Annotated in this window: 58 protein-coding genes (2 of these 58 running past the window's edge); 48 read left to right on the top strand and 10 right to left on the bottom strand. The window is 32.7% G+C overall.

The window, feature by feature from the left end:
- The 43 genes from AC4CVH_RS00825 to AC4CVH_RS01035 all read left to right on the top strand — a co-directional run.
- On the top strand, window positions 1-1,575 hold the 3' portion of the coding sequence (locus tag AC4CVH_RS00825; protein ID WP_490785815.1) for a flagellar assembly protein A. The gene continues 372 nt to the left of window position 1, outside the view; the window shows 1,575 of its 1,947 coding nt (coding positions 373-1,947); its start codon lies off the left edge, out of view; its stop codon occupies window positions 1,573-1,575.
- A 78-nt stretch (window positions 1,576-1,653) separates the two neighbouring features.
- Window positions 1,654-2,103: a chemotaxis protein CheW gene (locus AC4CVH_RS00830; protein ID WP_490785816.1), complete on the top strand. Its 450-nt coding sequence runs from the start codon at window positions 1,654-1,656 to the stop codon at window positions 2,101-2,103.
- Window positions 2,104-2,124: 21 nt separating this feature from the next.
- Complete coding sequence (locus tag AC4CVH_RS00835) at window positions 2,125-2,613, top strand: chemotaxis protein CheD (protein ID WP_490785817.1); 489 nt, start codon at window positions 2,125-2,127, stop codon at window positions 2,611-2,613.
- A gap of 28 nt (window positions 2,614-2,641) precedes the next feature.
- The gene (locus AC4CVH_RS00840) at window positions 2,642-3,700 is read left to right on the top strand and encodes a protein-glutamate methylesterase/protein-glutamine glutaminase (protein WP_490785818.1); all 1,059 of its coding nucleotides are present in this window, start codon (window positions 2,642-2,644) and stop codon (window positions 3,698-3,700) included.
- 11 nt (window positions 3,701-3,711) lie between these two features.
- Entirely contained in the window at window positions 3,712-4,479 is a 768-nt protein-coding gene (locus AC4CVH_RS00845) for a CheR family methyltransferase (protein WP_490786298.1), read from the top strand.
- 12 nt (window positions 4,480-4,491) lie between these two features.
- Window positions 4,492-6,534: a chemotaxis protein CheW gene (locus tag AC4CVH_RS00850; RefSeq protein WP_490785819.1), complete on the top strand. Its 2,043-nt coding sequence runs from the start codon at window positions 4,492-4,494 to the stop codon at window positions 6,532-6,534.
- A 13-nt stretch (window positions 6,535-6,547) separates the two neighbouring features.
- Window positions 6,548-7,147, top strand: a complete 600-nt coding sequence (locus AC4CVH_RS00855) for a chemotaxis protein CheC (RefSeq protein ID WP_490785820.1) — start codon at window positions 6,548-6,550, stop codon at window positions 7,145-7,147.
- Window positions 7,148-7,179: 32 nt separating this feature from the next.
- Entirely contained in the window at window positions 7,180-7,539 is a 360-nt protein-coding gene (locus tag AC4CVH_RS00860) for a response regulator (RefSeq protein ID WP_490785821.1), read from the top strand.
- A 24-nt stretch (window positions 7,540-7,563) separates the two neighbouring features.
- Window positions 7,564-7,974, top strand: a complete 411-nt coding sequence (locus AC4CVH_RS00865; RefSeq protein WP_490785822.1) for a chemotaxis protein CheW — start codon at window positions 7,564-7,566, stop codon at window positions 7,972-7,974.
- A gap of 26 nt (window positions 7,975-8,000) precedes the next feature.
- Window positions 8,001-8,996, top strand: a complete 996-nt coding sequence (gene fliM / locus AC4CVH_RS00870) for a flagellar motor switch protein FliM (protein ID WP_490785823.1) — start codon at window positions 8,001-8,003, stop codon at window positions 8,994-8,996.
- Window positions 8,989-10,218 carry a flagellar motor switch phosphatase FliY gene (fliY, locus tag AC4CVH_RS00875; RefSeq protein WP_490785824.1) on the top strand — a complete coding sequence of 410 codons (1,230 nt, stop codon included), beginning with the start codon at window positions 8,989-8,991 and terminating at the stop codon, window positions 10,216-10,218. The genes fliM and fliY overlap by 8 nt, the downstream gene beginning before the upstream one ends.
- A gap of 165 nt (window positions 10,219-10,383) precedes the next feature.
- A complete protein-coding gene (gene flgM / locus AC4CVH_RS00880) occupies window positions 10,384-10,662 on the top strand; it encodes a flagellar biosynthesis anti-sigma factor FlgM (RefSeq protein WP_490785825.1) in 279 nt (92 codons plus the stop codon).
- A 26-nt stretch (window positions 10,663-10,688) separates the two neighbouring features.
- Window positions 10,689-11,090: a flagellar protein FlgN gene (locus AC4CVH_RS00885; RefSeq protein WP_490785826.1), complete on the top strand. Its 402-nt coding sequence runs from the start codon at window positions 10,689-10,691 to the stop codon at window positions 11,088-11,090.
- 15 nt (window positions 11,091-11,105) lie between these two features.
- Window positions 11,106-12,962: a flagellar hook-associated protein FlgK gene (gene flgK / locus AC4CVH_RS00890; protein WP_490785827.1), complete on the top strand. Its 1,857-nt coding sequence runs from the start codon at window positions 11,106-11,108 to the stop codon at window positions 12,960-12,962.
- 11 nt (window positions 12,963-12,973) lie between these two features.
- The gene (gene flgL, locus AC4CVH_RS00895; protein ID WP_490785828.1) at window positions 12,974-14,383 is read left to right on the top strand and encodes a flagellar hook-associated protein FlgL; all 1,410 of its coding nucleotides are present in this window, start codon (window positions 12,974-12,976) and stop codon (window positions 14,381-14,383) included.
- A 25-nt stretch (window positions 14,384-14,408) separates the two neighbouring features.
- Complete coding sequence (gene fliW, locus AC4CVH_RS00900) at window positions 14,409-14,840, top strand: flagellar assembly protein FliW (RefSeq protein ID WP_490785829.1); 432 nt, start codon at window positions 14,409-14,411, stop codon at window positions 14,838-14,840.
- Window positions 14,841-15,056 (top strand): carbon storage regulator CsrA, encoded by a 216-nt coding sequence (gene csrA / locus AC4CVH_RS00905; protein WP_490785830.1) that lies wholly within the window; start codon window positions 14,841-14,843, stop codon window positions 15,054-15,056.
- A 39-nt stretch (window positions 15,057-15,095) separates the two neighbouring features.
- Window positions 15,096-15,446, top strand: coding sequence for a flagellar protein FlaG (locus AC4CVH_RS00910; protein WP_490785831.1), 351 nt, complete (start codon window positions 15,096-15,098; stop codon window positions 15,444-15,446).
- A gap of 27 nt (window positions 15,447-15,473) precedes the next feature.
- Complete coding sequence (locus tag AC4CVH_RS00915; RefSeq protein ID WP_490785832.1) at window positions 15,474-15,773, top strand: hypothetical protein; 300 nt, start codon at window positions 15,474-15,476, stop codon at window positions 15,771-15,773.
- Between the two features lie 24 nt (window positions 15,774-15,797).
- Window positions 15,798-16,190 carry a flagellar export chaperone FliS gene (fliS, locus tag AC4CVH_RS00920; protein ID WP_490785833.1) on the top strand — a complete coding sequence of 131 codons (393 nt, stop codon included), beginning with the start codon at window positions 15,798-15,800 and terminating at the stop codon, window positions 16,188-16,190.
- A gap of 21 nt (window positions 16,191-16,211) precedes the next feature.
- Window positions 16,212-17,933 carry a flagellar filament capping protein FliD gene (fliD, locus tag AC4CVH_RS00925; RefSeq protein WP_490785834.1) on the top strand — a complete coding sequence of 574 codons (1,722 nt, stop codon included), beginning with the start codon at window positions 16,212-16,214 and terminating at the stop codon, window positions 17,931-17,933.
- Window positions 17,934-17,945: 12 nt separating this feature from the next.
- On the top strand, window positions 17,946-18,287 hold the full coding sequence (locus AC4CVH_RS00930) for a flagellar protein FliT (RefSeq protein WP_490785835.1): 342 nt from the start codon (window positions 17,946-17,948) through the stop codon (window positions 18,285-18,287).
- A gap of 106 nt (window positions 18,288-18,393) precedes the next feature.
- Entirely contained in the window at window positions 18,394-19,641 is a 1,248-nt protein-coding gene (locus AC4CVH_RS00935) for a flagellin N-terminal helical domain-containing protein (RefSeq protein WP_490785836.1), read from the top strand.
- Between the two features lie 61 nt (window positions 19,642-19,702).
- Complete coding sequence (locus AC4CVH_RS00940) at window positions 19,703-21,529, top strand: motility associated factor glycosyltransferase family protein (RefSeq protein WP_490785837.1); 1,827 nt, start codon at window positions 19,703-19,705, stop codon at window positions 21,527-21,529.
- Entirely contained in the window at window positions 21,526-22,506 is a 981-nt protein-coding gene (locus AC4CVH_RS00945) for an ATP-grasp domain-containing protein (RefSeq protein WP_490785838.1), read from the top strand. Before AC4CVH_RS00940 ends, AC4CVH_RS00945 begins: the two co-directional genes overlap by 4 nt.
- 12 nt (window positions 22,507-22,518) lie before the next feature.
- A complete protein-coding gene (locus tag AC4CVH_RS00950) occupies window positions 22,519-23,199 on the top strand; it encodes an HAD family hydrolase (protein ID WP_490785839.1) in 681 nt (226 codons plus the stop codon).
- Window positions 23,196-23,939 carry a cytidylyltransferase domain-containing protein gene (locus AC4CVH_RS00955; protein WP_490785840.1) on the top strand — a complete coding sequence of 248 codons (744 nt, stop codon included), beginning with the start codon at window positions 23,196-23,198 and terminating at the stop codon, window positions 23,937-23,939. Before AC4CVH_RS00950 ends, AC4CVH_RS00955 begins: the two co-directional genes overlap by 4 nt.
- A gap of 83 nt (window positions 23,940-24,022) precedes the next feature.
- Window positions 24,023-25,075, top strand: a complete 1,053-nt coding sequence (pseI, locus tag AC4CVH_RS00960; RefSeq protein WP_490785841.1) for a pseudaminic acid synthase — start codon at window positions 24,023-24,025, stop codon at window positions 25,073-25,075.
- A gap of 30 nt (window positions 25,076-25,105) precedes the next feature.
- The gene (locus AC4CVH_RS00965; RefSeq protein ID WP_490785842.1) at window positions 25,106-26,434 is read left to right on the top strand and encodes a glycosyltransferase; all 1,329 of its coding nucleotides are present in this window, start codon (window positions 25,106-25,108) and stop codon (window positions 26,432-26,434) included.
- Window positions 26,435-26,517: 83 nt separating this feature from the next.
- Window positions 26,518-27,852: a D-alanyl-lipoteichoic acid biosynthesis protein DltD gene (gene dltD, locus AC4CVH_RS00970; RefSeq protein ID WP_490785843.1), complete on the top strand. Its 1,335-nt coding sequence runs from the start codon at window positions 26,518-26,520 to the stop codon at window positions 27,850-27,852.
- 139 nt (window positions 27,853-27,991) lie between these two features.
- The gene (gene dltA / locus AC4CVH_RS00975) at window positions 27,992-29,518 is read left to right on the top strand and encodes a D-alanine--poly(phosphoribitol) ligase subunit DltA (protein WP_490785844.1); all 1,527 of its coding nucleotides are present in this window, start codon (window positions 27,992-27,994) and stop codon (window positions 29,516-29,518) included.
- A gap of 11 nt (window positions 29,519-29,529) precedes the next feature.
- Window positions 29,530-30,645: a glycosyltransferase gene (locus AC4CVH_RS00980; RefSeq protein ID WP_490785845.1), complete on the top strand. Its 1,116-nt coding sequence runs from the start codon at window positions 29,530-29,532 to the stop codon at window positions 30,643-30,645.
- A 98-nt stretch (window positions 30,646-30,743) separates the two neighbouring features.
- Complete coding sequence (locus AC4CVH_RS00985; RefSeq protein ID WP_490785846.1) at window positions 30,744-31,841, top strand: chemotaxis protein; 1,098 nt, start codon at window positions 30,744-30,746, stop codon at window positions 31,839-31,841.
- A gap of 122 nt (window positions 31,842-31,963) precedes the next feature.
- A complete protein-coding gene (locus AC4CVH_RS00990) occupies window positions 31,964-32,314 on the top strand; it encodes a hypothetical protein (RefSeq protein ID WP_490785847.1) in 351 nt (116 codons plus the stop codon).
- A 549-nt stretch (window positions 32,315-32,863) separates the two neighbouring features.
- The gene (locus tag AC4CVH_RS00995) at window positions 32,864-34,447 is read left to right on the top strand and encodes an AAA-like domain-containing protein (protein ID WP_490785848.1); all 1,584 of its coding nucleotides are present in this window, start codon (window positions 32,864-32,866) and stop codon (window positions 34,445-34,447) included.
- 66 nt (window positions 34,448-34,513) lie between these two features.
- Window positions 34,514-35,530, top strand: coding sequence for an SDR family NAD(P)-dependent oxidoreductase (locus AC4CVH_RS01000; RefSeq protein ID WP_490785849.1), 1,017 nt, complete (start codon window positions 34,514-34,516; stop codon window positions 35,528-35,530).
- A 1-nt stretch (window position 35,531) separates the two neighbouring features.
- Complete coding sequence (gene pseG / locus AC4CVH_RS01005; protein ID WP_490785850.1) at window positions 35,532-36,506, top strand: UDP-2,4-diacetamido-2,4,6-trideoxy-beta-L-altropyranose hydrolase; 975 nt, start codon at window positions 35,532-35,534, stop codon at window positions 36,504-36,506.
- A gap of 67 nt (window positions 36,507-36,573) precedes the next feature.
- Complete coding sequence (locus AC4CVH_RS01010) at window positions 36,574-37,566, top strand: dTDP-glucose 4,6-dehydratase (RefSeq protein WP_490785851.1); 993 nt, start codon at window positions 36,574-36,576, stop codon at window positions 37,564-37,566.
- A 42-nt stretch (window positions 37,567-37,608) separates the two neighbouring features.
- Window positions 37,609-37,956: a DUF8042 domain-containing protein gene (locus AC4CVH_RS01015; protein WP_490785852.1), complete on the top strand. Its 348-nt coding sequence runs from the start codon at window positions 37,609-37,611 to the stop codon at window positions 37,954-37,956.
- A gap of 180 nt (window positions 37,957-38,136) precedes the next feature.
- Window positions 38,137-38,544 carry a type VII toxin-antitoxin system MntA family adenylyltransferase antitoxin gene (gene mntA / locus AC4CVH_RS01020; protein ID WP_490785853.1) on the top strand — a complete coding sequence of 136 codons (408 nt, stop codon included), beginning with the start codon at window positions 38,137-38,139 and terminating at the stop codon, window positions 38,542-38,544.
- Window positions 38,537-38,947 carry a type VII toxin-antitoxin system HepT family RNase toxin gene (gene hepT / locus AC4CVH_RS01025; protein WP_490785854.1) on the top strand — a complete coding sequence of 137 codons (411 nt, stop codon included), beginning with the start codon at window positions 38,537-38,539 and terminating at the stop codon, window positions 38,945-38,947. The genes mntA and hepT overlap by 8 nt, the downstream gene beginning before the upstream one ends.
- Window positions 38,948-39,040: 93 nt before the next feature.
- A complete protein-coding gene (locus AC4CVH_RS01030) occupies window positions 39,041-40,471 on the top strand; it encodes a cell wall-binding repeat-containing protein (RefSeq protein WP_490785855.1) in 1,431 nt (476 codons plus the stop codon).
- An 8-nt stretch (window positions 40,472-40,479) separates the two neighbouring features.
- Window positions 40,480-40,623, top strand: coding sequence for a hypothetical protein (locus AC4CVH_RS01035; RefSeq protein ID WP_490785856.1), 144 nt, complete (start codon window positions 40,480-40,482; stop codon window positions 40,621-40,623).
- A 5-nt stretch (window positions 40,624-40,628) separates the two neighbouring features.
- Here the strand turns inward: AC4CVH_RS01035 and AC4CVH_RS01040 are convergent, their stop codons facing one another.
- Entirely contained in the window at window positions 40,629-42,140 is a 1,512-nt protein-coding gene (locus AC4CVH_RS01040; protein ID WP_490785857.1) for a Ppx/GppA phosphatase family protein, read from the bottom strand.
- A 203-nt stretch (window positions 42,141-42,343) separates the two neighbouring features.
- Here AC4CVH_RS01040 and AC4CVH_RS01045 point away from each other — a divergent pair, with 203 nt between their 5' ends.
- The 4 genes from AC4CVH_RS01045 to AC4CVH_RS01060 all read left to right on the top strand — a co-directional run bounded on the left by AC4CVH_RS01045 (window position 42,344) and on the right by AC4CVH_RS01060 (window position 48,757).
- Window positions 42,344-43,888 carry a Ppx/GppA phosphatase family protein gene (locus AC4CVH_RS01045; protein ID WP_490785858.1) on the top strand — a complete coding sequence of 515 codons (1,545 nt, stop codon included), beginning with the start codon at window positions 42,344-42,346 and terminating at the stop codon, window positions 43,886-43,888.
- A 33-nt stretch (window positions 43,889-43,921) separates the two neighbouring features.
- Window positions 43,922-46,048, top strand: a complete 2,127-nt coding sequence (locus AC4CVH_RS01050) for an RNA degradosome polyphosphate kinase (protein ID WP_490785859.1) — start codon at window positions 43,922-43,924, stop codon at window positions 46,046-46,048.
- Window positions 46,049-46,192: 144 nt separating this feature from the next.
- Window positions 46,193-47,503, top strand: a complete 1,311-nt coding sequence (locus AC4CVH_RS01055; RefSeq protein ID WP_490785860.1) for a homoserine dehydrogenase — start codon at window positions 46,193-46,195, stop codon at window positions 47,501-47,503.
- A gap of 165 nt (window positions 47,504-47,668) precedes the next feature.
- The gene (locus AC4CVH_RS01060) at window positions 47,669-48,757 is read left to right on the top strand and encodes an iron-containing alcohol dehydrogenase family protein (RefSeq protein ID WP_490785861.1); all 1,089 of its coding nucleotides are present in this window, start codon (window positions 47,669-47,671) and stop codon (window positions 48,755-48,757) included.
- 34 nt (window positions 48,758-48,791) lie between these two features.
- On the opposite strand, the gene AC4CVH_RS01065 is transcribed toward AC4CVH_RS01060, so the two are convergent.
- The 8 genes from AC4CVH_RS01065 to AC4CVH_RS01100 all read right to left on the bottom strand — a co-directional run bounded on the left by AC4CVH_RS01065 (window position 48,792) and on the right by AC4CVH_RS01100 (window position 56,672).
- Window positions 48,792-50,483 (bottom strand): putative bifunctional diguanylate cyclase/phosphodiesterase, encoded by a 1,692-nt coding sequence (locus tag AC4CVH_RS01065; protein ID WP_490785862.1) that lies wholly within the window; start codon window positions 50,481-50,483, stop codon window positions 48,792-48,794.
- A 118-nt stretch (window positions 50,484-50,601) separates the two neighbouring features.
- Window positions 50,602-51,291 (bottom strand): response regulator transcription factor, encoded by a 690-nt coding sequence (locus AC4CVH_RS01070; RefSeq protein WP_490785863.1) that lies wholly within the window; start codon window positions 51,289-51,291, stop codon window positions 50,602-50,604.
- On the bottom strand, window positions 51,288-52,727 hold the full coding sequence (locus AC4CVH_RS01075) for a sensor histidine kinase (protein WP_490785864.1): 1,440 nt from the start codon (window positions 52,725-52,727) through the stop codon (window positions 51,288-51,290). The genes AC4CVH_RS01070 and AC4CVH_RS01075 overlap by 4 nt, the downstream gene beginning before the upstream one ends.
- Window positions 52,728-52,736: 9 nt before the next feature.
- A complete protein-coding gene (locus AC4CVH_RS01080) occupies window positions 52,737-53,489 on the bottom strand; it encodes an ABC transporter permease (protein WP_490785865.1) in 753 nt (250 codons plus the stop codon).
- Window positions 53,476-54,201, bottom strand: coding sequence for an ABC transporter ATP-binding protein (locus AC4CVH_RS01085; RefSeq protein WP_490785866.1), 726 nt, complete (start codon window positions 54,199-54,201; stop codon window positions 53,476-53,478). Before AC4CVH_RS01085 ends, AC4CVH_RS01080 begins: the two co-directional genes overlap by 14 nt.
- 62 nt (window positions 54,202-54,263) lie before the next feature.
- The gene (locus AC4CVH_RS01090; RefSeq protein WP_490785867.1) at window positions 54,264-55,499 is read right to left on the bottom strand and encodes a hypothetical protein; all 1,236 of its coding nucleotides are present in this window, start codon (window positions 55,497-55,499) and stop codon (window positions 54,264-54,266) included.
- 90 nt (window positions 55,500-55,589) lie between these two features.
- Window positions 55,590-56,051 carry a transcription elongation factor GreA gene (greA, locus tag AC4CVH_RS01095; protein WP_490785868.1) on the bottom strand — a complete coding sequence of 154 codons (462 nt, stop codon included), beginning with the start codon at window positions 56,049-56,051 and terminating at the stop codon, window positions 55,590-55,592.
- 30 nt (window positions 56,052-56,081) lie between these two features.
- Window positions 56,082-56,672, bottom strand: a complete 591-nt coding sequence (locus AC4CVH_RS01100; RefSeq protein WP_490785869.1) for a DedA family protein — start codon at window positions 56,670-56,672, stop codon at window positions 56,082-56,084.
- A 129-nt stretch (window positions 56,673-56,801) separates the two neighbouring features.
- On the opposite strand from AC4CVH_RS01100, the gene dut reads away from it, so the two are divergent.
- Window positions 56,802-57,230, top strand: coding sequence for a dUTP diphosphatase (dut, locus tag AC4CVH_RS01105; RefSeq protein ID WP_490785870.1), 429 nt, complete (start codon window positions 56,802-56,804; stop codon window positions 57,228-57,230).
- A gap of 23 nt (window positions 57,231-57,253) precedes the next feature.
- On the opposite strand, the gene AC4CVH_RS01110 is transcribed toward dut, so the two are convergent.
- Window positions 57,254-57,671: the 3' portion of an MBL fold metallo-hydrolase gene (locus AC4CVH_RS01110; protein WP_490785871.1), read on the bottom strand. It continues 332 nt past the right edge of the window; 418 of the gene's 750 nt are visible here — the last part of the coding sequence; its start codon lies beyond the right edge, outside the window — the gene reads right to left on this strand; its stop codon occupies window positions 57,254-57,256.

Genomic DNA, 57,671 nt, shown 5'->3' on the forward strand with positions numbered 1-57,671 from the left:
ATATTTGACGAGGTGGAAGCATCAAGACATATTGACATTTACACATCGGAGGATAAGATGGAGGCTTTTTTGGAGGTTTCATATATTCCAAAGAAAGTTTATGCACTTGAAGATGCACCGGAAAGTCAGAGAATGGTTCTTCACCTCAAGGTTGCGGATAGAATATATCCACCGGCATATACATTCAATGAAATAAAAGATGAACTTTCAAAAAGTGGTATAGTATATGGCATAATAGAAGAGAATTTAGGAAATATTACAGCGAAAAACAATAAAAAGATTACTGCAGCCCTTGGAAAAAAGGTAGTAAACGGAGAAGATGATTTCATAGAAATCAAATTCAAAACTTCTTCTTCTTTTAAGGAAGATGAGGTTGGAAATATAGATTTTAAGAGTATAGGACTTGTAAACTCTGTGGGAAAGGGCGATGTTATAGCAGTGAAGCATCCTGGAAAATCCGGTCAGGATGGGTGTGATGTAACAGGAAGAAAGATAAAAAGCAAAGAGGGAAAAAAGATTTCAATAAAAGCAGGTGCAGGATGTGTAAAAAAAGACGAAAATACTATAGCAGCATTAATTGCGGGAAAGCCTTCTTTCAATGGAAATGTTTTCTATGTAAAACAGGTTCATGAGCTTAATAATGATGTTGACTTGAAGACGGGAAATATATGTTTCCTTGGTGATATAAGTATTCATGGGGGAATAAAAGAAGGTATGGAAATAGATTGTGGAAACAATCTTATTGTGGACAAGGATGTTGAGAGGGCAAAGATATCTGCGAGAGGCAACATAGTTGTCAAGGGAAGCATAGTTGCATCTGAAGTAAGCGGCGGCGGTGAGGATGTAAAAAAGATAAAGGCTGTAAAACATCTCATGGAGTTTAGAAAGGTCATAGAAGATCTTATAAGTGCAGTTAAAGAAATGAAGATGTACAATCTTCTGGGAGAAGGCAAAAAAGACGGCGAAATAATAAAAATACTTATAGAGAGCAAGTTTAAGAATTTGATAAAGCTTTGTATAGATATAATAGCGGATCTAAGCATAGGAAATGAGAGTGGAAACAAGGACAAAGTCGTGGGATATATAAGAACAAGACTTATGGGAATGGCACCTATAAGTATAAAAAGTTATACGGAGCTCAGAGATGTTCTGGACAGTGTGGATGAAAAAATAAGTGACCTTCAAGATACGTTGAAGCTTCCTGTGAAGATTGTTATGTCATACTGTCAAAATTCAGATGTTGAAAGTTCGGGAGACATAGTTATAACTGGAAAAGGAGAATATATATCGACAATTTCAGCAAATGGCTCTGTTGAATTCACAAAAGAAAATTCTGTTGCAAGAGGCGGAAGCATAAAAGCAAAGAGTGATGTAAAATGCAGAATAGTTGGCAGTGTAGCAGGGGTTACTACAAAAATTGAGGTTGGAGATGACGGCAACATCTGGGCTGATGTTGCATATCACAATACTGTTATGAAGGTTGGAAACAAGGAAGCAGTGCTGGATTCACCCAGCAAAGATGTTCATGTATATCTAAAAGATGACAATATAGTTGTAGATAAGCTTTTATTGTAAAAAAATGTTGTATAAATTGGATTTAATGGATTATAATTAACATATTAGAGATAAAATACAGTTAGGAGGATGTTTGAAATGGATGAAAAGGAATTGAAAATACTTATATTCAGTATAAACGGGGAATATTATGCTACTGACATAATGGAAGTAGAGAGGATACTTGGCTATGAAGAAACTACCAAAATTCCGGATTCCCCTGATTTTGTAGAAGGTGTTATAAATTATTCGGGAAACATACTTCCTGTAATTTCTCTTACAAGGAAATTTGGACTTGAATACAGAGAAGCTACCAAGGATTCAAAAATCATTGTTACAAAACAGGATGAAAATAAAATAGGAATAATAGTAGATGTAGTATCAGAAGTGAGAGACATAGATAGGTCGATTATAGAAGAACCTCCTGAAATTGTATCCGGTATATCGAAGAGATATATAAAGGGACTTGTAAAGTTGGATGATAGAATAATAATATTTTTAAATCTTACAACAATACTGACGGAAGATGAAAAGCAGCTTATACAATAAATAATTGAAAGGTGCAGTATTATGGATATAAATAATATAAAAGTAGGAATTGCAGATATGAATACGGCCACCTCACCTGATGTAATTATGACGATAGGATTGGGATCTTGTGTGGGAATAGCACTTTATGACAAAATTAAGTCAATTGGTGGACTTGCACATATAATGCTTCCCGACAGTACACAATTTAGCAGTGTTAAAAATCCAATGAAGTTTGCAGATTTAGCAATACCAATGCTTATTGAAAAGCTTGAAAAAATTGGAGCAAACAAAAGAAACCTTACAGCTAAAATAGCAGGAGGAGCATCCATGTTCAACTTTTCAGACAGGAATATGACCATGGATATAGGTAACAGAAATGGAAAGTCTGTAAAGCTTAATCTTAAAAAGTACTCTATTCCTCTTCTTGCAGAAGATCTTGGTGGAAATAAGGGAAGAACCATGATATTTGATACTGCAAGAGGTTCTGTGGAGATAAGAACTGTTGGAGTTGGTACGAAAGAATTGTAATTTTATTAAATTACTGGAGTGATAGGGTTTGAAAAAAATAAAAGTTTTAGTAGTAGATGATTCAGCATTAATGAGAAAAATTATTTCTGACATGATAGAAGAGGACGATTGTTTGGAAGTTATAGGTACTGCAAGAAATGGCGTTGACATGTTTGAAAAGCTGTCAGGCATTCATTCAGTAAATATGCCGGATATAATAACTTTGGATGTTGAGATGCCTAGAATGGATGGAATAACGGCTCTCAGGGAAATGAAAAGCAGAAATATAAATATACCAACGATAGTCTTAAGCAGTAGTTCAACTTCCAGTACGAAACTCACAATGGATTGTCTTCAGGAGGGAGCATTTGACTTCATACAGAAACCGTCAGGTCCTATTTCGCTTGATATAAATAAAGTACAATATGAACTTATAAAGAAAATAAAAATGTCATGCAGCGTTGAGAATTGTGATAGAACTTCTCAAACGGTAAAAAATCAGGTTGTACCGGAGGCAAAAAGATATGAAAGGCACAGCATAAAGGCTGTAGTTATAGGAGCGTCTACAGGAGGACCAAAGGCATTGTATTCTGTTATAACAAAGCTGCCTAAGAATATAGGTGTTCCGACTTTTGTAGTTCAGCACATGCCGGTTGGCTTTACAAAGGCATTTTCTGAGAGATTGGATGCAAATTCAAACCAGAAGGTGGTTGAAGCAGAAGAAAATATGAACATAATTTCAGATAGAGTATACATAGCAAGGGGAGGCCTGCATATGAAAATAGGCAGGGATAGAAAGCTACATCTTGTGGATGAACCGCCAATATGGGGAGTAAAGCCTGCTGTTGACAAATTATTTGAATCGGCGGCTGAAGTCTATGGTGGAAGTCTTGTCAGCGTTGTTCTTACAGGAATGGGCAAGGATGGTGCTTGTGGAACAGAAAAAATTAAAGACAAAGGCGGCATTACCATAGCTGAAGATAAATCAACATGTACAATTTATGGTATGCCAAAAGCGGCTTATGAAACGGGAAAAGTCGATATGGTTTTGAAACTTGATGATATAGCTGATAAAATTACAAATCTAGTATTGACAGGTAGGAGGTAGAATTTATGGTTGTGGATATGGATTATTTTGAAAAGTGGGTTTTGAGAGAATTTGGCATAAATCTTTCAGCGTACAAGCCCAATCAACTGCATAGGAGAATAAACAGTCTTATGTCTAGAGTTGGTGTTTCCAGTATAGAAGAGTATATAAAACTTTTAAAGGGTGATGCCAAACAGAAACAGAAGTTTCTTGATTTTATAACCATAAATGTATCTGAATTTTTTAGAAATCCTGAAATATTCGAGGAGTTCAGGACAAAACTCAAGGAAAAACTTCAGGAGGAAAAGGGCAGTGTCAAGATATGGAGCGCAGCCTGCTCTATAGGTGCAGAGCCATATTCAATTGCAATATACCTGAAAGAACTGTCCCCGACAGGTTCGCACAGGATAATTGCAACTGACATAGATAATACTATACTCTCAAAGGCAAAAAATGGCGAGTATTCCGAGCAGGAAGTAAAAAACGTAAAAAAAGAATATTTGGATAAATATTTTACACAAAAAGACGATAAATATAATATAACAGACAATATAAAGAGAATGGTTACTTTCAAAAAACATGATCTCATATTGGATAGATATGAGGACAATTTTGACCTTATAGTATGTAGAAACGTAGTAATATATTTTAATCAGGATGTGAAGGACAAAATCTATGAAAAATTCAGCAAATCTCTTAAAAAGGGAGGAATGCTGTTTGTGGGAGCTACTGAAAGCATATACAATTATAGGGACTATGGTTTTGAAAAAGCATCTACCTTTATATATAGAAAGCTATAAGGAGGTAATGAAATGGATACATCTCAGTATATGTCCATGTTTCTGGAAGAAGGAATGGATAATTTGCAGACCTTGAATGAATCCCTTCTCCAGCTTGAACAGGAACCGGATAATGTAGACAAAGTAAACGAGATTTTTAGGGTTGCACATACGATAAAGGGAATGGCAGCCACTATGGGGTTCAATAAAATGGCGGAACTTACGCATAAAATGGAGGATGTACTTTCTGAGTTCAGGGAAGGCGAACTTAAAGTAAGTCAGAATGTAGTTACTGTTTTATTTAAATGTCTGGATACCCTGGAACAGATGCTTAAAAATATAGAGGAAGGAATTGATGATGAAACTCCAATTGAAGGCATAATGAATGAACTTGAAAAGATAGCTGAAAAAGGAGAAGAGAATCAGGAAGAAGAAAATCAGCCTCAGACTGAAAAAGAAGAAGTCATCAAGAATTCCGATTCAAAGGTTGAACTCAACGAGTATGATATAAATGTAATAAAACAGGCCAAGGATAGAGGATATGGCGCATATGACATAGATATAAAACTCAGCGAAAATACTCTTTTGAAATCTGCAAGGGCATTTTTAATATTCAAGACTCTTGAGGAAGTGGGAGAAATAACAAAGTCTGTCCCAGGAACAGAAGATCTTGAAAATGAAAATTTTGAATTTGAAATAAGTCTTGTTCTGCTTTCAACAAAAGTACCTGATGAACTTAAGGAAATAGTCATGGGAGTATCGGAAGTTGAAAGTGTGGAAGTTAGAGAAATAGATATAAGTTCAGAAAAAAAGAATAAAATAATTGAAGAGAGCAAAAAACCATCTCCACAAAAAGAACCTCAAAAGGAGAAGCCAAAGCAGAAACCGGTGGATCCAAAACCTGCAGATACAGGGAAGCCTAAAAAGGACAAAAAACCTAAAAAGAAAATACATCAGTCTGTAAGAGTTGACCTTGAAAGACTTGATAAGTTTATGAATATGGTATCCGAGCTTGTAATACATAGAACAAGGCTCGAGCAGATAAGCAGCAACTATAAATCAGCGGAGTTAAATGAAACTCTGGAGCAGGTTGCAAGGACAACATCCGATCTTCAGGATCTTGTTATGAAAATAAGAATGCTTCCTCTTGATACTGTATTCAGCAGATTTCCTCGTCTTGTACGTGATCTTTCAGTGGAACTCGACAAAGAAATGGATCTCGTAATAGAAGGAGCCGATACAGAACTTGATAGAACAGTAATAGATGAAATTGGAGAGCCTCTTATACATCTTATAAGAAATGCTGCCGATCATGGAATTGAATCAAAGGAAGAAAGACTGAAGGCAGGAAAAAATCCTATTGGAAAGATAAGGCTGATTGCATATCAGGAAGGAACACAGGCAGTTATAAAGGTTGAAGATGATGGTGCAGGAATTGATGTAGCAAAAGTCAAGGAAAAAGCAGAGAATATGGGAATAGATACAACGGGAATGACAAACAATGATATAAAGAACGTCATATTCATGCAGGGATTCAGCACCAACAAGGTAGTTACAGATATATCGGGCCGTGGAGTTGGCATGGATGTTGTAAAAAACAAGATATCTTCCCTGAATGGTACTGTAGACCTTATAAGTGAAGAGGGAAAAGGTTCGTCGTTTATAATAAGACTTCCTCTTACACTTCAGATAATACAGGCACTTCTTGTTTCTGTAGGCCAGGAGACCATGGCAATATCACTTGGATATGTAGACAGGGTTATAGACTACAGTGATGATATAGTGAAGATGTCAAACAACAGGGAAATTATAATTTATAATGGAAATATAATACCTTTTATAAGACTTTACAGGAAACTTGATATTCAAAAGTCGGATAATACCAAGAGTTATATAGTTATAGTCAAAGTTGGTGAAAAGACAGTAGGACTTATGGTGGATTCGCTTCTTGGACAGAGGGAAATAGTTATAAAACCACTTGGAAAAACACTTCAGTCTATGAAAGAATATATAGGGGCTACGATACTTGGTGATGGACTTGTAACTTTGATACTTGATGTTGCAGCTCTTGTTTAAGGAGGATTAATATATGAGTTTTGAAAATCTCACTCCAATGCAGCTTGATGCACTTAAGGAAGTAGGAAATATAGGCACAGGAAATGCAGCAACTGCACTGTCACAGCTTTTATCCAGAAAAGTGGACATGACGGTACCTTATGTAAATGTAATACCGTTTAGAAGCATATTTGAAAGCATTGGAGAGGAACAGGCAGTTGTAGGTGTAATTGTAAGAATTCTAGGTGACGCTCCTGGAAACATACTTTTTATATTTGAAAAGGAAGTGGCACTTGGAATAGTAGGTGACCTTACAGGAGAGAAAAATGGTGAGCTCACAGAAATGGGAAATTCAGCCATATGTGAGATAGGAAATATAATATCGAGTTCGTATATGAATGCAATATCAAGATTTACAGGACTTTCAGTAATGCCGTCTGTTCCCGCTGTTACCTATGATATGCTTGGAGCAATACTATCGACTACTTTTATAGAGTCTGGACAGTTTGATGAATCTGTTCTTGATATAGAGACTGTATTTGTTGAGGATAATTCGGAATTAAACGGACACTTTTACTATATACCAATGCCGGGCTCCCTTGAAAAGATACTTGGAAGTCTTGGAATAGGATAATATAAAGCTACTAAATAATTGGAGGGAATAAAATGTCAAAAGTATTAATTGTAGATGACGCTGCTTTTATGAGGATGATGATAAAGGATATACTTGAAAAAAATGGATTTGAAGTTGTAGGAGAGGCAAACAACGGTATTAAAGCTGTTGAGCTTTTCAAAAAAGAATCACCGGATGTAATCACAATGGATATAACAATGCCTGATATGGATGGAATAGAAGCTGTAAAGGCGATAAAACAGATAGATTCAAGTGCAAAAATAATAATGTGTTCGGCTATGGGACAGCAGACAATGGTTATGGATGCCATAAAAGCCGGTGCAAAAGATTTTATAGTAAAGCCATTCCAACCTGACAGAGTTATCGAGGCAATAAGCAAGGTACTTGGCTAGAATTAAAATTTAGGAGGTGTTGGAATGCAGGTCGTAATATTTAAACTGAACGAAGAGCAGTTTGCCGTGGAGACTTCGAAAGTTCAGAGTATAAATGATACAATGAAGATAACAAAAGTTCCTAAGGCACCTGCACATATAAAGGGAATTATAAATTTAAGGGGAAATGTAATATCAATTCTCGATATAAATTTAATAATGGATGTAAGAAAAGCAGACAACAATGATGAAGGTGAGAACAGCATAATAATACTTGAAATGGAAGATGAACTGGTCGGCATAGTTGTTGACCAGGTAGATGAAGTTTTGGATATAGATGAAGAAGTAATTGAAAGAGTAAATGATGAAAACAAAAAGCCGTACATAGAGGGAGTTATAAATTTTAAGGACAGGGTGGTTACCTTGATTGATATTGATAAGCTCTTTAGTAACTAGAATTTTCGTAGAAATGAGGGAGAGAAATGGCAGACGTATTATCACAGGGTGAAATAGATGCACTTTTAGCCGCATTATCTGCCGGAGAACTTACTCCAGATGAACTGCCAAAAGAGGAAGAAAAGCATAAGGTAAAGCCATATGATTTTAGAAGTCCTCAAAAGTTTTCAAAGGAGCATATAAGGACTCTTGAACTTATCCATGACAATTATGCCAGAATAATTTCAAACTATCTTACAGGACAGGTTAGGACAAATGTTAAAGTAAAAGTTGAATCTGTGCAGCAGATAACCTATGAAGAATTTATTCATTCGGTACCCAATCCGACTATTTTGACTATATTCAAGATGCCTCCCTTAAGTGGATCCATTTTGTTTGAGATGAATCCACAATTTGTATTTGAAGTTATAGATATGCTTCTTGGTGGAGATGGAAAAGGAAAATTCAAAACAAGGGAGTTTACGGATATAGATAAAAACATAATTACTATCGTAAACTCCGGGCTCATATCTAACCTGAAGCTTGCATGGGAAGATGTAATGGAAGTTGAAACCGAAATCGAGGGAATTGAAACGAATCCGGCATTAAACCAGACACTTGCACCTAATGATCCTGTTGCACTTATAACATTTTCTGTTGAAATGAGCGACAGTACTACCTTTATTAACATATGCATACCGTATTTGAGTATAGAGAAAGTACTTGACAAATTAGTTGTGCAGTATTGGTTCCAGGACAGTGATGAAGATGTTCTGAGTGAATCCCGTGAAAAGCTTAGAGAAAGGCTTAACGTAGTCGGCATAAATGTCTCGTGTGTACTTGGTGATGCGGATGTTACCGTGAGGGAATTCTTAAACTTAAATATAGGTGATGTAGTTACTCTGAATGAAAAAGCCACGAGTCCTGTCAAACTTATGGTTGGAAACAGAGCATACTATCACTGCAAACCCGGTACAATTGGTAAGAACATGGGTGTTGAAGTACTAGATATAATAGATAAGGATGTGGAAGATTATGAGTAACGGGAATGATAATGAAGGCAATGGATTCCTTTCACAGGAAGAAATAGATGCACTCCTTAACGGTGGAGGCGATGAAGAAGAAAGTGGCAAAAACGAAGAAAAGGTAAGCGAAGAAGTTGATGAGAAAAAAGATGATAGCTTGGATGTAGGACTTTCCGATGTTGAAAAAGATCTTCTTGGTGAAATAGGCAACATATCAATGGGTTCTGCATCAACTGCATTGTCTACAATAATAAACCAACCGGTTAACATAACTACTCCGGTTGTTACAGTAACTACACTTAATGATTTAAAAGGTGGCTTCAAAGTTCCAAATATTGCATTGGAAGTTAAATATACAAGCGGAATAGTTGGAGAAAACATGCTGGTCATGGAAGTCAGGGATGCTGCAATTATTGCAGATTTCATGATGGGCGGCGATGGAAATATTGAAGAGGAAAGCTATACAAAGCTCTCTGAAATTCAGGAAAGTGCAGTGTCCGAGGCAATGAATCAGATGATAGGATCAGCTGCAACCTCAATGGCCACAATGTTTATGAGGGAGGTTAACATATCTCCTCCAAAGTCGAAGATATGGAATGATGTAACCGAACCTCTTTCACAGAGTATATCAGATGATGAGACGATTGTAAGAGTTTCATTTTCACTGAATATAGGAGAACTTGTAGACAGTCATATAATGCAGATACTTCCTATTGAAACCGCCAAGAAGATAGTTTCAATAATGATGGGTCAGGAGGAAAGTGAGGACAAAGGCACGGAACAGACATCCGAAGAAGTAAAAAGCAGCAGGGAGACAGCTGCAGCTGTTTCATCGGCTGCAAATAGTCCAAGTCCGGCTCCAAGTCCAGCGCCAAAACCTATAGAAAACCCTGCACCTCAAAACAGTAAAATAGATGTCAAACAGGCTCAATTTCAACCGCTTAATTCAGGCAGCACAGAATCTGTACCTAAAAATATAGATCTTATAATGGATGTGCCGCTTCAAATTTCAGTTGTTCTTGGAAGAACCAAGAAGAAGATAAAGGACATATTGAACTTTGGAACGGGATCACTCATAGAGCTTGACAAGCTTGCTGAAGAACCTGTTGAAATACTTGTAAATGGTAAAAAAGTTGCTTATGGTGAAGTTGTAGTAATAGATGAAAATTTTGGAGTAAGGATAACTGGCATAGTGAGCAGTGAAGAGAGAATAAGGTCCCTCGGACAAAGCAATAGTTGATATTTGTGCAGGGTGCAGTATATTTAGACATCAATTCTAAATGTACTGTTTTTTTTATAAGTATTTAATATGATGGAGGTATAAATATTAATTGTGAATAGTCGATAATATCAGTATGCAATGTAAATATAAACTTTTAGGTTTTGTATGTAGGGAGTGTATTTTATGAAAGTTAATGGGATCGGTTCAAGTCGACTGGTTAATATGTACAATGACAACATAAAGGAAAGCAAGATTGACTCAAATTACAAAGCAAACAGAGATTCCATTTCCATATCTTCTGCAGGGAAAAGGCTCAGTACGTATTCTCCGAATGATGATATTATAAAAGACAGCAAAAAGAAAATCGAAAGCATAAAAAAAGCCATAGAAAATGGAAACTATAAAGTAGATGCTAAACTTGTGGCACAGAAGATGATTGACAGTATGAAAGGAAGAATATAGCATCCTTTTTCAAGGGAGGTGAAAGCATGGATCTTGTTCAGGTTATGGATTCGGAATATGATGTTTTGAAACTTCTTTATGATTCACTTGGAAAGCAAAATGAATATTTGATAAAAAGGAAAGCTTTTTCATTAGATGAGATAGTCAAAGTTATAGATGCAAGGACAAGAGAAGTTGCAAAATGGGAAGTTGCACGAAGAAAAATTACAGGGAATACTCCAATGAGAAGTATAGTTCAAAAGTCAGAAGATGAATATACAAAAAAACTCTATGAAGATATAGTGGAACTCATTGAAAAAATACAATTTCAGAAAGAAACAAATGAGGCGCTAGTAAAGCAGTGGCTTGTATTTACAACTCAGATGCTTGCGGCGATAAAGCCAAACAGGACAGCAAGTACGTACAATGCAATGGGAAAAAACAGATGATATAGGAGTGATAAAATGCCAGGGCTATTTTCAATATTCAACACGTCAAAAAGTGGTCTTTTCGCACAGCAGACAGCACTTAATGTAACTTCGCACAACATAGCAAATGCGGGAACTGACGGATATTCAAGGCAGAGGGCACAGCTTGTTACAACTCTGCCATATACAATGCCGAGTATAGATAATGCAGCAAGTGCAGGGCAGCTTGGAACAGGAGTTACGGTAGATGCAATAAACAGGATAAGGGATACATTTATCGATTACCAGTACAGGGTACAGAATTCGGTGAATGGAGAGTGTACTGCAGAACAAAAATATTTGAGTCAGGTTGAAGGTATAATAAATGAACCTACGGATACAGGACTTTCAGCGCTACTTGGAAAATTTTTTAATTCATGGCAAAGCTTAAGTTCAACAACAGATAATACAAATACAGTTGCACAGGAAGCTTATCAGCTTGCAAACGAGCTGAATTCTATGGATTCACAATTGACAAGCGTAAAGACTAATACTGAAACCGAAATAAAAAATTCAGTTGTAAATGTGAACAGCCTTATTGAAAAAATATCGAATTTGAACAAGCAGATAATAAATATAAAGGAATCCGGAAATAATCCAAATGATCTTATGGACAGCAGGGACCTGCTTCTTGACCAGCTCAGTGATGAGCTTGGAATAGATGTGACCCAGGAAGGGTATGAAGGGGTCGACGTAACAAGCTCGAATTTGGGCAAAAAACCTGATACGGATGATAATGGTACGGCGCCAACTTTGGGTGGAAAAACGCTGAACCTTGTATCAAGTGATTCAAAAGAAGAGACAGCTACTTTTTCATATGTATCCAGCATAGAAAAAACAGGTGAAGGTCAATATAAAGTTGTATATTATAAAAAAGGCGATGTTGGAAATGCAGATGACAGAGTTGAACTTAATGTTAATATGACTGCAGACCAGGCAAAGGAGCTTGAAAAGAGCAGGGTGCTCTGGGCGGACAAGGATGGAAATGCGTATAAAGCTTCAATTGATGTTGATGGTAAGACTGTAACAGTAAATGACAGCGATAGATTGGAAGATGGAAATACTGTTGATTTTAAAGACCTTGCACTTTTCAAACCACCATCTGGTGAGCTTAAAGGTTACATGCAGGTGCAGGACAATATCATGGAATACCAGACAAGACTGGACAATTTCGCCAAGGCACTGGCATTCTCGGTAAATGCAATAGTGAGCCAAAGTGATAAATGGACAGCTGACGGCGAGGATGGATCCCCAGAGGGTGGAATAAACAACTTCTTTGTAAATGGGGACAAGAAGGATTATTCAGATTATAAGGAAGAGGATGAAAACGGCATAACTGCAGCAAATATTACATTCAATGTGGAGCTTTTGAACAATCCATCGAAGATAAAGACGGGGACGAAGTATGACTCCAAGGGAGATGCGCTTGGCACAAGCACAGACCCAAACAGGGCGGTTGCAGTAGCTCAGCTTGCAAATGCCCTGCTTAATATTTCGGATACCGACAGCATAAGTTCGAGGGAAAATTTCGTCAAAGATGTATTTTCTACAGACAGTGATTTGAATAATATATATACAATTAAAAATGCAGATGGTGGTCTTACACTGGACAATTATTTCAACAACCTTGTAAATGTAATAGGAAGTGATTCAAACAAGGCAAACACGCAGCTTAAGAATCAAACGGCCCAGCTTGCTGTGTATGAACAGTCGCGAGAATCTATATCAGGGGTTTCAATGGATGAAGAAATGACAAATCTAATACAGTTCGAACACTGTTATCAGGCAAACGCAAAGGCTATATCAACGGTGGATGAACTTTTAGACGTTGTAATAAACGGACTTAAAAGATAGGAGGAGTTAATTTGAGAGTAACTAATAAATTATTATCCAACAATTTTCTTCTGGATATGCAGAACAATCTTCAGAATTTAAATAAGATCCAACAACAGATGTCTTCTACAAAGAATTTTTCGAAGCCATCTGATGATCCTCTAAATGTTCAGAGGGCAATGCAGCTTCAGACAGCAATAGATGCAAATACACAGTATGCTTCCAATATAAAAACTGCAAGTAAGTGGATGGATACGACGGATACTGCATTGGGACAGCTTGGAACAGCACTGAGCAATATAAGAGCGAATCTTGTAAAGTCTGGAAACGCATATTCACAGTCAGACAAGGACAAGATAAATGACGAGGTCAATCAACAAATATCCGAAATAGCACAAATTTTAAATACAAATTTTGAAGGAGAGTATATATTTGGAGGTACGGCAGGTTCCTCAAAACCTATAATGACCGATAACTATGATATAACAAGATCAGGAAAGGACGACAACGGAAATGACCTTTCAGATTATGGAAGCTGTGTTTCACTTAAATATTCAAATAAAGATGGAAAAGCAATTGAAAACCTGCCGGCGGTTGTATCTGATGGATTTGATGTAAGTAAATGGCAGAACAAAACAATTGACTTTAGTATTGATGGCGGAACAAAGATATCAATATCTGTAAAACCAGGAGATGCCGATATAGATGCTGTTGTAAAAGATATAAATTCGCAAATTCAGAGCAATACTAATCTTAAGGACAAAATAAATGTAGTAAAGACAAATAACGGCAATATAAAATTTCTTGCAGTTGACAGCAGCCAGAAGATAACTATTTCTACAGATATAGCTGATATGTCAAAAGTTAATGGTAAACAGCTTTCCAGTATGGATATGGAAAACATAAGTTCAAAAAAGGTAATAGAGGTATCTCAGGGAGTAGTACTTGACTATAATGCCACAGCAACTGAAGTAATGACTTATGGAGATGGTGCAGACGACAATGTATCATCGCTTATGGACAGGGTTGTGCATCACCTTGCAGGTGAAGTATATTCAAGCAGCAAAGCAGATGGAAGCGCAGTTACATCCGGCGATGAGGGAGCAGTTCTCGGAAGTGATGGAAAGTATTATGCCTGGGTCTATAATTCCAAAGCAGCACAGGAGGAACTTGGCGGGCAGGATCTTGTAGACATGGATGCGGCTTCAAGCCAGGTATCGAAGGTACGTTCGCAGATAGGAGCCAAAGACAGTAGAATGAGTGATCTTGGAAATCAGAATTCAGCAGCCAAGCTTAATCTTACGGATACACTTTCTAATACCGAAGATATAGATCTTACCAAAAAGACAATAGAGTTTGCGACCATGATTACAGTCTATCAGGCATGTCTCCAGACAGGTGCAAAAATAATGCAGCCAACACTTATGGATTATATAAGCTGATAGATTTTAATGAGGAGATACTGATATGGAACTTAGAACAAAGTATCATGGAACAAGGCATTATAAAGAAGAGGATATAATAAGCTTTAAAGGTGGAATTCCAGGACTTGAAAATTTGAGAAAGTTTATATTGTTTCCTGCAGAGGAAAATGAACTTTTTTATATACTTCAATCCATTGAAAATTGTGATATTGGACTTGTCATGGTATCGCCTTTTAACATAGTAAAAGATTACGAATTTGAACTCAGTGATACATCAGTTAAGCGGCTTTTAGTTGATGATAGGAAAGATTTAATCATATTGAATACTGTGACATTGAATTCTAATGTTAATAAAATAACTGCAAATCTAAAGGCTCCTTTTATAATAAATATAAAAAGAAAAATAGGGGAACAAATAATACTGGATAATTCAGACTACAAAATAAAATATCCTATTTTCGAGGAGGGAGCATGATTGCTTGTTATAAGTAGGAAAAAAGGTGAGTCTCTTTTGATAGGAGACGATATCGAAATAACCGTTTCAAAGATAGAAGATGGAACGGTAAAACTGTCCATATCAGCGCCAAGGAATGTAACAATACTCAGAAAAGAACTCTACAAGGAAGTAGGAAAAGAAAATATAAGTGCAGCGGCGTCTGATATGAGTGTACTTAAAAAATTAAAAAAATAGTCGAATAGATATATTTTAAAGTTAAAGAGGTGTTTTAGCATGGAAGTTACAGGTATGAGTCAGGGAGGACAGCAGCCTTTAGTATTAAATACATCTAGTGGTTATACAAGTTTTGTATTTGGCAATGGGAAAAGCAGCTTGGATTTGAAACATGAAGAAATTATAGAAAAAAGAGATGTTCAAACTGCTGCAGACGAGATGAACAAGCTTATGGATGACTCCAGCACTCATTTGAAATTTGAGGTGTATGGAAAGTTTAAAGACATAGTTGTACGGGTAATAGATGACGACACAAACGAGGTTGTACGGGAAGTACCGCCAAAACAAATAATAGATATGATTGACAAGTTCTGTGAGATGTCGGGCTTCTTTATGGATGAAAGAGCCTAGCTTTGTCCACTTGAAAGAGGTGTTGTCATGGAATTTAAATTGAATAAAGTTGATCCTGAATTGAGGCGAAGAGTCAAAGAAACCACGAGTACTGGCAAGATTCATAACAAGAGAAGGATATCAATTGATAAACACAAAAACAAAGATAAAAAAGGCCATGAAGGGAGAAACTTCTCATCACAACTGGAAAAGTACAAAAATGGAAAGAAAAAAATATTGGTAGATGCAAAAAAAGTAGAAAATATTGAAGTAAAAGCATTCAAAGAAGACGATAATATTTCCAGCAAATGCTGCGGCAGGGGAAATATACTTGATGTTAAAAAGTAAAGTAAAAGGAAGGTGGATGTTGATATGTATGCAGCAAATGCCTACAACACATATAAGACAAACAGCATAAATTATGCTTCAAAAGAGCAGCTTTTACTTATGCTGGTAGACGGTGCGGCGAAGTTTGCAAAAATTGGCAGACAAGCAATTTTGGACAAAAATATAAAAAAAGCGCATGAAAATATAGTGAAAACAGAAAATATATTTTATGAGCTCATGGCATCTCTTGATGTTTCAAAAGCAGGAAACTGGGGTCAGTCTCTTATGAGTGTCTATGATTTTATAGTAAGAAGACTTATAGATGCAAACATGAAAAAAGATGCGGACATAATGGATGAGATTATTCCTCTTATAGAAAATATAAGGGACACATGGAATGAAGCTTACAAGGTTTCAAAGAATGGTAACAATAATTAAAAAAGAGGAGGATATTAATTTATGAGTGATGTAACAAGTACTACAGGTTCTACTGGATCCGGCGGAGGAAATATGCTCAGGATAACAGGGTTAAATACTGGACTTGATGTAGATGCAATGGTTAAAAAGATGCTTACATCGGATCAGACGAAAGTTGATCAGGCAAAGCAGCAGCAGCAGATTCTTGAATGGAAACAGGATGCTTATAAAAGCATAATTTCAGATATAAAAGAGCTCCAAAGTGCTTATTTTGATGTAGCAGACACAAGCAATTACCTTTTGTCTACTGGAAATTACAGCAATATGTCAGCGTCCAGTTTGGATCCCACTTCGGTAGGTGCAAAAATATCAGGTTCGGCAACTGCTGGAAATTATAAGATATTGGTTACAAAGCTTGCACAGTCTGCAAGTATCAAAGGAGACAGTATAAATGCAACTTCTGGAAGCTCGACAAAGCTTACGGACCTTGGAGTTGAAAAAGGAGACTGTACCCTTAATTTGACTTACAAAAATGAAGATGGCTCAGAAACGACAAAGAAGATAACCCTTAATGTTACGGAATCATCTACAATTAAAGATCTTACGAATGCAATCAAAGATCAAACAGACGGCAATGTTACTGCAAAGCTCAATGAACTTACAGGGCAATTTGAGATTCAGGCGGCAAATAGTGGTTCCAAATCATACCTGAAAATTGAAAATGGGGGCAATACGGGGTTGATTGATGCTCTTAAAATTACGGATGGAGCTTCCCAAACAGGAAGTGATGCTGTATTTGCAATAAAGGAGCCTGGATCAGACAAGTATATAGTAGGAAAGAATGATTCAAACAATTTTACTATAAATGGAGTTAGCTATAACTTGTACGAAGTCAATTCCACCAATTCCGAGATATCAGAAGAAAATTCAGGAAAAACAGTGGAAATAGATTCAAATACAGAAAATCCGGTAACTATATCGGTTACACAGGATACATCAAAATTGCATGATCTTGTTTCAAATTTTCTTACTAAATATAACAAGGTTGTAGGTGAAATAAGAGACAAGCTAAGTGAGAAAAAAGACTATGATTATTCACCTCTTACGGATTCACAAAAAGAAGATATGAGTGATAGTCAGATAACAGCATGGGAGGAAAAGGCAAAACAGGGCATACTAAGAAGTGACGATAATCTCCAAAAATTGCTTGATGACCTCAACAATGCTTTTGTTAATCCAGTTAAGGATGCCTCGGGAAACAGTGTATCCAAATATTACTTTGGAAGCATTGGTGAAAATGCACTTGGAATAGATGGTTCGAATGAAGTTGCCAATGCCGGTGAAGTTACAATTGCTGATGATGTGAAATTTACTGAAGCTATTGAGAACGATCCTGAGGGAATAATGAAATTGTTCACATCAACGTCAACCAGTAAAGATACTGATGAAAAGTTCAGCCAATCAGGTATATTTCAAAGAATGAGCAAAATATTGACAGATAATGTTGGAACAATAGGAAGCACGTACAATTCCGGAACCCTTACGAAATATGCCAACCTGCAGGACGATTATAGTGTAAATGGAGGCAGCGGAACAGGAACATTACCTGATCAGATATACATGCAGCAGCTTCTTGTAACTAATCTTAAAAGCAAAATGTCCAGTGACCAAACAAAATATTACAATCAATTCACACAGCTTGAGGTAGCTATGGAACAGCTTAATTCGCAGCAATCTGCCCTTTCAATGTATATAAGCAGTTAGAAGAGGTTTTGTATGGAAGAAAAAATAGAGGATATTTTTGTTAAATATAGAAGTTGTACAAAAGATATAATAGAGGCAGTGCAAAAAGACCAGTTTGAACTTTTAAAAAGTAAGCTGGATGAAAGAAAAGACATTTTGGATAGAATCACATCGGGTATCTATAAAAAAGCTGAAATTAAATATTTGTATGAAAAATTTGAGATTTTAAATCTTGAAAAAAAGGCGCAAGATATCATGAACAAAAGCACTGTTAAGTTAAGAAAAAAAATCAGCAGTATAACCAGAAACAAACATGCGGCAAGTGCATATGGAAATGTAGGGAATGGTGCGGCAATATTCAGCAAAAAAATATAAAAATATTTTTATAACTATATAAAGTATTAAATATGAATTACGATAAGTAAACTGTAACAAACATATTTGGACAAGGATGTCCACTTAAAATCAAGGAGGAATAAAAATGATAATAAATCACAACCTTATGGCAAACAATGCTTTAAGAAATATGGGAATCAATTCAGGTAATGCATCAAAGGCAATGGCAAAACTTTCTTCAGGACTTAGAATCAACACAGCAGCAGACGATGCAGCAGGTCTTGCTATATCCGAAAAGATGAGAGGACAGATAAATGGATTGACTCAGGCATCTTCAAATGCCCAGGATGGTAATTCACTTATTCAGACTGCTGAAGGTGCATTGAATGAAACTCACTCAATACTTCAGAGAATGAGAACACTTGCTGTTCAGGCTTCGAACGATACAAACACTGATGATGATAGAACTCAGCTTCAGTCGGAAATGTCACAGCTTGAAGATGAAATAAACACAATTGGTAATACTACACAGTTCAACACAAAGAATCTTTTGGACGGTTCAATGGGAAAATCACAAATAGCAGATGTTGCTAATGTTAATACTAATAGTTTATTGAAAAAAGGTGACGATGCAGTTGCTGATACTACTAAGTTAACAGAGTTAACAAATGTTAATGGAAAAAGCTTGGGAATTGCTTCAGCAGGTGATACAATAAAGGTTTCTTATACTGTTAATGGTGAATATCATACTAAAGAATTACATAGTAGTGTTGCTACTACAATAAAAGATGTTTTTAGTGCAATTACTGCAGCTGGAACTTTAGTTGTTACATATTCAACTTCAGTTTCTATACAATCTGGTACTGCAGGATTGAATGGTGCTATTGAAGGATTGTCTATTACAGTTACTAATAGTGAAGGCGTAAAGAATACAGATGCTACGAATGCACTTACAGGATTTACGGAAACTACTGAAGCAAGAGACAAGAAAGTATCAGATGGATCGGCTCTTTTACAGATAGGTGCAAATATTGGACAAAACATGAGCGTAGACATAAATGATATGAGAGCACAGTCTCTTGGGGTTGACAAGCTTGACATAAGCAGTCAGGATAGAGCCAATGTTGCCATAAAGGTTATAGATACAGCTACTCAGAAAGTATCTTCCGAAAGAGCAAAACTTGGTGCACTTTCAAACAGACTTGATCATACCATAAACAACTTGGGAACATCAAGTGAAAACTTGACTTCAGCTGAATCAAGAATAAGAGATGTAGACATGGCATCTGAAATGGCTGAATACTCAAAGGACAACGTTCTTTCACAAGCTGCACAGGCTATGCTTGCTCAGGCAAATCAGCAGCCACAACAAGTACTTCAGTTATTAAGATAATATCCAATAAGCCAGAGCTTTTCTCTGGCTTATTTTTTATAAATGGTTTAAGGAGTGGGAAATGGATAACAAAATTTTTGAACAAAATTTAAAGATATTAGATAGAATTGGAAAGCAGGATATTATTTCTAATGAGTATTTTGAAATTGAGAGTTCTGTTAATGGAGGATATACTTTCAGATACAGTATAGATGGTAAGAAAATATATATAAACAGCAAGTATAACATAAATAATGAAATAAATGATTTGTTCAAGAATATAGATTTTACTAAAAACAATTTATTTGTAGTATATGGCATAGGACTTGGATATCATGTAAAAAAACTTATAGATATGAGTTCGGAAGACAGTATTATATTTGTTATAGAAAAAGACATGAAAATATTAAATACATATTTTAGATGCAAAGATTTTGCAGAACTTGGAAATAAGAAAATAGTCATGTTTTTTGGCGATGAACAGGATATATTTTCGCAGATAAGCAATTATATATTTAATTTTAAAGTTATGCCTATAATTTTAAATTATACACCAGTTGTACTTCCATCCTATTATTCCATATATGGTAAGTGGATAAATCATATGAATACAAGAATAGTCAAGCTTATACAACATGCATTTTTTAATCTTGGAAATGATGTAGAGGATACTATAATAGGATTAAAAAATAATTTCATTAATATGAAGGAATTGATAGAGAGTCCAAGTATTGAAACTGTTAAAGATATGTATACAAATAAACCTGCTATTATAGTTGGTGCAGGGCCGTCTCTTGATAAAAATATAAAAAACTTGAAGTTAGCACAGGGAAAAGCACTTATATTTGCTACCGATGCAGTAATTAGTACTTTGAAAAAATATGATATAGTTCCAGATGCAGTTTTTAGTATTGAAAGAGGAATTGCCACATATGATAAGTTTTATAAAAATAATGATTTGAATGAAAAAACAGTTTTTGTAGGACCTCCTGTTGTTAGAAAGGAAGTATTGGATAAGATAAAAAACAATAAAAAATTATTGTGCCTGAAAAAAGAAGAGCGCATAAATGAATGGATTAATAATGACATTTTAAAAGAAAACAGATTAATTAAAATGGGTACTTCCTGTGCACATGTAGCATTTGCTTTTGCTAAATATTTAAATGCAGATCCTATAATATTTATAGGAATGGATTTAAGCTATAATAAGCAGGGCATTACTCACTCTGAGAATGTAGAAGTTAAGAATACAGTAAATGTATATAATAAAGATAATGTATATGTTAAAGATATTTGTGGAAATATGCTTCCTACTAATAATGTATTTAAAAATTTCTTAACTTTTATTGAAATAGAAATAGCAAATGATTTAAGTAGTAGAAAATACATAGATGCGACTGAAGGCGGAGCTTTTAAAGAAGGTACTGAAATTATGAAATTAAAGAGTGCAATTTCCAAGTATTGTACTCATAATATAGATAGTTTGTATGATGTAACCCCAGGCAAAAGAGAATTAGACTGCAGCAAGTATAATGAGGCTTTAGACAAACTGAGAAATTTAAAAAATAAATTTAATAATCTAAAGATAGATTCTGAAAATTACTTAAAGAAAGTTGATAAATTTAGATATAAAGATTTTAATGCGAAGAATGCATACGAATTTTTAAGAAAAAGAAGTAATATAGAAAAAACAATATACAGTGACGGAATTGTAAGAACGTTTTTACAAGGAATATACGTCAATGGAAAAATAAAGGAAAATTCTATAAGCACTAAAATAAGTGAGAAGAACGTAAGAGATCGATTAAACATTCGTATTCGCTTAATGGTGTTGTTGTATGGTGCATGTAATAAAATTTATGATTCCATAAATAATATATTAAAAGATATGAAACGGAGTGAACTATGAAATTATTGATTACGTCAATAGGTAAAAGAGTTCAATTAATAAAATATTTGAAGAAGAGCTGCTCTGTTGTAGGAACAGATGCAGGAGAAATGGTACCAGCTGCAAAGTTTGTAGATACGTTTTATAAAATTCCTGTAATATCTGATGAAGATTACATAAATTCACTTCTTAAAATATGCAAGAAGGAAGAAGTTGATATGATTATACCACTTCATGAATATGAATTTTATAAATTGTGCAATAATAGACATAGATTTAAAGAAATTGGCACAATACTTCTTTTAAGCAGTAAAAGAATATTAGATACATGTCAAAACAAGATAAATACATATAATTTTTTTTTAGTAAATGGTATAAATACTCCAAAAACTTACTCCAGAGAGGAAATAATTTTTGTAATTAATCATAACTCCGAACTTTTGAAATTTCCACTTATAGTTAAACCTTTAAATGGTATGGGAAGCATGGATGTATATAAGGTAAACAATGTAAAAGAACTTGAGTTCTTTGTAGAATATGTACACAATCCAATTGTACAGGAATATGTAGATGGAGAGGAATATACTGTAGATGTAATTTGTGATTTTGGAGGTATTCCAGTTTCAATAGTGCCTAGGGAGAGGATTGAAGTAAGAGATGGTGAAGTTTCAAAGAGCAGAACTGTAATGAATATGAAAATAATAAAAGAAACTTATAATCTTGTAGAATGTCTTGCAAAAAATTCTATAGCTAATGAAAAGTTTTCTGCAGTAGGTCCATTTACAATACAGTGCAGGATAGATAGCAAAGGTATTATAAAATTTATTGAGATAAATCCACGTTTTGGTGGAGGAGTTCCACTTACATTTGAAGCAGGGGTGGATTACGGAAAATATTTTAATATGATGCTAGAAGGAGAAAAAATACAACCTATAATAGGCAAGTTTAAGGAAATTGCTATGCTAAGGTATGATGAGGCTGTTTATATTAATGATTAGGAGTTGCAGAAAATGAAATCTATTATATTTGATTTAGATGATACTCTTTACAGGGAAAGAGAGTTTGTAGAAGGTGCTTTTAAGTATGTATGTAAATATTTATCTATGCAGTATTATTTGAAATTTAATCACATATATAAGGAAACTATTAATATACTTCAAAACTATGGAAGAGGCAAAGTATTTGATATTTTATGCAAAAGATACAGCATAGATGACAATATCCATAGACTTGTCAATATATATAGGAATTCAATACCAGGCATAGAGCTTTATAAAGATGCACAGAATTTTCTTCAAAAATATAATAATAAGTATAACTTTGGAATTATTACAGATGGAAAAGCATCTGTTCAGTGGAATAAGATAAATAGTTTGAATTTAAAAGAAATTATAGATTATATAATAGTTACGGATGATTATGGGACAGAATACTGGAAGCCAAATAGTTTTGCATATTTGAAGATGGCACAACATTTTAAATGTAAACCTAAAGAATGCGTATATATTGGTGATAATCCAAATAAAGATTTTATAGGTGCAAAAAAAACTGGAATGTATACAGTAAGAATAATCAGAAAGTCGGGAGATCATATGGATACAAGTTTGGAAAGTTCAAAAGAAGCTGATTTTAATATTCAAAGTATGGATGAGTTGCATAATATACTTCAAACAGGATGTGATTTCAAATGAAAATACTTTGTATAGTACAGGCACGTATAGGGTCTGAAAGATTGCCGGGGAAAGTTATAAGAGAGATTTCTGGAAAGCCCATGATACTTTATACATTGGATAGACTTGAAAAAAGCAAATACATAAATAAACTTATTCTTGCAACATCTTTAGAAAATAGAGAAAAGCCACTTGTGGACATAGCCATAAAATCAGGATTTCAGGTGTTTAGAGGAGATGAAGCCAATGTACTTAAAAGATATAAAGATGCTTCGGACAAGTATAGTGGGGATATAATAATAAGGGTTACAGGAGATTGCCCACTCATAGATCCAGTTATAGTAGATAACGTTATAACTTATTTTAAAATGAATAACTATGATTATGTTAGGCTGGATGTTCCAAATAGTTTTATAAGGGGATTTGATGTGGAGATATTCACCAAGGATGCACTGGATAGAGTATATAATACTGTTTTCAATATGAAATCTGATGAACAAACCGATACTGATATGTGCAAAGAGCATGTTACATATTATATGTATAGGCATCCAAAGGAATTTAAAATTGGATATGTTCATGGAAGTGATTTTTACAATAAAGATTATAGATTATGTGTGGACACAATGGAAGATTTTAAACTAGTTGAAAGTATATATAAGTATTTTAAAGATGAATTTGTGTCTTCTAGGTATATAGTGAGCTATTTAGATAAAAATCCCGAGATATGTAAAATAAATTCTAATATACAACAAAAATAGAGTAAAAACTTAGATTGATGTCTAAGTTTTTTTATATATTTACGATAATATATATATACTATAGAAAATAATATGGAGGGTTTATGAACAAGAGTATAGCTATAGGAAGCAGAAAGATAGATAAGGATAATCCTACATTTATAATTGCGGAACTTTCTGCAAATCATCTTCAAAAATTTGACAATGCAGTAAGACTTATAAAGGAAGCAAAGAAAGCTGGAGCAGATGCAGTTAAACTGCAAACTTATACTCCGGATACTATAACATTAGATTGTGATAATAAATATTTTCAGATAAAGCAAGGTACAATATGGGATGGAACTACGCTTCACAAGTTGTATGAAAAGGCATATACACCGTGGGAGTGGCAGCCAAAACTAAAAGAAATTGCAGAAGAAGAAGGGCTTATTTGTTTTTCTTCACCTTTTGACAATACTTCAGTCGATTTCCTTGAGAAAATGAATGTATTAGCTTACAAGATAGCATCTTTTGAAATTACAGACATACCATTTGTGAAATATATAGCGTCAAAGAAAAAACCTGTTATAATTTCAACTGGTATAGCAGCACTTGGCGATATTCAAGAAGCACTTGAAGTTTGCAGAAATGAAGGTAATAAAGATGTTATACTTTTAAAGTGTACTTCAGAGTATCCTTCACCTCTTTGTGATATTAATCTTAGAACCATACCAAATATGGCAGATACATTTGATGTATTAACGGGTATATCTGATCATACTTTAGGGCAGACAGTATCTCTTGGAGCAGTGGCACTTGGAGCCAAAGTTGTAGAAAAACATTTTACTCTTAAAAGAGAAGATGGAGGGCCGGATTCTGCTTTTTCAATGGAACCTGAAGAATTTTTACAGATGGTAAAGAGTATAAGAGATATGGAAAAAGCTCTTGGAAGAGTGAGTTATGATTTAACGGAAAAGCAATTAAAAAGCAGGGAACATTCAAGAAGCTTGTTTGTGGTTAAAGATGTTAAGACAGGAGAGATGTTTACGAAAGACAATGTAAGAAGTATAAGACCTGGCTTTGGAATGAAAACAAAATATATTAATGATGTTATTGGAAAAAGGGCAAGATGTGATATAGAGAAAGGAACTCCTGTTAATTGGGAGCTAATTGAATAAATTATGGAAGATAATTTGGAGTGAATATATATGAAAAAGGTGTTAATAATAGCATATTATTTTCCGCCACTAGGTTGGTCAGGAGTACAAAGAACTTTGAAGTTTGTTAAATATTTAAGAAACTTTGGATGGAAACCAGTAGTTGTAACTGTTGGAAGAACTAAATTTTCTGTTTTAGATGAAAGTCTTATGGAAGAAATACCGAAAGAAATAGAAATAATAAGAATTGATGATGTGAAATTTAAAGATATAACTGACAAAATCAAAGAAAAAATGAGAGAGTATACTAAATATTCATTTGATATTATATCGGATGAATATTTAAAAAATCAATATGAAAAAAGAATAGATGATAACTTTGAAAAATTAAGAAATTTATTCCTTTTACCAGATGGAAATGCTATTTGGGCAAATAATGTTATAAGAAAAATATCAAAGAAAATAAATTTTAAAGATATATCTGTTATATATACAACATCATCACCTTATTCTACTCATATAATAGGTTATTATTTGAAGAAAAAATATAAATTACCTTGGGTCACTGATTTTAGAGATGAGTGGACTAATAATCCATATTATAGTTTTAATGAACAAGATATAAGATATAAGATTGAGAGAAATATAGAAAAAACTTTAATTGAATCTTCAGATAAAATTATTACAATTACGCCAATATCTATGAATAATTATATAAGTTTATTTAATGTTAGTAAAGATAAAGTTGTTAATATTACTAATGGTTATGATGAAGAAGATTTTAATTTTTTATTGCAATCCACACAGAAACATAAATTTAAAATTATTAGTAATGGAAGCTTTTATTTAGATATAAGTCCAGAAACTTTTCTAATAGCAATTAAAAATATTTTAAATAAAAAATTAGTTGATAAAAAAAATCTAAGTATTGATTTTATAGGTACTATTGAAGAAAAAATAAAAAATAATATTGAAAATCTTGGGTTAGGAGATATTATTAATTATGAAGGATATTTGCCACATATAGATTCTTTAAAAAAGTCAGCTAATGCTAATTTATTATTACTTGTTGTAGGAAAAGGAGAAAAGGTAAAGTCAGTTTATACCGGCAAGGTTTTTGAATATCTTAGATTGAAAAGGCCTATATTAGCTCTTTCGCCGGCCGAGAGTGTAGTGGAAAAGCTTTTAAATGAAACAGGATGTGGTATAAATGTTGAGTATGATAAAATTGATGAAATAGAAAAATGTATATTAAAAATATATAATGAATGGATAAGTAAAAGTAAACTTGTTGTTAATGAGAGCAAAATTAAAAAATATGAAAGAAAGAATTTAACAAAAAAGTTAGCAGAAGTATTTAATGAATTAACGACAAGATGATGAATAGATAGCAAGTTTAGGTATAATCTGAGTATGTATGATGGGAGGAAGCATCAAATTAAATAACGTTTGATGATATAATAATGGATATTGAAAATACAGTTTTAGATATTTTAGAAGAGGTTTGTTCTACAGATGAAGTAAAAATAGATAAAGACTTAAATTTATTTGATACAGATTTGTTAGACTCATTAACCACAATGGAATTGTTAACATCTATAGAAGAAAATATAGGAGTAGAAATTTCACCATCTGATGTTTTAGAAGTTGATATAGAAACTCCAAATAAAATTATAGAATTAGTCCAAAAAAAATTTAGTGAAAAATTTACAATTAAACATGATGAAGAAATATTTTTACCATTAAGAGAAAAGAATCATAGTATTTTAATACAAAAAGAAATTTTACAAAACAGAAATATTTTAAGCGTTTATGGTTCTTCAGAATTTACAAGTGAAAGAGATGAGTTTTTCCCTACTAGTTTTTTTAATAATATGAAAGAAAAAAAATTTCTTGTTAGTCTTACAGGTACAGGATATTATCAAAGTATTATCCATGCTTTGAATTTTGGAGCATTAGGTAAAGAGTTAAGGAATAAGAAAATTGTTTTTATAATTTCTTTTCAATGGTTTACTAAAGAAGGATTAAGGCCTTCTCAATTTAGTATGATATTTTCAAAGCTTATGTTTTATTCTTTTATGTTTAATTCATATATAGATAAAAATTTAAAAGATTATGTAGCTGAGAGGATTAAATATCTTTCTAGTGAAGATGAGCGACTTATTGATTTAAATAAATTTTGTTCAGCTTATTGTGATAAAAATATAAATAATGAAATTTTGAATAAACATAAAATTATATATGAAAATTTATTAGAAAACGATAATAAAATTTATAAAAAATATAAAGATGTTTTAGAGTATATTAATGATATTAGTTTAAAATTTGGTAATGTTACAACTCAATATGACTGGGAAAGTATGAAAAATAAAGCTCAAAAAGTTGCTGAATGTAAAACAACTAATAATAAATTCGGTGTTGAAAATGAATACTTTAATAAATATAAGAAAAATGTATTATTAGAAATTAAAAATAAATTTGTACAATACAAGTATTCAGATTCACCAGAATATAATGATTTTGATTTTTTGTTAAAAGTATGTGAAACTATAGGAGTGAATCCTTTATTTATAATAGTGCCTCCAAATGGTAAATGGTATGATTATTGTGGATTTAATGTAGATGATAGACTTAAGCATTATAAAAAAATAGTTAATATAATTAATAAATATGGTTTTAAATTTGTAGATTTTTCAAATTATGAGTATGAAGAATATTTTTTGAGAGATGTAATGCATTTAGGGTGGAAAGGCTGGGTATATATAAATGAAGCCATATATGATTTCTTTAAAAAATAATAAATAAAATATGTTGTAACGAAAAGTATGTTTTTAGGATTTTTAAATTAATAAATGTTTTTATATTCGTGCTATATATAAATACATTAAGAACTTAATTTTTATAATTAAAAATATTTATATTGAGAGGATGAAAATTATGTTTGATATAATTGACATAATTGATGGTTATAATGAAACTAAACCCAATAGTATTGCACATATAAATAGACAAAATGAGTTAACATATAAGGATCTTGTTGAAAAATCAAATGCATTGGCGGCATATTTAATAGATAAATTTTCAGATAACAAGACTCCTCTAATAGTGTATGGACATAAACAAAATGAAATGTTAATATGTTTTTTGGCTTGTATAAAATCAGGACATCCATATATACCACTTGATAGTTCAACTCCTAAAGAACGCATTTTAGAAATAATAAAAAATTCTATAACAAGACTAGTTTTGTGTATAGAAGATTTAGATTGTAAATTAAGTAATATAGAGACTATTGAATTTGAAAGCATACATAATGTTATTGAAAAATTTAAAGGAACTATACCAGAGAAAAAGTATAGGGTTAAAGAAAATGATACTTATTATATTATATATACTTCAGGAAGTACAGGTAAACCTAAGGGTGTTGAAATAACACTATCTTGTTTGAAAAGTTTTATAAAATGGATATTGAAAATTTATAAATTTGATTTAAATAGTAAATATGTATTTATGAATCAAGCACCTTTTTCTTTTGATTTGTCTGTTATGGAGTTATATACATCATTAATTACAGGATCAACATTATTCAGTATAGATAAACGAATGATATCAAATAGTAAAGAATTATTTGAATGGCTAAAGAAGTCTAATGTAAATGTTTGGATTTCAACACCATCTTTTGCAGAAATGTGTCTTACAGATAAATTATTTAATGATAAATTTTTAAATATAAAGTTGTTTTTATTTTGTGGAGAACCTCTTATGAGACAATGTGTTAATAAACTTCATGAAAGATTTACATATGCAAAAGTTATTAATATGTATGGACCAACAGAATGTACAGTAGCTGTTACCTCCATAGAGATAGATAAAGAGATTAAAAGTATAAGTCCTTTACCGGTTGGAAAGGTTAAAGAAGGTTGTAATATAATTATTAGTGATTCTAGTGGTAAAAAAGTGCAAGATGGAAAATGCGGAGAAATAATTATAATAGGAGATAGTGTTGGAAAAGGATATTACAATAATGATGAACTTACAAATAAATATTTTTTTAAAATTAATATTGATGGAGTAGAAAAAAAGGGTTATAAAACTGGAGATAAGGGTTTCATTAAAGACAAAAATTTATATTGTATTGGAAGATTAGATTTTCAGGTTAAAATGAATGGTTTTAGAATAGAACTAGGAGATATAGAAAACAATTTAAGAAAAGTTTCAATTGTGGAGAATTGTGTAGTTATTCCTTTTGTAAAATATGAAAAAATACATCATTTGGTAGCATTTGTAATTTTAAATAAGATTCTTAACGAAAAAGATTTCAAAATAGGATTAATAATTAAAAGTGAATTAAAAAAATTTTTACCAAAGTATATGTTACCTAAAAAAACTATTATTGTGAAAAATTTTCCTATTACATCTAATGGTAAAATAGATAGAATGAAATTAATAAGTTATATTAAGTAGAAGGTGAGATTTTGGTAAGTGTAATTATAGTGGTATATAATGAAGAAAAATATATAGCTGAAGCTATAGAAAGTGTGTTAAATCAAACTTATAAAGATATAGAAATAATAGTTGCAGATGATGGATCTACTGATAAAACTTCAGAGATAGTTAAAAGATATGATAAGGTAAAATATATTTATCAGAATAATAAGGGAGAAGGTTCAGCGAGAAATTTAGGGGTTAGTTTAGCAAAAGGGAAATATTTAGCTTTTTTAGATGCAGATGATATATATAAGAAGGATAAGATAGAAAAACAGTTAAAAATTTTGGAAAAGAATCCTTATGTTGATGTGGTATATAATGATTTAGAGGTAGTAGATGAAAACTTAAGGTATATAAATACTCTTAAAAGTGAAGGTATATATCCCAAAAGAGAAGATCTACTTGCTATGATACTTTATAGACAGGTAATTCAGGGACCTATATGTATGATGATTAGAAAAAAATGTGTAAATAGCATAAAATGGAATGAAGAACTTATTTATACAGTAGATTATGATTATACAATAAAATTAGCTTATAAATATAATTTTAAATACATTGAAGAACCTTTGTATGTGTATAGAAGACATGGAAATAATTTGTCAAATTCCCATAGTGAAACTTTAAAAGAAGAAGTACAAATTTTAAATAATATTGGAATTGAAAACATAAAGAATTCAATATATAATTCAAACTTTGATTATAATAATAAAGAGTTGTTATTAGCTAAAATATATATTAAGATGGGTAATTATAAGTCAGCTAAAGAAATATTATTAAATTTATTAGGCAAAGTTAAAAATGAAATTTTATATTTTAATTTAGCAAATTGTTATTATCATTTACAAGACTTTAAAAATGCTGAAAAATTTTATTATAAAGCTATAAAAATATGTGAAACTATGGCAGAGGCTTATAACAATTTAGGATGTATTATATCTTTAAGTAATAAAAAAAGTGGCATTGAATATTTTAAAAAAGCTTTAAACCTAAGAGATGGTTATATGGATGCAAAAACTAATATAAATAATATTTTAGAAAATAATAATGAATTTGAATTTACAGAAAAAGAGCTGAGAAAGATTTTAACTTTTTATAAATAATTATAAAAAATAATTTTTACATAATAATATAATTAATTTCAAAATTTATAAATATAAGAATGTTTTAAATTCAAAGATTATAAAAAGAGTGTGATATTTTGTATAATATATTAATATTTGGAACTGGAAATTCTTCTATTATTGTGGAAAATGCTTTAAATAACAATGTGCGTATTTTAACTTACTTAGATAATGATATGAGTAAGTGGAACAAGATTAAAAATAATATTATAATTAATAGTCCAGATAAAATAGAACAGTATAATTATGATTATATTATAATAGCAAGTCAATTTAATACAGATATATATAAACAACTTATACATATATATGGGATAGATGCTAATAAAATATTTCAGTTTTATGCATTTACAGATAATAATTTCAATTATTACAAATATAATATGAATAAATTTATTTCATCGAATGATGAAATAGAATTAATTTCTACAGGTATATCATATGCAGCTAAAGGGTTTATAGAGGATATTTGTTTAAAGAAATCTTTTAAATTTGCATTTTCGGGACAGGATTTATTTTATGATTATAAAACGATTAAATATATAGTAGAAAATGTTTCTAAGAGGAATAATATAAAATATGCATTAATAGGTCTTTGTTATTACAGTTTCCAGTATGATATGTCTATGTCTACTACAAGAAACAAAATTATTTTATACTATTCTGTGCTTAAAAATTCTCATAATTTTAAAAGCATTAAAACTATTTATAATGAATATAAGATAAATAAAAAAATAGCAGATAATATATTTAAAAAAGATAGAAATAATAAATATAATTTTAAATGGAACCTCCCAACGCTTGAAGATTATGATGATAAGTGGAAAATGGGGAAGGAAGTTGCTGAAAAAGATTGCAATAAAAATTATCCAAAAACAGTAGCTGAGAACAAACTAATTTTTATAAAGTACTTAGAACTTTTAACATCATGTAATATAAAGCCTATAGTAGTAGTTTATTCTGTTACTAAATATTATTCTAAGTATTTTTCAAATAGGATTGAAGAAGAATTTCATTCAATAATAAATAGAGCGAAACATAAATATGATTTTCAGTACATAGATTATTTTAAATCCAACGAATTTCAAGATAATGATTTTGAAGATGTATCACATCTAAATTCTAAAGGTGCGGAAAAATTTACTAATATATTAAATAAAAAAATTGTATGGTAAATATCGTAAGTAATAAATTATATCATATTTTTTGGATGGTTTTACCCACTTCCTTATTTGACATTTACTAAATAAATTTAAGAACGGCTATGAATCCTACTAATAACTATAATATTTAGAGCTTGGAGAAATCTAAGTTCTTTTATTTTTATGCAATTTGCAGGAGAAATTATGATTGGAATTCTTTAAGAAAAATAATGAAAGTTTGTCCTAATTACAAAAATGACAATATGGAAATTCAAGATTTATTTAACATCATAGATATGCACATATTAGAAAAAGAAGGGTTTTATGTAAATGATAATGGCGAAGAACAATTTCTGCCTCTGCAAAACATTATAAAATCTAGAAATACACTAGTAATGATGACAACTCTTATTCACTCTTTAAATTATTATTTTAATCTGTTGAAGAATAAAGATTTATTGAAACCTTATTATGATTTCGCACTTTGTCTTGGAAAATTGGTGTAAAAGGACGGAATTGATGCATATAATAAATGGCATAAAGTTGATTAAAGAGAATTTTATATGTAGAATTATTCTGTTATATCTTTGAAATGGGATCCAATTCTACTTTGGATGATATTTAATGCTAATAAAAATTTGAATAATTCTTCTAATGTACCATATATAGGTTCACCAGTAGTTCCGATGAAATTGTTTAATGATATGGGAAACTTTATGGCTGTCAGATGTAAGAGGATATGGCAGAGGTATACCAGATGTATTTCTAAAAAATGGAAAGACAAATGAAAGCAGAGTTAAAAATTTAATTAGTGGACATTGGAAAAAATGAAAATATAAATTGAAAATTGAAAAACAGTCATTGTGATATGGCTGTTTTTTATTATACATATATGACTAAAAGAGAACAAATGTTTGTATAAAATTGATTTTCTATTGCCATAATAAAAATATAAATTATTATGGAAAGAGATGATTGCTATGGATTATAATAAAGTAGAAGATTAAGAAATTTTATGGAGATGAATACTATCTATAAAAAGGTGGTTTAAAATTATGAAAAAGAGATTTAATGTAACGGGAACCTGTATACCAGAGAAACATTATATGGTAGATATTTCTAATAAAATAAAAAAGATAATGAACCTTATAGAAGATGAAGAATATTTTGTAATAAATAGACCAAGACAATACGGAAAGACAACTACTTTATATATGATTGAGAGGGCTTTAAATAAAAATGAAGATTATTTAGTTATTTCTATAAGTTTTGAGGGAGTTGGAGACTTAATATTTGAGGAAGAACGAAGATTTACTAAAGGATTTTTAAATTTAATTGGGAGAAGCATTTTACTGGAAAATGAGGAATTATCAGAATATATAGAGAGTGAAAAATATAAAGTTGAGACTATGGATGATTTATCCTATTTTATAACTAAGTTTATAAAAAAGGTTAATAATCAAGTAATACTTATGATAGATGAAGTAGATAAAAGTAGCAACAACCAGTTGTTTTTAAGTTTCCTGGGAATGCTTAGAAATAAATATTTACTCAGAAATGCAGGAAAGGATAAAACCTTTCACAGCGTGATACTGGCAGGAGTGCATGATGTCAAGAGTTTGAAATTTAAGATAAGACCGGATGAAGAACATAAATACAATAGTCCCTGGAATATTGCATCTGATTTTGATGTGGATATGAGTTTCTCAAAAGAAGAAATAGGAACAATGCTGGATGACTATGTGAAAGGTAAAGGTGTAGAACTTGATAAAGAGTACTTTTCAGATAAACTCCGCTTTTATACTTCGGGTTACCCCTTCCTTGTAAGTAAACTCTGCAAGATAATAGATGAAAAGATAATGCCGGAAGGCAGTCTTAAGTGGGAAAAAGAATATATGGATATGGCTGTGAAGAAAATTTTAATAGACAGTAATACAAACTTTGAAAGTCTGATTAAAAACATTGAAAACAACAGTAAATTGAAAGAAATGGTAAAAGATTTAATTATAGATGGGAGTAAAATTACCTATAATGAGGATAACCTTATTATAATGCTTGGTATAACTTATGGAATTTTTAAAAATGAAAATGGACAATTAAAAATTCATAATAAAATATATGAGCAGAGGATATATAATTATATGAGTTCTTTAATAGAGACTTCGACGGATGTTAGTTCCTATAATGAAAAATCAAATTTCATAAATAAAGACGGCAGTTTAGATGTAAAAAAGGTGCTTGTAAAATTTCAGGAGTTTATGAAACATGAATATTCAGAGAAAAGAGAAGCTTTTTTGGAGGCAGACGGCAGGCTGCTGTTTTTGGCTTTCATAAGTCCAATAATAAACGGGACGGGTTTTGCATTTAAAGAAGTGCAGGGTGGAGAAGAAAAGCGTTTTGATATAGTTATAACTTACAATAAGAAAATGTATATAGTGGAACTCAAAGTATGGCATGGTGAGGAATACCACGAAAAAGGACTTGCCCAGCTCGGAGAGTATCTGGAACAGTACAGCTTGGACAGAGGATACCTCTTGATATTTGATTTCAGAAAACTTAAGATTGAAGCAGGAAAAGTAAATGAGACTAATATTGAAATAGGAAATAAGAAAAAGAACATAGTTGAAGTTTATTGTTAAGTTCACATTTCTTTGCATTGTACGATAATTAAAATAGCAATTAGATGCAGAAAGTGGTGAAATAAAATGGGATACTATACAGGAAAAAATATATTGATTATAGGTGGAACAGGAACAATAGGGAAAGGACTAATAGCAAAATTAATAAAAGAAAAACCACGTGTTATAAGAATATTTAGTAGAGATGAATATAAGCAATTTGTCATGGAGAGTGAAATAGAGAATTTAAGTGGGTTTAGGTTTTTAATTGGTGATGTAAGGGATTATGAAAGAGTAGAGAGAGCTATGAATGGAATAGATGTAGTATTCAATTTGGCTGCCATGAAACATGTTCCTGCCTGTGAATATAATCCAGAAGAGGCCATAAAGACTAATGTAATTGGCATGGAGAATGTAATTAAAGCAGCAGAATGTCACAACGTAGAGACTGTGGTTTTTACTAGTTCAGATAAAGCTATTAATCCAACTAATTCTTATGGTGCTACAAAACTTTTAGCTGAAAAACTTGTACAAGCAGCTAACTATAGTAAGGGAAAAACAAGAACTAAATTTGTAGTTGTTAGATTTGGAAATGTTATGGGTTCCCGCGGCTCTGTAATTCCTCTTTTCAAAAATCAAATTTCAGAATTTAAAAAAATAACTGTAACTGATGCTAATATGACTAGATTTATGATGACCTTGACTCAAGCTGTAAATCTCATAATGACTGCGGGTGAAAAGTCCTATGGAGGGGAAGTATTTATACTTAAAATGCCTGTTATAAGGCTCAGGGATTTAGCAGAAGTAGTTATAGAACAGACTGCAAATAAAAATAACATTTTAAAAGATGAAATACATATAGAAAATATAGGACTTAGGGCAGGTGAGAGGAAGTTTGAAGAGCTCATGACTTTAGAAGAATCAGAATTTGCTTATGATATGGGGCAAATGTATGCAGTACTGGAGTCACAGGCAGGAAAGAACCTCGTAGGTAAGTATAGTAATTATAAAAAGGCTGAGGTTAAAAGTTATAATTCTTCAGATGCACAGGTTATTACAAAAGGAGAAGTAGAGGAACTTATCCTTCATGAGGGACTGATATAATATGAAAATAGTAATTCGTGCAGAAGGTGGCTCAAAAATAGGAATGGGTCACATTATGAGAACCCTTGTACTTGCAAAAAGTTTATCTTTAAATAATGATGTTTGTTACCTTTGCAAAGATAGCATAGATAATGAATATGGCACACTTAAGATAAAAGATCAGGGCTTTAAGGTAATTAAGTTTAAACAGGATATACTTAAAGTTCTATCTCATTTAAAACCAGATGTGCTTATAACAGATAGTTATGATGTAGATGAGAAATATTTTGAACAAACAAAAAAGCTGGCTAAATATACGGCTTATATAGATGATATAAATCTATTTGATTATGACGTAGATTTAATTATAAACCAAAATGTATATGCGGAAGATTTCTATTATCCTCAAAAATATAAATTATTAGGATTAAAATATCTTATGATGAGAGAAGAATTTAGGAGCTTGCAGGAGAAGCATATAAATAAACAGGTTAAAAATATAATGATAACTATGGGTGGTTCAGATCCTGTTCAATTTACTAAAGTATTGGTAAATTGGGTAAAAAATTCAAATTTTAAGTTTCATGTAGTTATAGGACCTTCTTTTAGAGAAAAGGATTATTTTAAAAATTTAAGCTATAATAATATAAAATTTTATTTCAATGCTAATATGGTAAATGTAATGAGAGAATGTGATCTGGCTATATCTGCAGCAGGAAGCGGATTATATGAGCTCTTAGCCTGCGGTGTACCAACTCTTGATATAATAATTGCAGATAATCAGGTAAGTTCCTGTAAAAAACTTAATGATATGAATATGGTAGGCAGTTTAGGCTGGTACAATAATTTATGCGAAGATAAATTTTCAAGGGAACTTGTCTATTTATGTGATAACTATAAATTGAGAAGGGAAAGATCACTTAGAGGTCAGACCATAATAGATGGCTGCGGACATAAGAGAGTAGCGGATTTTATCAATGTAAATTTTAATAAGTAAATTATTATATAAATTTTACGATTATTAAATCAAGAGAGTATTATACTTTATAGGGAGTTGATTGCTTGTGAATATGCTTGTAACAGGTGGTGCCGGCTTTATAGGACGATGGGTTGTAAAGAAACTCTTAAATGAGAGGCATTCTGTTGTTGTACTGGACAACTTGTCCAATGGAAGTATGAAAAATATAGAAGAATTTAATGATAATTCTAATTTTAACTTTGTAAAGGGCGATATACGTGATGGAAGTATATTAAATGAGATATTTAAGAAAAAATTCGATGTAATATATCATCTAGCAGCATCTATAAATGTTCAGGACAGCATAGATGATCCTAAGACAACTTTTTTTAATGATGCAGTGGGAACTTTTAATATACTTGAAATGGCAAAATTTCAAATGTTCGGGAAAAATGGAAAGATGCAAGGAGACAGTTGGGTTTTGGATTCCAAGGAGAATACTCATCCATGTAAGGTGGTGTTCATGAGTACATGTATGGTTTATGATGTATCCAGTGATGATGGAATTTCAGAGAGGCATCCTACAAAACCAGTTTCTCCATATGGTGGAAGTAAGATAGCAGCTGAGAATATGGTACTTTCTTATTATAATGCGTACAAGCTTCCGACTGTGGTTATAAGACCGTTTAACACATATGGACCGTTTCAGAAAACAGGTGGTGAAGGGGGGGTTGTGGCTATATTTATAAACAATGTTCTTGAAAATAAAGATATAAATATATATGGCTCGGGAAAGCAAACAAGGGATCTTTTGTATGTAAAAGATTGTGCAGATTTTATAGTTAAATGCGGGCATTCAAAATATACAGATGGACAAATAATAAATGCAGGTACAGGCAGGGATGTTACTATAAATGAACTTGCAGATATAATAAACAAAGGTAGAGTAAGAGTAAATCACATAAATCACATACATCCACAAAGCGAGATTATGAAACTCAAGTGTGATTATTCAAAGGCAAAGACTTTAATTGATTGGAAACCTAAGTATACTCTTGAAGATGGTATTTTAGAAACTGCCAGTTGGATTAAAGATTAATTGTTAAAATAAATTTCAACTCGATACAGGAGGAAAGTAACTATGGATGAAAAGATTAAGTTGTTGAAAACTATAAGTGATTATATAATAAATCTTAAGGATGGAATAAAGAAATCTGCAGATTTTCTTCGTGGTGGGGAAGAAAAAAGAGGTCTTGATATGGTGCCTCAAATAGCAGAAGGGATAAACTGGGTTATTGAAGCATTAAAAGCGACTGATGATGCAGTTATAAAGGATATAGATATTAATAACTTGAACGAGAAGTTAAATGACATAGTTGAAGCACTTGAAAATCAGGATGTAATTTTAATTGGAGATTTGTTTGAATATGAACTTATTTCAGCACTTGATGATGTGAAAAAAGCAGTAAATAAAGTTGTGTTGAATTAAGAAAAATTTAATTTAATTATTTGAAAATGTACATCTCAATAATATTTTACGTGCCAGAGATAGCTGTTTAATATGGCTCTCTCTGGTTTTAATTTGAATTTTCTAAATCCTTCTGCTTCAGCAGAAAGGTCTATTTAAGTTGTGCTATAATTGTATTAAGCAAAGAGCGAGGTGAATCTTATGAATATAGACAATAAAATCACTGATAAAATTATAGAGGTTTTAAAAGAAAATATAAAACCTTGGATTATATATATATTTGGATCGGCTGCAAATGGTGTTTTCAGGGAAGACAGCGACATAGATATTGCATTTTTAAGTGATGCTGAAATTTCTGATTATCAGGTATTCATGATATCTCAAAAGCTTGCAGACATCCTAAAAAGAGAAATTGATCTTATAAATTTAAAAAAGTCTTCAGATGTATTTAAAGTTCAAGTCATAGCAAAAGGAGAAAGAATACATTGTGTTGATGACAAAAGAAGAGCTTACTTTGAAATGTATGCTTTTAAAGATTATGCTCTCCTTAATGAAGAGAGAAAGGTAATTCTTGATAATATAAAAAATAGGGGGAGTATTTATGACTGATGTAGTACTCAATAAAATATCTGTTATTGAAAGGTGCATAAAGAGGATAAATGAAGAGTACCAGGGAAATTTTAAAAATCTTGAAAACTACACAAAGCAGGATTCTATAATATTGAATATACAGAGGGCTTGTGAAGCTTCCATAGATTTGGCAATGCATATAGTTTCTGAAGAGAAGCTAGGAATACCTCAAAATAGCAGGGATGCATTTGACGTTCTATTAAAAAAGAAAATTATAAACGAAGATTTAACTGAAAATTTAAAATCCATGGTGGGATTTAGAAACATAGCAGTACATGATTATCAGTCGGTTAATTTACTTATAATAAAAGAAATAATTGAAAAACACATATACGACTTAGGAAAATTCACACAGTATATATTTGATTACTATAATAATTAATTCAGGAGATGGCATGTTATACTAAAGAATCATGCATGAGATGACGATAAAATAAAAAAGAGATTAATGTTCTGAGGGGGATACTATAAAATAATGAATAAGATAAGCAGATTATGCAGTGTGCTGGCAGTTGGAATTTTTATGTGTACAATGAGTTTCACAAAAGTACATGCAAGTTCAGATATAGAAGTAGACAGATACTATGGAGGAGACAGATATGAAACAGCTTCAAATGTTGCTGAAGATGGGTGGAAAACTTCCAGTGATTATGCCGTTATAGTAAGCGGCGAGAATTTCCCGGATGCACTTTGTGCAGGGCCGCTTGCTAAAAAGTATGATGCACCAATACTTCTTGTAAAGAAAAATGACATAACTCCTTATACCTCAATGGAACTTAGCAGGCTTAATGTAAAAAATGTGTTCTTGGTAGGTGGAACGGGCGTTATATCTCAGAGCCTTGAAGATTCCATAAAATCACGAAAAATAAAAGTAACGAGAATCTCAGGGGACACAAGGTATGATACGAGCATTGCAGTTGCAAAAAAAATTGGATCGACCAAGCAGATAGCCGTAGTAAGTGGAGAGAGTTTCTATGATGGAGTAACCATGTCGTCTATTGCGGCTTTTAAAGGAATGCCTCTTGTTTTGGTTCCAAGTAAAGGAATGCCAAAAAATACTGAGAATTTTTTAAAGAGCAATAAAAAAGATGATGCTGTATATGTTATTGGTACTAAAAAACAGGTTGGGGACAATGTAACGGATATTATTCCCAATGTAATTAGGATTGCAAATGACAGCGATATATTCTCAAGAAATGTAGATATTATAAGTCAATTTAAAAATGAGATAAGTACATCGACGATTTATGTAGCAACATCAAAGAATTTTGCTGACTCTCTTGCAGCCTCTGCTCTTGCAGCCCAGACAGGATCACCGGTTATACTTGTAGGAGATTATATATCTAGTTCAACGAATGCTTTTTTAAGTTCTTCAATTGTGGCCAATGTAAAAATACTTGGCGGCGGCGGGGCAATAAGCTATACACAGGAAGATGAAATTAAAAGAATACCACTTTCTGTTTCGGATAATAACTACAATTTATTTACAGATACGATATGGCAGGATGATACCTATATACCAAGGACAACTGTGGTTGTAAATACAAGTTCCGGTGAAGAAAAAGATGTTAACGTGACATGGAATATAACAAGAGTAAATACATCAAATCCTGGAACGTATACTTTGCATGGCAAAATAGCAGGAACGGATAGTGATGCTACAGCCACACTTATTATAAAGCCAATACCTACTAAAATTGATGATATAGAAAGGGAAACTTCTAGGAACAGCCATTTTAATTTTCCTAGAACGGTGGAAGCTGAAATGTCTGATGGACGTACAAAAACTGTTGATGTTACATGGGAATATGAACAGCAGAATATAAAAACTGCAGGAGTTTATACTTTTTATGGAAATGTTGAAAGGTATAAAAAGAAGGTAAAACTTACACTTACAGTAATATGAAATCCTATTTGGAATATGATGGTATAGAAGGTGCTGTTAGTCCGAGAAGTACTGTAAAGTTGGCATTTAAGCAAGGACTTATAAAAAATGGTGATGATTGGATAACAATGATGCTTGATATGCTTCTTGCAAAATTTGAAAGACCAAATTGACTGTTTTACTCGTGGCAATCAACTATAAGTTTTTTAAAAAAAGCAGTTTCAAATTCATATTTGCAGTCGGATACAGCATCAATTTCAAGGTATGGTCTTAATTTGAAATAAAGTGTTAAGACAACGGAATCGGTTTTATCCAGAATAGCTATGTCGGTTATATTTCCATCCATGGCTCTGTCGAGACCTTTTGCTGTATCAAGTACTGCTCTTATTTTTTGTATGCTTTTTATGTCTTCTTCTGAAAGTATTTTTTTGAAGTAAGGAGATTTTCTTATAACCACTGCTTCTTCATTTGAAACAGCAAAGGCTGCCATTAGCTGCTGCCTGTGTGTAAGACCGCATATCTTGCTGTCTTTTATAATTGAAAATGAGTATTTGCCGTAGTTGTTGAATCCTGCAGATATTCCACAGTGATGAAGGTATGAAGCGCATTTTAGTATTCTGTAAGTATCATCTGAATTCTCAAAGATATTTGAAATACCTTCTGCGATTTTTTTTGAGAATTTCCACACCCGTTCTATGTGATTTTGGTCAAGTTTGAGGTTATTTGCAATATTCCCTATGGAAATGTCAAGTATGTTATTTGAAACAGGAGTTTGTTTTCCAAAGAGGCTTTCATAAAGTATTCCCTGACGTATTCCGCTTTCGCTTATTATTAATTTTCTTGCTTTTATATACTTTATGGTAGTTGAGATTGCATACACGGCGCCTATGAATATGTCGGCCCTGTCTTTTGAAATTCCCTTTACTTTCCTGTACTCAGATTGGCTCTTGTATTTAAGTGAAGTACATATGGAAACTGCGTCTTTTGCAGAAATTGTGTAGTTATGCTGGTTGCTGATTGGATAGCCAGAGAGGTTTCTTTTTATTTTGCCTAGAGTTCTGAAACTGCCGCCTATACCGATTAGAGGAAGACCTTTCGCATCTTTTAAAAAATCAATAGAATCCAGTATATGGTTTATGTACTTTACAAGACTTTTTCCTTTGTTTTCAACACTTCCTTCGAAAGAATAAAATTTTTCAGTGAGAGTTATTGCACCCATTGGAAAACTTATACTGTCTTTTATATTCCTGTTTTCCATGAGTATGAATTCCGTACTGCTTCCGCCTATGTCCATGAGCAGTGCTGAATTTAAGTCTATACTGTTTGCTGTGGCTATGTAGTCATAATATGCTTCCTCTTTTCCGGTAAGCACTTTTATGTCAATGCCAAGCTCATGTTTTACCATTTCGAGAAATTCACTCTGGTTCTTTGCTTTTCTGACAGCTTCTGTTGCTACTGCAATAATTTCACATATATTGTTTGAAATGCACAGCCTTTTGAAATTGAAAAGAGCTGTAAGTGCTTTTGTCATCCTTTCAGGGTTCAGATATCCGTCAGGCGACATGTCTTTTCCAAGCCGTACAGTGCTTTTAAGTTCATCTATGATTTCATAGGATAAATTGTCTGATATTTTTACTATTACAACTCTTATTGAGTTTGATCCTACATCTATAATTCCGATTTTTTTCATGTAAACACTCCCCAAAATAAAAAAGATTTACTTATATATAAAAAGTTTATCCTATTTTTAATATAAAAATCAATATAAAAAGAGAAGGCTGATTTTAAATTTAGTTTATGTTTTGGTTAAGATATGGTTAAGTTTTAAATATTAATTGAAAATCGGGTTATAATTGATTAATAGTATATAATGCTTTCAATTAGGGTGATTTTATGGGAAATGTAAATACAAACTACACGGCAGCTGCAGTGGATGTTGGATCCAACTATTTGAAAATTTCAATTTACAATATAGATAATACAGGAAGTGCTGATATTGTTGACCAGGCAGTAAAACCTACAAACATAGGAAGAGATACTTTTTCCACGGGAAAAATTTCTGTAGATACGATACAGAAAACCTGCAGTGATATGAAGAAATTTTCGGAAATGATGAAAGAATATAAAATAAAACGCTGCAGGGCGGTTTCAACAAGCGGTATACGTGAGGCTACAAACAGACAGTACATATTGCAGCAAATAAAGCTTCATACGGGAATTAACGTGGAGGTCATAAACATATCACAGGAGAGGTTCTATGTTATGAAAGCCTTGAAGTATAAAACCTTCGGAATGGAGTTTGCTAAAAAGGATGCAACGCTTATAGTCAATATAACTACCGGGTATGTTGAGGTATCACTGTTTGACAGCGGAAATTTGAGTTTTACAGAACATGTACATATAGGTTCTCTGAGAGTTAAAGAGACGCTGGATTCTCTAAGAGACGGTACCTTGGACTTTTCCGATATTACGGAACAGTATATAGAGAGCAAACTGTATTTTGCAAAGTCAAACATAACAAAATTTAAGATAAAGAATTTTATAGCACTTGGCGGGGAACTTCATACAATGCAGAAGCTTGCCGGAGAAATTTATGGTGAAAAGTATTCTGGAGATAATAGGATGGACAGGGGAATTTTCAAGAAACTTTACAAAAAGGTCAAGAAAATGAGTACAGATCAGTTTTTTTTTGAATATGGAATACCCAAGAGAAAATCCCATCTTCTTCTTCCAACTGTAATAATATTTCACAGCTTTTTCAATATGACAGGTGCGGGAAGTATCTATATGCCGGATGTTGATCTTGGACTTGGAATTGTATATGATATTGCGGACCATATATTTGGATTTAAGAGGCAGGAATCTCTTATAAACGATATATTGAGTTCGGCACAGTTTATATCTCATAAATACAGGGTAAATGAGGCGCATGCCGATTACGTGGAAAAGATATCCACGTCGATTTTTACACAGACCAGAAGATTTCACAAGCTTGGTGAAAGAGAGAAGCTCTATCTTCAAGTATCAAGCAGGCTCCATGATGTAGGAAATTTTATAGATATATCAGGTCATGAGAATCAGTCATACAATATAATAATTTCCCAGGATATTTTGGGATTTTCCCGAAGGGAACTCAGTATAATTGCAAATACGGCAAAATATCATTCTTCCATGGTTCCATCGGAAAATGACTACGGCTATTTTATACTGGATAGCAGGGACAGGATGATAGTTTCTGTATTGTCTGCAATACTTAAGTTATCTGAGGCTCTTGATGCATCACATCTTCAAAAAATACAGGATATAAAACTTGCTTCCAGTGGAAATAAATTATATTTTAATATAATTTCAGGCGAAGATTTGACCCTTGAAGAGTGGGAATTTAAAAAGAATTCGCTTTTCTTTGAAGAGGTTCTTGGCATAAAACCTGTAATATAAAGTATATTATTTTAATATTGGAGAGGATATGAGATGGATAAATTTGATGACTGTAAAAATTTTATAAACAGGGAATTAAGCTGGATAGAATTCAACTTGAGAGTTCTCGAAGAATCAAGAAATGCAAATCATCCGCTGTTTGAAAGACTGAGGTTTGTCTCAATTACAAGCTCCAATCTGGACGAATTTTTTATGGTGAGGGTCGGATCACTTATAGACCAGCTAAAAGCCAATTTCAACAAGCTTGATCCTGCAGGACTTACTCCGAAGGAGCAGCTCTGTGAAATATATAAAAAAGTCGGAAATCTTGTAGAAAAGCAGTGCAGTTATTTTAACCGTTCTTTAAAAATTGCCATGGAGAAAGAGAATATAAATTTTTTGACCATGAATGATTTGGATGACAGCCAGCTTGAGTATGTTAAAAAGTATTATAAAAATAACATATTTCCGGTTCTTACCCCTGTACTGATAGATAGAAGTACATCCTTCCCTTTAATTTTAAACAAGAGCCTCAATATAGGGCTTGTCATAGATAAAAATGGGGAGAAAATATTTGCAACAGTTGAAGTCCCGGCAGTGCTTGGAAGAATAATGGAAATTCCGTCAAAAGAAGGGCTTGATATTGTAATGCTGGAGGATGTAATAAAATATAATCTTTCTTCACTTTTTGGAACATCCAAAATATTGTCTTCTTCCTGTTACAGACTTACACGAAATGCAGACCTTACTTTGAATGAAGAAGGTGCGGAGGATCTTCTTGAAACCATAGAAGAATCAATAAAACAGCGTAAATGGGGAGCTTCTGTAAGGCTGGAAGTTGAAAAGGGTATTGACCGGGAAATACTTGCTGTTCTTGAGAGGGAGCTTGAGGTTAGTAGAAACCAGGAGTATAGGATAACTACGCCGCTTGATTTAACTTTTCTTAAAGAGCTTATAAAAAATAAAAAATACAATTCACTCTGTTATAATCCAATAGTACCATACAATCCACTTAAAAACATAAAGAAAAATATATTTGATATAATATCGGAAAGAGATATATTTTTGCATCATCCCTATGAATCATTTGATCCTGTAATAGAACTTGTACGCCAGGCGTCTAAAGATCCTTCGGTTCTTGCAATAAAGCAGACATTATACAGGGTAAGCGGAAATTCTCCTGTTATAAGGGCGCTTATAGCTGCAGCAGAAAACAAGAAGCAGGTCACAGTTCTTGTAGAATTAAAGGCGAGGTTTGACGAGGAAAACAATATAGAATGGGCAAAACAACTTGAAAAATCTGGCTGTCATGTTATATACGGACTTGTTGGACTAAAAACCCACTGCAAGCTTCTTCTTGTTGTAAGAGAGGAAGAAGGAAAAATAAAAAGATATGTGCACATGGGTACAGGAAACTACAATGATGTGACTGCAAAAATGTATACCGACATGGGTATAATGTCTGCGAATCCTTATTATGGTGAAGATGCTTCCGTAATATTCAATATGCTTAGTGGAAGATCCATTCCGAGAAATTTGAAAAAGCTTTGCATAGCACCCCTTGATTTGAGGGAGAGGTTTTTGTATCTTATAGACAGGGAAACTCAAAATGCGGCTTGCGGAAAGCCTGCAAGGATAATAGCCAAAATGAACTCGCTTGTAGATAAGGAAATCATAGAGAGTTTGTATAAGGCATCGTCAAGAGGAGTTGAGGTGTCGCTTATAGTCAGGGGAATATGCTGCCTGAGGCCTGGAATAAATGGAGTCAGTGACAACATAAGGGTTACAAGCATTGTAGGAAGATTTTTAGAGCACAGCAGGATTTTTTATTTCTACGAAAATGGTCACGAAATAGTGTATCTTTCAAGTGCCGACTGGATGACAAGAAATCTTGATAGGAGGGTTGAACTTCTGTTTCCAGTTGAAGATGATTCTATAAAAAAGACTGTAAAAGCTATACTTGGCGTGTATTTGAAAGATAATTTAAAGGCACGGGAGCTGAGAAGTGATGGTACATATTCAAATATAGATAAACGTGGGAAGCATCCATTTGATAGTCAAAAATTCTTTTATCAGAGTGCGGCGATAAAAAAGGAGGGTTTATCTGCAAAAAAGATAGAGCGTTCAAAGGAGAAATGGAGGGAAGAGGGATTCAAGGTGAAGTACCCTGATGCCTTGTGACAAGTTTAATGTTTCAGCGTGATTTTATGGAAATAATCTGATTTTACTGATATAATTACTTGTATAAAATATGGATTGAGTGAGGAGGAAATGCCTGTTGAAACAAGTATTTCATTTTTATAGGGTTTTGACAGCAGTAAAAATATGAAAAAAATTAGAATAGCACTTATGGGACTAGGAAATGTCGGTACTGGAGTTTGGATAATACTTTATTCAAATAAAAGGGAAATAATGAAAAGATCAGGATATGAAGTGGAAATAGCCAAGATCCTTGTAAGAGACAAAACGAAGGAAAGAGAACTTGACATACCTGACGAAGTTATAACTGATGATATAAATGATATACTTTCCGATAACTCGATTAGAATTGTTGTTGAAGTCATGGGCGGAATAAATCCTGCCAAGGATTATATACTAAAATGCATGGACAGAAAAAAGCATATAGTCACTGCAAATAAAATGCTTCTTGCTACAAATGGTGACGAGCTATTTGAAAAAGCAGACAAGATGGGAATAATGTTTAATTACGAGGCAAGTGTTGCAGGAGGAATTCCTATAATAAACGGAATTGAGGAAAGTCTCACTGCGAACAAGATAAAAGAACTTTATGGCATAGTGAATGGGACTACGAACTATATTTTTACAAAAATGCAGCTTGACAGACTGGATTTTGATGTGGCACTCAAAGAGGCGCAGCAGAGGGGATATGCCGAGGCTGATCCAACTTCCGATGTAGAAGGGTTTGATGCACAGTACAAACTTGCAATCCTCTCATCTCTTGCTTTTGGAACAAAAATTGATGTTTCAAGTGTATATCGGGAAGGAATAACTAAAATAGAACCTATAGACATAAAGTATGCAAAGAAGTTTGATATGGTAATAAAACTTCTTGCCATTGCAAAGGACAGGGGGAAAAAGCTTGAATTAAGGGTACATCCAACTATGATACCAAAGGAGCATCCTCTTGCGAATGTATATGATTCCTTCAATGCAATATTTGTAAAGGGGAATGCAGTAGGGGATCTTATGTTCTATGGAAGAGGTGCGGGCAGTCTTCCAACAGGCAGTGCAGTTGTAGGAGATATAATATCCATATTGAGAAATAATGTAGAAGAAGATTGTTGTAGCTCAATATCCAAAAATACATTGTGGCACAGGGAAGTTTTGAGTATGGGAAAGAGCCAGAGTAAATTTTATATGAGGGTTACAGTACTTGATAAACCTGGTGTACTTGGTGAAATAACAACCGTGCTTGGAAAACACAACGTCAGCATGAAGTCTGTAATGCAAAGGGGACAGAGTAATTCAAAGAATCATGTTACAATAGTGCTTATTACTCATAAAACGAGACAGGAAGCAGTTGATTCTGCTGTCAGGGAAATTATGGATTTGGAATCTGTAATTAGGATAGACAACATTATAAGAATAGAAGATTTTGAGTCGGAATATGTATAGGGTGCATTTTTCATATGCATATATACAAAAAAATAAATCAGAAAACGTTATACATTGTGCAAACATACATTGAATAAAAAATCAAAAAATATGATAATTTAATCATAAGGTAATATTGAATTTATTTTGTGAAGTTGTAATAAATGCAAAAAAGGAGGATTTTTTATGACAATGAATGTTTTGGCATTTCCATCAGAAGTTATTCGAGGTACGGGAGCAGTTGACAGTACAGGGGAGGTTTGCAGAAGACACGGCAGCAGAGCGCTTGTTTTAGGCGGAAAAACTGCACTTGATATTGCAGGTGAAAGAATAACTTCCAGCTTGAAGAAATTCGGTGTGGAAGTTGCAGGAGTTGAATGGTATGGTGGAGAGTGCTGCATGGAAAATATAGATAGCCTGGTAGACAAAGTAAAAGCCTACAAAGCCGATATTGTTGTTGCAGTTGGTGGTGGAAAGTCCATGGATACAGGAAAAGCAGTAGGAATTAAAACAGAACTTCCGGTTATAACTGTACCAACTATTGCAGCTACTTGTGCAGCAGCTACACCTTTGACAGTTTTGTATAACGAAAATAAGGAATTTGTAAGAAATATGTTTTATGACAAATGTCCGGCAGCCATAGTTATAGACAGTGATATTATTCTAAATGCTCCATCCAAATGGCTTATAGCGGGCATTGGTGATACACTTGCAAAGATGTATGAGTTAAGAGCGGCAGCTGCAGGAATGTCGTCGACAAGCCGGACAATTTCAGCTGTAAGCAATGGACAGATTTGTTATGATATCATTAAAAAGTTTGGAAAGGATGCACGTAAGGCGGTGGAAAGCAAACAGATAAACGAAGGATTTGAATCTACGGTTGATTCCATTATTCTTGTGGCAGGACTTTCATCGATTTTTGGAGGAGAAGAACTTAGAAATGCAGCAGCTCATGGTATATATAATGGTTTTACTAAAATACCAGTGATGCACAAGGTTGCTCATGGACTTATCGTAGGATATGGTAACCTTTGCCTTCTTGCACTTGAAAATCGTTCGGACGATGAAATTATGGAAGAGATAAACTTGGCTGTAGATTGTGGAATACCAATTGCTCTGAATCAGCTTGCGGAGCTTTCAAAAGAACAGATTAGAATTGGAGCGGAGGCATCTGCAGTTTCAAAGGCAATGTCATGTATGCCGTTTGATGTAACTGCAGATATGGTAATTGATTCAATAAACCGTGTAGATAAATTATCTGCAAATATGTTCTAATAGCTAATTGAATTTAGAAGTAGGATTTTGTATTTTAAAATCCTACTTCTTTTTGCTGCAAAAATGTTATTACATCGGCTTTTATGACGGGTTTGCTGAAATAATATCCTTGAATTGTATTGCACCCCATTTCAAGGAGGGAGTTTAATTGATCCGATGTTTCAACACCTTCTGCAATTATATTGTAGTTAAGTATTTTTGAAAGATCGATTATACACTTTATAACAGCTTTGTTCTTTTTTGAGTATATTTTATCTATGAATGATTTATCTATCTTTATAGTATTTACGGGAAGCATGGTGAGATAATTTAAAGAGGAATACCCCGTTCCAAAATCATCAAGTGAAAGTCGGATTCCCATATTAAGTATTTTTTGGAGCGTTTTCAAATTATGAACAAATAAATCAAGTAAACTTCTTTCGGTTATTTCAATTTCAACTGTTGAAGGTGGAATTTTGTTCCTGTTGTATAAATCTGAAAGTTTATCTATAAATTCCGGATCGCTTAATTGAACGGGCGATATATTTATAGAAAATTTTTTCAGGTCAGTATGTTTGAGTTTTAAGTCATTTATGAATTTGAAAACAGAATCAAATATCCAGTAGCCTATTTCAATTATACTTCCCGAATCCTCTGCGATGGGTATGAATTCAGATGGAGGTACATTTCCAAGACGATGATTTTTCCATCTTAAAAGAGCTTCGAATCCAATTACGTTTTCTGATACAACGTCAATTTGAGGTTGATACATAAGTTCGAGTTCATTGTTTCGAACAGCATTTTTGAGTTCCTGTTCTATAATTATTTTTCTCAAATATGAATAGTGCATTGATTTTTGAAAAAGTGTAACTGTATTTTTTGATTTTGATTTCGACTTCGATTCACAAAGTGCAATGTCTGCATATTTAAACAAAGTTTCTTCGCTGGTGCTGTCAATTGGAAAACGGCTTATTCCAATGCTTATAGTTATGTAGATACTTTCACCGTTTATTTTAAATGGCTGTTTCAAGAAATTGTTTATTTTAGAGTATAGATTTTTTATAAGATTTTCTTCTTGGTTGATACATAAAAATAAAAATTCATTACCATGAAGATGGTATAATTTAGTGTGTGAATTTTTAAAATGGGATATTGACTGCGAAAATACTATAAGAAGAAGATCACCGAAATTATGATCATAGTTGTCGTTTATAAGCTTGAAGTTGTCGATATTTAAAAGTATAATTACGCCTTTTTTTGAAGTATCCAAAGCTCTTTTAAGATCTTTTTTAAGCAAAGCTTTATTTGGAAGATTTGTAAGTAAATTATAGTTGGAGATATAATCAATCCTGTTTTCGAGGATATTAAAGTTTGATATGTTTATTATAGAACCCGAGATTAGTTTTACTTTGCCATCTGTTTTTTTTGTAGCCTTTACTCTTGAAAGCACATGTAAAATAGCTCCGCTTTTGCTTTGAATTTTAAAACTGCTTTCGTGGGAATCAAGATTGTTCTCCAGGAATGAAATAAAAGTGTTTTTTATTGAAAGTGAGTCCTCAGTTACAACGGCAAGTTCAATAAACTCTGCTGGACTTTTAAAATCTTTAATTCCATAACTGGTTACAGCTTCAAAATTGGAAGATAGAAATAGTGAATTGTTTACTACGTCCCATTCCCAAAGTGCTATTTCAGATCCATCCACGGCCCTAATGTACATCTGTCTATCTGTTTTATGATAAATCTGCATGTGTAACCCTCCCAAAAACTATATCAAAAGACAAGTAAGTCATATAATTCCATTTATTATATTATAACATCATTATGAATGTACATGTATATGTAAATAAAATAATTTGAAAAATTATTTATACCCGTAGTCTATAGCCTGCTCCCCAAACAGTTTCTATATACTGCGGATTTTTAGGAGATACCTCTATTTTTTCACGGATTCTTCTTATATGTACGGTAACGGTTGCATTATCGCCAAGGGCATCAAGTCCCCATATTCTTTCAAATAGGTCTTCTCTTTTAAAAACCCTGTTTGGATTTTCACATAAATATAAAAGAAGTTCAAATTCTTTTTGGGGAAGTGAGATTTCTTTTCCGTTTATGAATACCTGCATGGAGTCTTTTAATATTTTAAGACCTCGGATTACGATCTTGCTGTTTTTTTGTGCAAACTTATTTTTCAGTCTTTCATAATTTGCAAGATGAGATTTTACTCTTGCCACAAGTTCACTTGGACTGAAGGGTTTTGTAATATAGTCATCTGCTCCAAGATTCAGACCTTTTATTTTATCCAATTCTTCTTTTTTGGCAGAAACTAAAATTACAGGAACATCTTTTTTGTCGCCTATGTTTTTCAATATACTGAAACCATCCATTTTAGGAAGCATTATATCTAGTATAAGGAGATCAAAGTCCAATTTCGAAAACATTTTTAAGCCGTCTATACCATTTGAACATATGGTAACTTTGAAATTTGCGAGTTCAAGATAGTCTTTTTGAAGTTCGGCTATACTTGAGTCATCCTCGATTATAAGAATTTTTTTCATGAAAGTCCCCCCCTTGGAAGTGATATGATTATGCTTGTACCAATAAATTGGCGGGATGAGGCCCATATTGTGCCACCATGTCCTTCTACAATCTGTTTTGCAATTGCAAGACCAAGTCCACTGCCTCCGGCACTGTTCCTTGCATAATCCGACCTGTAGAATCTGTAAAAAATTTTTTTTATATCATTTGAGCTTATTCCAGGACCGTTGTCTGTAATTTTGATTGTTATGCTTTTTGCAAGGCCATTAAGCAGTATCGATATGAGGCCTTTCTCTTTATCCATGTATTTAATGGAATTTCCCACTATATTGAATATTACATGCATGAATCTTTCTCTGTCTATCATAACATAACTTGGACTTTGAATGTAGTTTTTAAAATCAAGTCTTATGCCGTGATTTTTAAGATCTATTTTTGTTTCTTCTATATAATAGTTAAAGTATTCAACGATATCTGTTTTTTCAAACTTAAATGGAATTTGATTCATATCCAGCTTTGAATAGAGCAGAAGATTATCTATCATGAAATCTACTTTTTTTGACTTGTTTGATATTGTATTTAAGTAATGATTAAGTTTTTCCGGGGTGTTTGCCACACCGTCTAAAATACCTTGAACATATCCCTGAATCGAGGTTATTGGGGTTCTTAGATCATGGGATATGCTAGATATCAGCATTTTTCTATTATTTTCGTATTTGAGTTTCAAATTTACAGAGTCCTTCAATTTTATTCTCATTTCCTCAAAATCACAGCATAGCTTTCTAAGTTCATCATCACCTTCTGTAAATATTTCAAAATTAAGGTCACCATTTTTTATATTATCTGATGCTTTTGAAAGATGAGTAATTGGTAAAAGTATTTTTTTCGAAAAAATATGAGATAAAATTATGTTTGCAGCTATGTAGGAAATCAGAAATACCGATAATATTATAATGAAAAAATACTTTAGGATACTGTGGGTGTCGGTTGTCTGATTTAAGAATATTATTCTGCCCTGGGTTCCGTCTGTAAACTCAATGCTAAAGGATTCGGGAATATAATATATATTCCCGATTTGAACTGGATTTTTTTGATATCCGTTTGAATATTGAACCGAATTTTCTATGTCAATTTGTGTAAGTCCTTTTGAAGAAAATATTATATTGTTGTTTTTTAAAATTATAGCCTGTGAATTTATGGAGGAAAGCTTTTTTTCAATATATATTTTGAAAGTAGAGTTATCCAGGGTGTTAAGTTTTGTCTTTGATACATCTTTTATTATAGTAATAATTTCTGATTTTTTAGCAACAGCTTCTTTAAAATTATTGTATCCGAACTTTACAGCTCCAAATCTTGAATAAAAAAATACAAAGGCTATTATAGTTATGCCTGTTGTTATAATTGGAATCAATATAATCAGAGAATTCGATATGATCAAACGTTTTTTGATTTTCATTTTTTCACCTTAAATTTCTTTTTTATCAAACAGGTAATAACCTGCTGTAAAAAATATTATAGCATAACTCATCATCAGCAGGAATTGTTTTATTATTTCAAAGTAGGGGATGAAGTCCATAATCCACAGGTTGTACCATCCAAGCTGTGAAGTTAGAAGTATGCCTGAAAAGCCGGGAAAAAGCATCCCAAGTATTTTAAGACCTATAAAAGTAAGGACAAATACAAAAAATACTACAACACCGTTCTTGAATATGTTTGACAATAAAACTGATGCAAGGCATATAACAGCAAGCGGAATAATTGTAACAATATAGGATAATAATATTTTAACTATATTGTCTGAGAAAGAATAGTTTGAGTTGAATGCAACTCCGCATATTGTGGATACTATCAATACGAAAGCAAGGCTTAAAGCTATGTATGTTATTATTGATATTATTTTTGCACTGTAGAGTTTAAATCTTGTAACAGGTCTTGTGAGTGTTATTTTAAATGTATTATGAGAAAATTCATCACAAAAACTTCCAATTGTTATAAGGAGTATGAAAAGAGGCATTAGAATATTGCTGAATATATACAATGAAAAAATTGGAAATTGAGTACTGGATACAGTTGCAAGCCCAAAATTTTTTCTTACAATTATTATAGAAAACTGTCCGAGTAATATGAGGAAAAGAGAAATAAACAGTGTGGCAGCTGGTTTTTTTCTCTTTAATATTTTTTCTATTTCATTTTTGATTGAAGCTTTAAATTGCTGCATTTTTTTCCACCTCGTCTATAAAGTAGTTTTCAAGAGAAGCATAGTTTTCAAGTATACTTTCTGTAGAATCTGTATTTATAAGTTTTCCGTTGTAGATTATTCCTATTTTTGTACATGTAAGTTCTATATCATGGATCAAGTGACTTGAAATAAAAAAAGTAGTTTTGTTGTTTGAGGAAAGCTCTTTTATTATATTTCTTACAAGTATCATTCCTTTTATATCAAGACCATTTAGAGGTTCGTCAAGTATTATTATTTCAGGGCGTGAAAGCAGTGCTGCTGCAATTCCAAGTCGTTGCTTCATGCCAAGTGAAAATTTTTGAGGCTTTTCATCCCTGTAGTTTGATAGGTCCAGAAGACTAAGGACTTCATCTATTCTTTGTGAATCGACATTATCGTAATATCTTGAAAATTGTCTCAGGTTTTCGAAAGCCGAGAGGTATGGATATGCAGACGCATTTTCTATAAGGCATCCTATTTTTGAGAGAGCCTTTTCTTTATCTTCTGTTATGCTTGATCCAAGAAGCCTTACAGAGCCTCTGTCGGGTCTTGTAAGGCCTGTCATTATTTTCATGGTAGTTGTTTTGCCAGAACCGTTCGGTCCAAGAAATCCAAAAACATCTCCTCGACTTATCTCAAGATTTATATTTTCTATTCCGCGTCCGTTTTTAAATATTTTGTAGAGATTTGATATTTCAATTGCTTTTTCCATTTTAATTCCTCCAAATTTGAATTTTTTAAGAAGACAGTTATAGAGCTGTCTTCTTAAAGTGTTTAATCGAATACCCTTTCAAAACTTCCATCGGAAGGAAGAACTCCATTGGATGAATCGTCTATTAAATTTGTATTCATGAATATTCTGGCAGCATTAGGATCTATGGAAATAAAATTATCTGAACCTTCACTGGATGGAGTAGTAGTTATCCTGATACTTGAATTATCACCATTGCCTGCAGGTTTGCCTGTAAATTTGAAATTTCGTGATTTGTCTGCATAGGATTCATAACCTTTTTTATAATATTCATGATATTCACCGCTTGCACCTGATTTATCCATATTGGTTATAGTTATAATTCTCTCACCTATTTTTACAAACTTATTATCTTTTTTAATCAATATGTTTGATGAATATTTTCCTACATATGCGGTACTGCCTATTGGACCATTGTCTTCTATAACTTGTTTTCCGGAAAGATCCGGTCTTTTTATAGAAGTGGAATTTATGTCATATGCCTTCACAAGAAACTGGACGTTTAATGTATGAGAGACGCCATCACTTGTTTTTCCACTTATGTCAAAGGAAAGGAAAGCTTTGTTTATAAGCCCGCCTCTGTTTGCATCGGCATTTCCACGAATGTTTTTAAGGTATATTTCACTGCTCAGTTTTGGAAGAGAAGTACTTGCCTGGTTTGACATATTTTTAAGTTGGTATGAAGTCAATGCATTTACAACAGATGGGATTTGCGTGCCTGACAGCGAACCTGAAAATGTGATTTTACCATCGGAATGTTTTTCTACAACAACGGCATCCTTTAAATTTCCTATAATTGAATCTGCAATTTTTTCGATATCTCCGGCCTTTTCATCATCAAAAGGATTTTGAAGGAATTTTGTCTGCATTTTTTCATTGGATACATAATATGAATCGTTTTGACTTTTTTGAGTTATATAACCTTTTTTATCTCTGTAAAAATAGCTGGTGATTTTTTCCCCAGCATTATGCTTTTTATCCTGGCTTTGTTCAATGGATTCGTGAACTTGATTTTTCATGTCGTATTTGCTTGTCATATTTTCAGACAACAGTGTAGTATTACCATCTTTTACTACAAATGAAGAATCGAAACTATAATTTGAAATTGTGCCGGTATAGCATTTTGCACTGTATTTAATTGAATCTTTCAGCTGCTGGTAACCGCTCTTTGATGCGACTTCTGCTGTAGCCGTGGCGCTGAACATGAATATACCAAGAGTCATGCCAAGCACCATTGCTGTTTTCTTTTTTATTTTCATTTCTACATCCCCCTTAAATTTGGCCTATGAGTATATTGTAATATTAAAATCTCTACTTTATCTAAACCAAATCTAAACAAAATCTAAACTTTAAATTATTTTATCGATTTTTACAGAGTATTTTCCTTCCGGGGATGAAACCGTGACTTCATCGCCTTGCCTGTGTTTGTATATTGCAGAGCCAAGGGGTGATTCTATGCTTATTTTGTTGCTTAATGGATCGGCATCTATTGTAGTTACTATATCGAATTTTTCAGGAATGTTTTTGTTTTCGAATTTAAGGTATACAGTTTTTCCTATACCTACTTCATTTTTTGAGGAATTGTCTTTTACAATCTTTGCAGTTTTTATCATTCTCTCGAGATATCTAATTCTGCTTTCGTTATGGGCACGATCACGTTTTGCAGATTTGTATTCGAAGTTTTCACTAAGATCACCCTGGGCACGAGCTTCTTTCAAGTCCTGATTTATCTTGAATCTTGTAACAACTTTTCTGTGTTCTATCTCGGCTTTGAGTCGGTCTATTGCATCTGTTGTAAGGTAATTGTACATAAAATAACCCCCTTGTTCATGTTATCATGTTTAAGATTTAAAGTGCTTTTTCTTTAAAAAGAACACTAGTATAAAAATTAAAACGACAAGTACGGCAAGAAAAACAAAGTCTTTTTTTGAAAGTACATTCTCTATTTTGAAGCTTTTTCCAATAAATTTTCCAACTGATATAAAAAAAGTTGTCCATATAAATGCACCCGAATAAGAAAAGATTACAAACCTTTTAAAAGGTATTTTTATTATTCCAGAAAAATATCCTATGACATGTCTTATACCTGGTATGAAATAACATACCATGAGCATGATTATGCCGTATTTTTTAAAAAAGAATGAAACTTTATCTAAATTCTTATTATGATGCTGCAAAATGCCGTTTCGTTTTTTTAATATGGACTTTCCAAGTAAACGTCCTATTGCATAGGAAATGGTTATTCCGGTAATTCCGCCGATGGATGCCATGATTATTGCCAGGGGAAAGTTCATGTTTCTTTGTGCGATTATGTATCCGCAGTAGGTCATTATTGTCTGACCGGGAAGTGGAAGTGCTATAAGCTCCAGCATCAATGATAATGTAAGAACTATGTACCCGTAATTCTGGAATAATTGCATTATATGTTCCAAGGTGTATTTCCCCCATTTCAAATCTATTTTTAAAGTCAGTTTAGCACAGTGCGATCAAAGTGTAAATTGCAAATATATAGTATAATCATATGGTATGTATTTAAGGCTTTTGCAGGGAGATGTTGAAATATGAAGTTATTTGTACAAAGAATAAATGATGATGCAATTCTTCCCTTTTATGCTCATGAGGGTGATGCAGGGTTGGATTTATTTTCAGTTCAGGAAGTTATTCTAAAACCTATGGAAAGAAAACTTGTGTCTACAGGTATAAAAATTCAGCTGCCGAAGGGAACTGAAGCTCAAGTTAGGCCGAGAAGTGGACTTGCCTTGAAAAATGGAATAACGCTTTTGAATTCACCTGGAACGATAGATGAAGGATACAGGGGAGAGGTAAAGGTGCTCATGATAAATCTTGGAGATAAAGCATTTTTTGTTGAAAAGGGTATGAAGATTGCACAGATGGTTGTAAAACCTGTTGAGAGAGTTTTTATAAAAGAGTCTCAGAACCTTTCAGAAAGTGAAAGGGGGGAAGGTGGATTCGGTTCAACGGGAATTTGAAAAATAGCAAGGCTACAGCCTTGCTATTTTCTAATTCGAAGATTGAAAGTTTCACCTATGTGATCGATTGTCATTATTTTTGTCCCGCAGGGTTCTATAGAATTTTTAAATTTTTGTGTAACCGAGTATTTGTTCCAGAAATGCATTGGAAAAAATATAGTTGGATTTATTTGTTCTATAAAAAATTTTCCACCAAGGCCATAGTATTCTTCAAGTCTTGGATCTACAGGGAAAAATGATATGTCGATTTTTTGTCCTTTCAGTTTTTGAATTTCCTGTTCGAAGTTGTATTTAGCAGTGCCACGTTCACTTTTGGAATCTTCTTTCCAGTACCACATATTCAAGTCACCTGCATGAAAAAATGTTATGCCGTCAACTTGTACAAGAAAGGAAACACCTATGTCGGTTGATCCAAAAGTCTTTGTGTACAGTCCGTTTTCA

Source organism: Clostridium pabulibutyricum, from assembly GCF_058242705.1.

Coding starts and splice junctions, on each gene's coding strand:
- fliS (WP_490785833.1), top strand. CDS start 15,798: ATGTATGCAGCAAATGCCTACAACACATATAAGACAAACAGCATAAAT.
- AC4CVH_RS00995 (WP_490785848.1), top strand. CDS start 32,864: ATGAAAAAGAGATTTAATGTAACGGGAACCTGTATACCAGAGAAACAT.
- pseG (WP_490785850.1), top strand. CDS start 35,532: ATGAAAATAGTAATTCGTGCAGAAGGTGGCTCAAAAATAGGAATGGGT.
- AC4CVH_RS01050 (WP_490785859.1), top strand. CDS start 43,922: ATGGATAAATTTGATGACTGTAAAAATTTTATAAACAGGGAATTAAGC.
- flgM (WP_490785825.1), top strand. CDS start 10,384: ATGAAAGTTAATGGGATCGGTTCAAGTCGACTGGTTAATATGTACAAT.
- dut (WP_490785870.1), top strand. CDS start 56,802: ATGAAGTTATTTGTACAAAGAATAAATGATGATGCAATTCTTCCCTTT.
- AC4CVH_RS00955 (WP_490785840.1), top strand. CDS start 23,196: ATGAAAATACTTTGTATAGTACAGGCACGTATAGGGTCTGAAAGATTG.
- AC4CVH_RS00915 (WP_490785832.1), top strand. CDS start 15,474: ATGGAATTTAAATTGAATAAAGTTGATCCTGAATTGAGGCGAAGAGTC.
- dltD (WP_490785843.1), top strand. CDS start 26,518: ATGGATATTGAAAATACAGTTTTAGATATTTTAGAAGAGGTTTGTTCT.
- AC4CVH_RS00965 (WP_490785842.1), top strand. CDS start 25,106: ATGAAAAAGGTGTTAATAATAGCATATTATTTTCCGCCACTAGGTTGG.
- AC4CVH_RS01000 (WP_490785849.1), top strand. CDS start 34,514: ATGGGATACTATACAGGAAAAAATATATTGATTATAGGTGGAACAGGA.
- AC4CVH_RS01015 (WP_490785852.1), top strand. CDS start 37,609: ATGGATGAAAAGATTAAGTTGTTGAAAACTATAAGTGATTATATAATA.
- fliY (WP_490785824.1), top strand. CDS start 8,989: ATGAGTAACGGGAATGATAATGAAGGCAATGGATTCCTTTCACAGGAA.
- flgK (WP_490785827.1), top strand. CDS start 11,106: ATGCCAGGGCTATTTTCAATATTCAACACGTCAAAAAGTGGTCTTTTC.
- AC4CVH_RS01055 (WP_490785860.1), top strand. CDS start 46,193: ATGAAAAAAATTAGAATAGCACTTATGGGACTAGGAAATGTCGGTACT.
- AC4CVH_RS00940 (WP_490785837.1), top strand. CDS start 19,703: ATGGATAACAAAATTTTTGAACAAAATTTAAAGATATTAGATAGAATT.
- AC4CVH_RS01060 (WP_490785861.1), top strand. CDS start 47,669: ATGACAATGAATGTTTTGGCATTTCCATCAGAAGTTATTCGAGGTACG.
- AC4CVH_RS00930 (WP_490785835.1), top strand. CDS start 17,946: ATGGAAGAAAAAATAGAGGATATTTTTGTTAAATATAGAAGTTGTACA.
- AC4CVH_RS00860 (WP_490785821.1), top strand. CDS start 7,180: ATGTCAAAAGTATTAATTGTAGATGACGCTGCTTTTATGAGGATGATG.
- AC4CVH_RS00950 (WP_490785839.1), top strand. CDS start 22,519: ATGAAATCTATTATATTTGATTTAGATGATACTCTTTACAGGGAAAGA.
- AC4CVH_RS00910 (WP_490785831.1), top strand. CDS start 15,096: ATGGAAGTTACAGGTATGAGTCAGGGAGGACAGCAGCCTTTAGTATTA.
- dltA (WP_490785844.1), top strand. CDS start 27,992: ATGTTTGATATAATTGACATAATTGATGGTTATAATGAAACTAAACCC.
- AC4CVH_RS00835 (WP_490785817.1), top strand. CDS start 2,125: ATGGATATAAATAATATAAAAGTAGGAATTGCAGATATGAATACGGCC.
- AC4CVH_RS01080 (WP_490785865.1), bottom strand. CDS start 53,489: ATGCAGCAATTTAAAGCTTCAATCAAAAATGAAATAGAAAAAATATTA.
- pseI (WP_490785841.1), top strand. CDS start 24,023: ATGAACAAGAGTATAGCTATAGGAAGCAGAAAGATAGATAAGGATAAT.
- AC4CVH_RS00865 (WP_490785822.1), top strand. CDS start 7,564: ATGCAGGTCGTAATATTTAAACTGAACGAAGAGCAGTTTGCCGTGGAG.
- AC4CVH_RS00855 (WP_490785820.1), top strand. CDS start 6,548: ATGAGTTTTGAAAATCTCACTCCAATGCAGCTTGATGCACTTAAGGAA.
- fliW (WP_490785829.1), top strand. CDS start 14,409: ATGGAACTTAGAACAAAGTATCATGGAACAAGGCATTATAAAGAAGAG.
- fliD (WP_490785834.1), top strand. CDS start 16,212: ATGAGTGATGTAACAAGTACTACAGGTTCTACTGGATCCGGCGGAGGA.
- AC4CVH_RS01085 (WP_490785866.1), bottom strand. CDS start 54,201: ATGGAAAAAGCAATTGAAATATCAAATCTCTACAAAATATTTAAAAAC.
- AC4CVH_RS01045 (WP_490785858.1), top strand. CDS start 42,344: ATGGGAAATGTAAATACAAACTACACGGCAGCTGCAGTGGATGTTGGA.
- AC4CVH_RS01075 (WP_490785864.1), bottom strand. CDS start 52,727: ATGAAAATCAAAAAACGTTTGATCATATCGAATTCTCTGATTATATTG.
- AC4CVH_RS01030 (WP_490785855.1), top strand. CDS start 39,041: ATGAATAAGATAAGCAGATTATGCAGTGTGCTGGCAGTTGGAATTTTT.
- AC4CVH_RS00935 (WP_490785836.1), top strand. CDS start 18,394: ATGATAATAAATCACAACCTTATGGCAAACAATGCTTTAAGAAATATG.
- AC4CVH_RS00945 (WP_490785838.1), top strand. CDS start 21,526: ATGAAATTATTGATTACGTCAATAGGTAAAAGAGTTCAATTAATAAAA.
- AC4CVH_RS01040 (WP_490785857.1), bottom strand. CDS start 42,140: ATGAAAAAAATCGGAATTATAGATGTAGGATCAAACTCAATAAGAGTT.
- AC4CVH_RS00850 (WP_490785819.1), top strand. CDS start 4,492: ATGGATACATCTCAGTATATGTCCATGTTTCTGGAAGAAGGAATGGAT.
- greA (WP_490785868.1), bottom strand. CDS start 56,051: ATGTACAATTACCTTACAACAGATGCAATAGACCGACTCAAAGCCGAG.
- fliM (WP_490785823.1), top strand. CDS start 8,001: ATGGCAGACGTATTATCACAGGGTGAAATAGATGCACTTTTAGCCGCA.
- AC4CVH_RS01070 (WP_490785863.1), bottom strand. CDS start 51,291: ATGAAAAAAATTCTTATAATCGAGGATGACTCAAGTATAGCCGAACTT.
- AC4CVH_RS00830 (WP_490785816.1), top strand. CDS start 1,654: ATGGATGAAAAGGAATTGAAAATACTTATATTCAGTATAAACGGGGAA.
- AC4CVH_RS01090 (WP_490785867.1), bottom strand. CDS start 55,499: ATGAAAATAAAAAAGAAAACAGCAATGGTGCTTGGCATGACTCTTGGT.
- mntA (WP_490785853.1), top strand. CDS start 38,137: ATGAATATAGACAATAAAATCACTGATAAAATTATAGAGGTTTTAAAA.
- AC4CVH_RS01065 (WP_490785862.1), bottom strand. CDS start 50,483: ATGCAGATTTATCATAAAACAGATAGACAGATGTACATTAGGGCCGTG.
- hepT (WP_490785854.1), top strand. CDS start 38,537: ATGACTGATGTAGTACTCAATAAAATATCTGTTATTGAAAGGTGCATA.
- AC4CVH_RS00885 (WP_490785826.1), top strand. CDS start 10,689: ATGGATCTTGTTCAGGTTATGGATTCGGAATATGATGTTTTGAAACTT.